Below are 55,893 nucleotides of genomic sequence, written 5' to 3' on the forward strand. Positions count from 1 at the left end.
GGCTTCAGGGATGCCGGATTTCTGCAGCAGGGTCAGGGACGCGCCGCCTGCGCCGATGAACACGAACTTGGCGTTAACGGTGGTTTCTTTGCCGTCGCGGTTCAGATCGGCAACGGTCACGCTCCAGGTCTGGTCGGCGTTGCGCTTGATGTCGCGCACTTCGTGGCTCAGGTTCAGCTTGAACTTGTCGCTGGCGCTCAGCGCGTCAACCAGCTGGTGGGTGATCACGCCGAAGTTGACGTCGGTACCCAGCGGCATGCGGGTCGCGGCGATTTTCTGCGCCGGATCGCGGCCGTTCATCACCAGTGGCGCCCACTGCTTGATCTGCGCAGGATCTTCGGAGTATTCCATGCCGCGGAACAGGGTGCTGTGCTGCAGCGCTGCATAGCGTTTACGCAGGAAGTTGACGTTGTCGTCGCCCCATACGAAGCTCATGTGCGGCACGCTGTTAATGAAAGATTTCGGATCTTTCAGGACATTGTTTTTCACCTGATAAGACCAGAACTGGCGAGAGATTTCGAAAGACTCGTTGACCTTCACCGCCTTGCTGATGTCGATGGTGCCATCGGCTTTTTCCGGCGTGTAGTTCATTTCGCTGAAGGCGGAGTGCCCGGTACCGGCGTTGTTCCAGCCGTTGGAACTCTCTTCCGCTACGCCGTTCATGCGCTCGTACATGTCGATGGTCCAGGTCGGCTCCAGCTCATGCAGATAGGTACCCAAGGTGGCGCTCATGATGCCGCCGCCGATCAGAACCACGTCGACGGTTTTATTCTTCTCTTCAGCCGCCGCCTGTTGCGTAACGCCAAACAGGCTGAGACTGAAAATCAGGACGAGTAATTTTCTCATTGAATTAAATCTCTTGTGTGTAAATTCTACTCATTGCAGGTGAAAGAATTTAGCGGGAGTTACCCTGGAAATAATGAAGCCGACCGCCCGGCGAAAGCCGATAGGCAGCAATAATGCCTTTTTGTTAATAGGGTTTTTAACGAAAAGTGAACTATTGCAGGCCGTCCGGATGCAAATTGATCGGTTCACGTTACTGGCGGGGTATTATTGTTTGCGAGAATGTTAAAAACTACTTTTGTAACTAAAAAAAATGAATATAAGCAAAAAACGGCCGGTTGCTGTCGCAGGAATAAACAGAGAGGGAAGAAAGGCCTTATAACCGCGTTATTTTCAGGGGCTAATTGTCGCGTAATTAGACGTTATTTCGTTATCACACAATAATTGCGGTTAAATTGCAAATACCTAGCGGTAACCAATAATAAATGGCCGCCGTTGCGGGCGGCCATCGTTCAGGGGGCGGTCACTTGATACCCATCGCATCGCGCATGGTGAAGAACAGATCGGTCTGATCGGTCAGGCCCACTACGTTGGCGGCGTGCGGGCCGTAGGCCGCGACGCGCAGCTGGGTGCCGGTGTGTCCCTGAGATTCCTCTTCCGAGTTGCCGTAGCTGAGGGTCATCGGCGCGCCGTCCTTGGTGGTCAGCTTTTGGGTCAGGCCCGGTGCTTTGGCGTCGGCGGCGACGATCTGGCTGGCGTGCGCGTGGTCGGCAGTGACGATCACCAGCGTGTTGCCGTCGGCGCGGGCGAAGGCCAGCGCTTTTTGTACCGCTTCGTCCAGATCGACGGTTTCGCCAATCTGCCCGCACGGGTTGGCGGCGTGATCCTGCTTATCGATCGACGCGCCCTCTACCTGCAGGAAGAAGCCGTTCGGGTTGTCTTTCAAAAGCGCGATCGCTTTTTCGGTCATCGCCGCCAGCGTTGGCGTGGCGGCGGTGCGCGCCGGGTTGTTTTCGCAGGTCACCGCCGGTTTGTCGAGGTTGCCGTGGTAGCTGGCTTTCGGCCCCAGCCAACGCACCGGCATATTGCCGTCGGCGAACAGCCCCAGCAGCGGTTTTTGCTGGTTGGCGAGGGTAACGGCCTGCAGTTCGTCGGCGTTGCTCACCCACTGATAACCCTGCGCCGCCGCCTGGTCCTTCAGCGATTTTCCTTGCCATTCGCCGCTTTTTGCCAGCTGGTTGAACGATTTCGCGCCGCCGCCCAGCGTGACGTCGGCGCGGGTTTTCAGCAGTTGTTCGGTGATGGAGCCGCGGCCGCCGTTTTCCAGCGCGTTAGCGGCGCATTTCTCGCTGGTTTCCTCCGGGCCATAGCACTTGCGTGAGATGACGTGCGAGACCAGCGCCGCCGGCGTGGCGTCTTGCAACTCGGCGGTGGAGACGTTGCCGGTGGCCTTGCCGGCCGCCTTGGCGATCTCCAGCAGCGTCGGTTGATCCTTGCCGTTCACGTCCACGCCGAGCGCGCCGTTATAGGTTTTCACCCCGGTGGCCCAGGCGGTGGCGGAGGCGGCGGAGTCGGTCACGTAGTCCGGCTTGTGGGTTTTCCTGTCCAGCGAGTAATGGGTGTATTGTCCGGTCAGCGGCAGGGCGTCGATGCCCTTGAAGTAACCGCCTGCGCCTTCGGCGTAGTTGCGCGCGGCGGTGATCTCGGAATCCCCCATGCCGTCGCCGATCAGCAGGATCACGTTTTTCGCCGTTTTGTCCGACAGCGACGCCTTCAGCTCGGCGGTCTGATCGCCGGCCAGACGGCGGGCGCCGCCCGGTTCGACGAGGTTGCCGCGCGCGGCACGATCGGTCAGGCCATCGGCATTGGCCGAGTTTTCCGCCGCAATGGCGGAGGAACAGAGCAGGGCGGACAGCACGGCGCCGGCGATCAGGGATACAGCAGGTTGCATGGGGTAAGCTCCTTGTCGTAATACAACAATGTAAATAACATCAAATTGTTACGAAAGGAGAGTAGAGCAGAGGGATGACAATTTTATGACAGCGGAAGGCGGGACGGCCCGGCGGCCATCCCATTTGACGATCAGGCCGCGCGCGCCGGGATAGCCAGCCCACGCTGCACCGCCGGGCGCGCCAGACCGCGCTCCAGCCACTGCGCGACGCGAGGGAAACTGTCGAACTCCACCAGTTCGCGCGCCTCATAGAAGCCGATCAGGTTGCGCACCCAACCCAGCAGCGAGATATCGGCGATGGTGTACTCCGCGCCCATGATCCAGTCGCGGCCTTCAAGTCGCTTTTCCAGCACGCCGAGCAGGCGTTTCGATTCGTTTTTGTAGCGCTCCAGCGGCCGCTTGTCTTCATATTCGCGCCCGGCGAATTTATGGAAGAAACCGAGCTGGCCGAACATCGGGCCGACGGCGGCCATCTGGAAGAACACCCATTGAATGGTTTCGTAACGCTGCGCCGGGTCCTGCGGCAGGAAACGGCCGCTCTTTTCCGCCAGGTAGAGCAGAATGGCGCCGGATTCGAACAGCGGCAGCGGCCGGCCGCCGGGGCCATCGGGATCGATGATCGCCGGGATCTTGCCGTTCGGGTTCAGCGCCAGGAATTCCGGCGTCCAGGTTTCGTTGTTGCCGATGTCGATCAGGTGCGCTTCATAAGGCAGGCCGATCTCCTCCAGCATGATGGAGACTTTGACGCCGTTCGGCGTCGGCAGAGAGTAGAGCTGCAGCCGTTCCGGATGCTGAGCCGGCCAGCGTTTGACGATCGGGAATTGGGTGGAATCGAGCATGGAAACTCCTCGGGTTGGCGGGGTCGCTTAAGCGTACCCCTAGAGTATTGCAGTAAAACTACCCTGTCGCCGGGTTACACCGTGAGGTCAAAATGTGCGGCCAGCGCTTTTTTACCGGCGGGGGTCAGCTGCAGCTCGCGGCTGTCGAGCCGGCGAAGGATCCAGCCGCGTTGGATAAAGGCGGCCAACAGCGCGGCGCCCAGCGCGCCGCCGAGATGAGAGCGGCGTTCGCTCCAGTCCAGGCAGCCGCAGGCGAAGCGGCGGCGGGTGGGAGCGGGGGAGCAATCGACGCCCAGCCGCGCCAGCGCGGCCTGCCCGGCGTCGCTTAACCGGTAGTCTGCTTCGCCGGTCAGCCAGTTCAGCGCATGCAGCCGATCGTGCAGCTTCACCGCCACCTCGCCCGCCATATGGTCGTAGCAGGTGCGAGCATATTGCAGCGAGGTGGGCGTGCGGCTTTTCACCGACGGGCGCGGCACGCCCGCCAGCGCCATCATGCCTTCCAGCGCTGCGGCCACCGGTTGCCCCGCCAGCCGGAAATAGCGATAGCGCCCCTGTTTGACGCAGGCAATCAACTGCTGCTCCAGCAGCTTCGCCAGATGCGCGCTGGCGGTGGACGGGGCGACCTCGACCGCCGCGCTGAGCTCGGTGGCGGTGTAGGCGCGCCCATCCATCAACAGGCACAGCATGCGCGCCCGGGTGCGGTCGGCGATGGCGGCGCTCAGCGCCGCTAAACGATCTTCTATCTCGATGTTATGCATACTTCGAGGTTAGGCGAAGTATGGCTGTGCGTCCATTGCTAGCCTGTGGTCATCGCACTTTGCTGCTGTGCGGCCGTATTCGCTGGATATTGATGAGCGGGCGTTGAAACCGGTGCAGTGGCGCCATTCTTACCCTGCGCGCGTATCGGAATTTTACCGTTGAGAGGAGAAGATAATGATCGCCGTGATTTTTGAACTGCAGGCCGCCGATGGGCAGCGCGATGCCTATCTGGGGCTGGCTGCGGAGCTGAAGCCGCTGCTGGCGCAGATCGACGGATTCATTTCCATCGAGCGCTTTCAAAGCCTGGCCGATCCTGCGCGCCTGCTGTCGCTCTCTTTTTGGCGCGACGAAGCGGCGGTGCAACAGTGGCGCAATCTCGAACAGCACCGGGCGGCGCAGGCGCGCGGCCGTGGCGAGGTGTTGGCGCAGTATCGGCTGCGGGTGGCGGAAGTGGTGCGGGACTACGGGCTGGAGAGCCGCGACCAGGCGCCACAGGATAGCCGTTGTTATCACGCACAGAGCAAGCCTGCGTCGGAGACGAATTGACAACGCTGCACGGTTGTCATATTCATTAGCTATGAAAAAATCCCACCGCCCATTCGCGCAAATTATTATCACCCTTCTCCAGAGGGTGGGATAGCGCGTGTGTCGCCAATAAAAACCCGCCGGCAGGCGGGTTTTTTTATCCCCTTCCGGCAACGACCGGAGAACGTCATGAAAACCTACCCTGCAGTTTTACACCTGATGTGCGGCAAGGCCGGCGCAGGCAAATCGACGTTGGCGCAGCGTTTGGCCCAGCAGCCGCAAACGCTGTTGCTGAGCGAAGATGCGTGGCTGGCGACGCTGTATGAACAGGAGATGGTCAGTCTGCAAGACTACGCGCGCTGTTCCGACCGGCTGCGACGAGTGCTGGGCGGGCACCTCGTTCAGCTGCTGCGCGGCGGTTGGTCCGTGGCGCTCGATTTCCCGATGAATACGCCGGACAGGCGGCGCTGGGCCAAAGCCTTGGCGGAGGAGGCCGGCGTCGCGCACTGCCTGCACTTTCTCGACGTCAGCCATGCACAGTGCCTGAACCGGATAACGCTGAGAAATGCGCGCGGCGAGCACCCGTTTACACTGAGTGAGGCGGAGTTTGAGCACCTGGCGCAGTATTTTGTTCCCCCGGCGGAAGAGGAAGGGATGACTATCTTGCGTTATGGCGAACGGGACTGAAAACCGGCGCCATGACGGCGCCGGCAACAGGGTTAGGCTTCGGCGTTAAACGCGTTGTGGAAGGTGACCTCCGCGCACGGCAGCGCGCCCTGGAAGGCGACGGCGCGGAAGTAGTTTTGCGGCACGCCCGGCAGGGTCAGCGCGCACTGCGCCTGGAAGCCGAAACGGCCGTAATAGTTCGGTTCGCCCAGCACCACGCAGCCTGCGGCGCCACGCTCCTGCAGCTCGGCCAGCAGCCGGCGGATCAGCCTGCTGCCGATCCCCTGGCCCTGACAGGCCGGCAGCACCGACACCGGCGCCAGCCCGTACCACCCGGCGGCGCCGTTGCTGAGTGCGACCGGCGAGACGGACGCGTGCCCTATCGGTGTGCCATTGCGTTCGGCGACCAGCGACAGGGTGAGGGCTCCCGCCGCGCGCAGCGCATTGACGATAAACTGCTCGGTGTGGCTGCTGTGCTCGGCATGCAAGAATGCGGCGGCGGTGAGGGTGGCGATGGCGCCGACGTCGGCCGGCGTTTCGTGGCGTAACGTGATGTTCATGGTTTTATCCTGATTAAATAAGGCTGTGCCGACCGGGCTGCCTACCCGGCCGGTATCGATGATTAACGGTTGTCCAGCTGCGCCCGCACGGCCTTGAGCCCGGCGAAGGTGACGCGATAAGGGCGCCCCTGGCGGGAGAGGATCAGGCGTTTGGTTTTGAGCTTGGTGAAAACGGCCAGCGAGCAGTCGGCCAAGCCGAGCCCTTCGCGGGTGTAGCATTCAACGTGGGTGACGCGACCGGCGTCGTTGCGGGTGAAGGCGATATAGCCGCCTTTGGCCAACACGTGCAGCACGCGTTGTTCCGCTTTGGAAATGTTCATGTTGGGAGATCCTGTAATAACCCCAGATACGCGCATCCCCGCGCAAACGCGCGTCGGATACGTCAGAGTCCCTCGCCATGCGGCAAGGAAGCGACTATCGGGTGGTTACAATCTCCAACATACAGGCCTCGGGCAGTGAAAAACGCCAGGGCGGCGTTTCAGCGCAGTTAATGTAGCCAATGGCCGGTTGGCTGTCAATTTGCCGGCGACGCGGGCCGCCGGCGCAAGGCCAATCAGAAAGGCTTGGTCGGCAGGTATTTGCCGTCCAGGGTGATCACCGCGCGTTCGCCGCCGTCCGGATCGGGCACCTTCTTGATATCCAGCTTGAAGTTGATGGCGCTGATAATGCCGTCGCCAAACTGCTCGTGCACCAGCGCTTTCAGCGTGGAGCCGTAGACCTGCAGCATTTCATAGAAACGATAAATGGTCGGGTCGGTCGGCACGCCGCCGGGAATGCTGCCGCGCAGCGGGATGGTTTGCAGCAGCTGCACCGCTTCTTCATCCAGCCCCAGCTTGGCCGCCACCGTGCGCGCCGCCGGTTCCGGCAGCGCATGCTGCCCCAGCAGGGCGGCGGTGACGAACGCCAGACTGAGACCGGTGCCCTCGGCCAGCGCTTCGAACGTCAGGTTATGGCGGATCTTGGCGGCCATGATGGTGTCGGTGAGCGCTTCGCGCGGGGCGGCGTTGTGCAGAGAGTGTGTCATGTTGGCTCCTTTTGTGGGCTTAAAAACGGGCGATCGCCGGCGTGGCGGTCACCTCGGGATGGGTGGCGAGCGGCACGAAGCGGCGGGTTTCGCCGTCCAGCGCCTCGATAGCGCCGCTGGCGATGTCATAGACCCAGCCGTGCAACGCCAGGCGGCCCTGATCCAGCGCCAGGGCGACGGAAGGGTGCGTTTTGATGTTGTTGAGCTGGGCGATGACGTTCTCGCGCACCATTGAAGCGACCCGCGCTTCGTCGCAGGCGTGCGGATAAGCCTGATTGACCGCCTTGGCGGAATCGGCGTAACGCAGCCAGCCGGCGACCGTCGGCAGGTGATCCAGACACTGGCAGGTGGCGATGGCGGTCATCGCGCCGCAGTCGGAATGGCCGCAGATCACGATATCTTCCACGCCCAGCGCGGCGACGGCGTACTCGACCGAGGCGGTCACCCCACCGGGTTCGGGGCCAAAAGACGGCACGATGTTACCGGCGTTGCGGATAACGAACAGATCGCCCGGCTCGCGCTGGGTGACCAGCTCCGGCACCAGGCGGCTGTCGGAACACGAGATAAACAGCGTGCGCGGGTTTTGGCGGGTCGCCAGCCGCTGAAACAGCGCCGTGCGTTCAACAAAGGCTTCGCGCTGAAACTTCAGGAAGCCTTCAATCACCTCTTTCATTGTCTTTCTCCCTGGGAGGTAAGCGATGACGGCATGATGAACGCTTCTGGCTATAGGGTCTAAGACCCATTTATAATGCTGGCTATAGGTTTTACTAATAGCTGGGGCGCTATGCTGCTGCGACATATCCGATATTTTCTGGCCGTTGCCGAACAGGGCAATTTCACCCGCGCCGCCGAAGCGCTGCACGTCTCGCAACCGACGCTCTCCCAACAGATCAAACAGCTGGAGGATGCGCTGGGAGCGCCGCTGTTCGATCGCAGCGGCAGAAGGGTGCAGCTGACCGACGCCGGTGAGGCCTGGATGCGCTATGCGCGCCTGGCGCTGCAGGATCTGGACGCCGGCGCGCGGGCGATCCATGACGTGGCGACGCTGGCGCGCGGCCATTTGCGGCTGGCGATGACCCCGACCTTCACCGCCTATCTGGTGGGGCCGACGATCGATGCGTTCTACCGCCGCTACCCGGGGATTACGCTGAGCATTGAGGAGATGGCGCAAGAGCGGATTGAGGCGCTGCTGGCGCAGGATCGGCTGGATCTGGGGATTGCCTTTGAGATGGCGCAGTCGGCGGACGTGGAAGCGATGCCGTTGTTCAGCGAGACGCTGGAGCTGATGGTCGGCGCCGAACATCCCCTGGCGGCGCGGCGTCGGCCGCTGACGCTGGCGGAGTGGCGACATCTGCCGCTGGCCTTGCTGAGCGGCGACTTCGCCACGCGTCAGTTTATCGATCGCTACTGCACGCAGTTGGGGTTTCGGCCGCAGGTGGCGGTGGAGGCCAATGCGCTGGGCGCCATCGTCGAGATCGTGCGGCGCGGGCAGCTCGCCACGCTGTTGCCGGCCGCGATTGCGCGCGAGAACCGGCAGTTGAAAAAGGTGGCGCTGGCCAACGCCATGCCGGCCCGTCAGGCGGTGTTGCTGCAGCGCCAAGGCGCTTACCGCAGCGCCGCCGCGCAGGCGTTTATCGCCGTCTTGCAGGAACAGGGCGTTACGCCAACGCACTCCAGCGCTGCGTCATCCCCAGCAGATGCACCAGCCCGAAGCCGAGGCAAATCAGCGAGCTGACGACGATGAAGCGTTGGCTGCGGCCGGTATCGCGCAGGGCGAAAGGGCCGGCGACGCCGCGCAGCAGGTAGATAAAGGTGATAATAAACAGCGCGGGCCGCAGCAGCGGCAGCGGTGCGATCAGGCCCGCGCCGGACAGCGCGTACAGCGCCCAAATAAACAGCACCAGCGCGATGCCGGCGGTGACGACGGCCGGGAACTTTTTACCCGCTTCCGCCGCCTTAATGAAGCGATCGCCGGCGCCGCACAGCCGATAGCCGCGCGGCCCGGCGGCGATCACCCAAATATGCAGCAGGGCGGCGATGGCGCTCAGCGCGGCGCCGATCAGCAGCGCGGTGTTATAGAGGTGTGGCATGGTTCAGCATCCTTGTCCTAAATCAGTCTGGTATCAAGCGTAGACCAGAATGGGTAAGTCAGGCCGGGGGGAGCTCAACGGCCGACATTTGCAGCGCGTCTTCAGGCACTACGTGCGCCTGCGCATCGATAAATGCCAGCTGCACCGGCAGCCCGCTGCGTTTATCCACCAGTTGAACGTGGGGGCTGTTATGCAGAATATGCCGGTGGCCCCATGCCATCAGCGCAACCAGGATAGGCCCCAGGCTGCGCCCCTTGTCCGTCAAGACATATTCATGTCGTTCGCGCTCGCCCGGCTCCCGGTAAGCGCGTTTGGCCAACAGTTCTTGTTCTACCATGGCATTCAGACGGTTGCTCAACGCCTGGCGTGAAGCGCCGATATTCTCGCGCAGCTCTTCAAAACGGCGGACGCCGTAGAATGACTCGCGCAGGATCAGTAACGTCCAGCGATCGCCAAGCAGATCCGCGGCCTGCGCCAGCCCGCACAGGGCAAGAGAAACGGTAGGGAGATCGGGAGATTTTGACATGGGCATTTTCCTTCGCTAATCTAAGTCTTGTTTTTAGACTTATCTATATTCAAGGAGAGTATAATGCCATTTGTTAATGTGCAAACGGTGAAAGGCATGCTGGATGAACGGCAAAAAAGCGAATTGCTGTCCCGCATTACCGATCTGTTGGTGGAGATAGAAGGGCGAGGCGATCCGGCGTTCAGGCAGTCGGTTTGGGTCCGAATCGATGAACATGCGCCCGAACAATGGAGCCTGGGCGGCGTGCAGCCGACGGCGGCGATGATTGCCGCGAAGTTCCCGCCGCGTTAATTCAGCTATGCCGCCTGCGAAAAGGATCGGATGCCGCAGGCGCTCAAAATGTCACCGAAACTTCCCGCGATCTCTGCACCCCGTTGTGGCATAATGCGCGCCAAATCACATTCCCTATGTATAAAGAGCGAGCGCTGTGTTAAGCACTAACAACATCACCATGCAGTTCGGCAGTAAGCCGTTGTTTGAAAACATCTCTGTCAAATTCGGCGGCGGCAACCGTTACGGCCTGATCGGCGCCAACGGCTGCGGCAAGTCCACCTTTATGAAAATCCTCGGCGGCGATCTGGCGCCGAGCGGCGGCAACGTGTTCCTCGATCCGAACGAGCGCCTGGGTAAACTGCGTCAGGATCAGTTCGCCTTTGAGCAGTACAGCGTGCTGGATACCGTGATCATGGGCCACACCGAACTGTGGGCGGTGAAGGAAGAGCGCGACCGCATCTACGCATTGGCGGAGATGAGCGAAGAAGACGGCTATAAAGTGGCCGATCTGGAAGTGGCCTACGGCGAAATGGACGGCTACAGCGCCGAAGCGCGCGCCGGCGAACTGTTGCTCGGCGTGGGTATTCCGGTTGAGCAGCACTATGGCCCGATGAGCGAAATCGCGCCGGGCTGGAAGCTGCGCGTGTTGCTGGCGCAGGCGCTGTTCTCCGATCCGGAAATCCTGCTGCTCGACGAACCGACCAACAACCTGGACATCGACACCATTCGCTGGCTGGAAAACGTGCTCAACGAGCGCAACAGCACCATGATCATCATCTCGCACGACCGTCACTTCCTGAACATGGTCTGCACCCACATGGCGGATCTGGACTACGGCGAACTGCGCGTTTACCCGGGCAACTACGACGAATACATGACCGCCGCCACCCAGGCGCGCGAGCGTCTGCTGGCGGACAACGCCAAGAAGAAGGCGCAGATCAATGAGCTGCAATCGTTCGTCAGCCGCTTTAGCGCCAACGCCTCCAAATCCAAGCAGGCCACCTCGCGCGCTCGCCAGATCGACAAGATCCAGCTGGAAGAGGTGAAAGCCTCCAGCCGCCAGAACCCGTTCATCCGCTTCGAGCAGGACAAGAAGCTGTTCCGTAATGCGCTGGAAGTGGAAGCGCTCACCAAGGGCTTCGATGAAGGCCCGCTGTTCAGCAAGCTGAACCTGATGGTGGAAGTGGGCGAGAAGGTCGCGGTGCTGGGCGCCAACGGCATCGGTAAAACCACCCTGCTGAAAACGCTGGTGGGCGACGCGCAGCCGGACAGCGGCACCGTGAAATGGTCGGAAAACGCCCGTATCGGTTACTACGCGCAGGATCACGAATACGAGTTCGACGACACCCTGACCGTGTTCGACTGGATGAGCCAGTGGAAGCAGGAAAAAGACGACGAGCAGGCGGTGCGCAGCGTGCTGGGCCGTTTGCTGTTCAGCCAGGACGACATCAAGAAGAAAGTGAAGGTGCTGTCCGGTGGTGAGAAGGGCCGCATGCTGTTCGGCAAGCTGATGATGCAGCGTCCGAATATTCTGGTGATGGACGAACCGACCAACCACCTGGATATGGAATCCATTGAATCGCTGAACATGGCGCTGGAGATGTACGAAGGCACGCTGATCTTCGTCTCCCACGACCGTGAGTTCGTCAGCTCGCTGGCGACGCGGATTCTGGAAATCACCCCGAACAAGGTAATCGACTTTACCGGCAACTACGAAGACTATCTGCGCAGCCAGGGGATCGTGTAACCCTCGCGGCAACGCATCAGGGCGGGAACTATCCCGCCCTTTTTTTATCCGTCATTCTCCGCCGCACACCTCGCAGTGCGGATCCTTCGGCAGTTTCATCTCGCGGAACTGCATGCTCATCGCATCGAACATCAACAGCTTGCCGCGCAGCGGCTGACCATAGTCGGCCAGCAGCTTGATGGCTTCCATCGCCTGCAGGGTGCCGATAGTGCCGACCAGCGGCGCCATCACGCCCGCTTCGACGCAGGTGAGGGCGCTGTCGCCGAACAGCCGGCTCAGGCAGCGGTAGCAGGGCTCGCCCGGCTGATAGGTGAACACGCTGAGCTGGCCCTCCATGCGGATCGCCGCGCCGGAAACCAGCGGCTTGCGCTGCGTGTGGCACTGGCGGTTCAGCGCGTCGCGTGCCGCCACGTTATCGGTGCAGTCCAGCACCAGATCGCAGGCGGCGATCTCTGCCGCAACCGCATCGTCTTCCAGACGACCGTCGATGGCGTCGATGCGGATATGCGGATTGATGGCGCTCAGTTCCTGCCTGGCGGAGGCGACTTTGCTCTGGCCGATGCGATCGTCGCGGTGCAGGATCTGGCGCTGCAGATTGGAGAGCGAGACGGTGTCGAAATCCACCAGCACCAGATGGCCGACCCCGGCCGCCGCCAGATAAGGCGCGGCGGCGCAGCCCAGCCCGCCCAGCCCGGCGATCAGCACGCGGGCGGCCTTCAGCTTCTCCTGGCCGTCGAAGTCAAAGCCGCGCAGCACGATCTGGCGGTTGTAACGCAGCGCTTCGGCGTCGGTCAATTCCGGCAACATGTTCAGCTCCTCAGCAGGGCGTTGAACGGCTCAATCTCCACCGTTTCACCCGCCGCCACCGAACCGCGTTCGCGCTCCAGCACGATGAAACAGTTACCCTGGCTGTAGGAGCTGAAGACGTGCGAGCCCTGGTGGCCGGTGGTGCTCACCTCCAGTTCGCCCGCGGCGTTGCTGCTGAACACGCCGCGCTGAAAATCGAGGCGGCCCGGCGATTTCTTCAGCGGCGTCAGCGCCCGCGCGCGCAGGCGCGGCGGCAGGCGCCAGTCGCTGTGGCCGGCCAGCTTCGCCAGCAGCGGTTGCACCAGTTGGTAGAAGGTCAGGGCGGCGGAAACCGGGTTGCCCGGCAGGCCGCAGAACCAGGCGTGGCCCAGTTTGCCGAAGGCGAACGGTTTGCCGGGTTTGATCGCCAGCTTCCAGAAGCTGACCTGGCCCAGCTCGTCGAGCATCTGTTTGGTGTAGTCGGCTTCGCCGACCGAGACGCCGCCGCTGCTGATCACCACGTCGGCCTGGCTGTCCGCTTGTTCGAAGGCGGCGCGCAGCGCATCGCGATCGTCGCGGATAATGCCGAGATCGAGCACGTCGCAGCCCAGCTGCTCCAGCATCAGGCGTACCGCGAAGCGGTTGGTATCATAGATCTGGCCCGCCTGCAGCGGCTGGCCGACCGGCTGCAGTTCGTCGCCGGTGGAGAACACCGCCACCTTCAGCTTACGCATCACCTGCACTTCGGCGACCCCGAGCGAAGCCAGCAGCGGCAGCTGCGCGGCGCCCAGCTTCACGCCGGCCGGCAACACGCTGGCGCCTTGGCGAATGTCTTCACCCGCCAAACGGATATTCTGGCCGGCTTCTACCGGGGCGGTAAAACGCACGCCCTGGTCACTCACTTCGGCCTGCTCTTGCATGATCACCGCGTCCGCCCCGGCCGGGATCGGCGCGCCGGTCATGATGCGCACGCAGCTGTTGGCCGGCCATTGGCCGTCGAACGGCGCGCCGGCGAAGGCTTTCCCGGCGACCGGCAGCGGCGCATTGGCCGCCAGATCGGCGAGGCGCACCGCATAGCCGTCCATCGCCGAGTTGGCGAACGGCGGCACGTCGAGCGGTGAGACCACCGGCGCGGCGGTGATGCGGCCGGCGGCGGCGGTCAGGGCGACGGATTCGGTCTGTTGCAGCGGGGCGATCTGCCCGAGCATTTTTTCCAGCGCTTGCTCCAGGGAGATGAGATCGGAAGTATGGCAATGATCCATAAGGGGAACTCCGTAATCAGGGTGCGCATTGATAGCGACAAAGTGCGGGTATTATGGCAGAGAACGCCGGGGGGGAGAACGGGTTATGCCCGCCATCTTTCGCACTGCGGCGCTGGGGCGATCGGGTATAAACTGCGTAAAACAGAGGAGAATCATGATGCATAAACAGGTTATCGAGTTCTGGTTCGACGAGATCGAACCGGTGATGTGGTTCAAAAAGGACGATGATTTCGATCGTCTGCTGCACAGCCGCTTCGGCGAAATCTGGCGGGCGGCGGCGGCGGGGGAGCTGGCGCACTGGCGCGACACCATCGAAGGGCGGCTGGCGGAGGTGATCGTGCTCGATCAGTTCAGCCGCAACCTGTTCCGCGGCACGCCGCAGTCGTTCGCCTGCGACGGCATGGCGTTGATTCTGGCGCAGGAGGCGATCCGCAGCGGCGAGTGCGAACGGCTGAGCCGCGAGCAGCGTGGCTTCCTTTATCTGCCGTTCATGCATTCGGAATCGCCGCTGATTCACCAACAGGCGCTGGTGTTGTATACCGAGCTCAATAACGGCGATCAGCTGGAATTCGAACTGCGTCATAAGGCGATCATCGATCGTTTCGGCCGTTACCCGCATCGCAATGCGATATTGGGGCGCATCAGCACGCCGGAAGAAGAGGCCTTTTTACAGCAACCCGGTTCCGGTTTTTAATCGCGGAGTATCTTCGCCCGGCCGGGAAAAAAACGGCAGGCCGGGCGTCGAAATAATGATTATTCAGCGTGAACGTTTATTTCATGACCCCATGCCGCTATTTCCTCTCGCGAAATTACCAATAATCCCAGCCGCACCCTCAGCGGTTTGCCGCTTTTTATAACCTGCTGTTTTTATTCCAATAAGCTATTTCAAGGTGCGAAACGGTCTAAGCGGACTACGCTAAAAGTGGGGCGTGGACGTTATGCTGTACTTCCACAGTCGGGCTAAATAGCATCGAAAAAAGACTGAATAATAATGATACCGCGCTCAGCTTATTCGCTGTGCTACGGCGGGATTAACACAGGGTGTCAGGCAAATGAGCAAACCAGTGATTGCCATTCATGGCGGCGCGGGCGCAATTACCCGGGCGGCGCTGAGTGCGGAAAAGGAACGGCAGTATATTCAGGCGCTGTCCGAGATCGTGGCCGCCGGGCAGGCGATATTGGTACAGGGCGGCAGCGCGCTGGACGCGGTGACCGAAGCGGTGCGGCTGCTCGAAGAGTGCCCGCTGTTCAACGCCGGTAAAGGCTCGGTGTTTACCCATCAGGGCACCCACGAACTGGATGCCTGCGTGATGGACGGCCGCACCTGTGATGCCGGCGCCGTCGCTGGCGTCAGCCGCGTCCGCAACCCGGTGCTGGCGGCGCGCGCGGTGCTGGAAAACAGCGAACACGTGCTGTTTGCCGCCGAAGGCGCCGAGAAGTTTGCCGCCGCCCACGGCCTGGAAATGGTCGCCCCCGACTTCTTCTTTACCCAGGAACGCTTTGATCAGTTGCACCGCGCCCAGGCGGAGCAGGGGCGGGTATTGCTCGATCACGACGGCGCGGCGCAGGCCGGCGAGCCGCTCGATCCCGATCGCAAATTCGGCACCGTCGGCGCGGTGGCGCTGGATGCGCTGGGCAACCTCGCCGCCGCCACTTCCACCGGCGGCATGACCAACAAGCAGGCCGGGCGGGTGGGCGACACGCCGATCATCGGCGCCGGTTGCTATGCCAACAATGCCACCGTGGCGGTCTCCAGCACCGGCACCGGCGAAATCTTCATGCGCGGCGTGGCGGCCTATGACGTCTCCGCCCTGATCGAATACGGCGGGCTCAGCCTGCAAGAGGCCAGCGATCGGGTGGTGATGGAGAAGCTGCCGGCGCTGGGCGGCAGCGGCGGTATGATCGCCGTCGATCGCCACGGCAATATCGCGCTGCCGTTCAACAGCGAGGGGATGTACCGCGGTTTTGGCTATGTCGGCGATGCGCCGTCCGTCGGGATTTATCGCTAAGCGTTCACCGGGAGGGTGTATGACCGACGTTTCATTCCGGCCCGCCGGCGACGGGCTGTCATTGCCGCCGCAGCGGGTGCTGACGGTGCGCGATCTGAGCATCAGCTTTCCTCAAGCGGACGGCGCCGTATACGCGGTGCGCAACCTGTCGTTCGATCTCGATCGCGGCGAGACGCTGGCGATCGTCGGCGAGTCCGGCTCCGGCAAATCGGTCACTTCGCTGGGGCTGATGCGTCTGGTGGAGCAGGGCGGCGGGCGCATCGTCGGCGGCGCCATGACGTTGCGCCGGCGCGACGGCGCGTTGCTCGATCTGGCGCACGCCTCGCAGCGCACGCTGCGTACGGTGCGCGGCGCCGACATGGCGATGATCTTCCAGGAGCCGATGACCTCGCTCAACCCGGTATTTCCGGTCGGCGAGCAGATCGCCGAATCGCTGCGTTTGCATCAGGGCATGGACCACCGCAGCGCGCGCCAGGAGGCGCTGCGCATGCTCGATCTGGTGCGTATTCCGGAGGCTAAAGAGGTGTTGGGGCGCTACCCGCACCAGCTCTCCGGCGGTATGCGCCAGCGGGTGATGATCGCCATGGCGCTCTCCTGCAAGCCGGCGCTGTTGATTGCCGATGAGCCCACCACCGCCCTCGACGTCACCATTCAGGCGCAAATCCTGCAGCTGATCCGCGTGCTGCAACAGGAGATGCAGATGGGGGTGATCTTCATCACTCATGACATGGGCGTGGTGGCGGAGATCGCTGATCGGGTGTTGGTGATGCGCCGCGGTGAGCAGGTGGAACAAAATCGGGTGCGCGAGCTGTTCGCCGCGCCGCAACAGGCCTATACCCGGGCGCTGCTGGCGGCGGTGCCGAAGCTGGGGGCGATGGCCGATCGGCCGCTGCCGGCAAAGTTTCCGCTGCCGGATGGCGAGGGCGATGCCGCGCCGCAGGATACCGTGCCGCCAGACGCCGCGCCGATCCTGCGGGTGGAGCATCTGGTCACGCGTTTTGATCTGCGCGGCGGGCTGTTCAATCGGGTCACTCGCCGGGTACACGCGGTGGAAAACGTCAGCTTCGATCTTTACCCCGGCGAGACGCTGGGGCTGGTGGGCGAGTCCGGCTGCGGCAAGTCCACCACCGGGCGTTCTTTGCTGAAGCTGGTGGACAGCCAGAGCGGCACCATCACCTTCGCCGGGCGGCGAATCGATCGGTTGAAGGGGCCGGCGCTGCAGCACCTGCGGCGCGATATTCAGTTCATCTTTCAAGATCCTTACGCCTCGCTCGATCCGCGCCTGACGGTCGGTTTCTCCATCATGGAGCCGCTGCTGGTGCACAACGTGATGCGCGGCCGTGAGGCGGAAAGGCGGGTGGCCTGGCTGCTGGAACGCGTCGGTCTGCAGCCGGAACACGCGCGCCGCTATCCGCACGAATTTTCCGGCGGCCAACGCCAGCGCATCTGCATCGCGCGCGCGCTGGCGCTGAACCCGAAAGTGGTGATCGCCGACGAGGCGGTCTCGGCGCTGGACGTATCGATTCAGGCGCAGATCGTCAATCTGCTGCTCGATCTGCAGCGCGAGTTCGGCATCGCTTTTCTGTTTATTTCACACGACATGGCGGTGGTGGAGCGCATCAGCCACCGGGTAGCGGTGATGTACCTCGGGCAAATTGTCGAGATCGGCCCGCGGCAGGCGGTGTTCGACAACCCGCAGCACCCCTATACCCGCAAGCTGATGGCGGCGGTGCCGGTGGCCGATCCCGCTCACGCCCACAAACGGCAGCCGCTGCCGGCTGATGAGATCCCGAGCCCAGTGCGCGCGCTGGGCGATGAACCCGTTACCGCACCGCTGGTGCAGGTTGGCGCCGGGCACTTTGTCGCCCGCCACCCGATCGCCGGTGCTTTTTAAAGACCTCAGGAGAGACAAGCGACATGAAGCACACATTCAAACGCAATGCGCTGTTGGCCGCCGTACTGCTGGCGGCGGGAACCGGCCCGGTCTGGGCGGCGAAGGACGCGGTGATCGCCGTGGCTTCCAACTTCACCACCCTCGATCCTTATGACGCCAACGACACGCTGTCGCAGGCGGTGGCCAAGTCTTTCTATCAGGGGCTGTTCGGCTTCGACAAGGACATGAAGCTGGTAAACGTGCTGGCGGACAGCTATGAGGTCAGCAAAGACGGCTTGACCTATACCGTCAAACTGCGCCAGGGCATCAAATTCCACGACGGCACCGCGTTCAACGCCGAAGCGGTGAAGATCAACCTCGATCGCGCCAGTAACCCGGACAGCCACCTCAAGCGCTACAACCTGTTCAAGATGATCGACAAAACCGAGGCGGTGGACGCCAATACGGTGAAGATCGTGCTGAAGGCGCCGTTCTCGGCGTTCGTCAACAATCTGGCGCACCCGGCGGCGGCGATCATCTCCCCGGCGGCGCTGAAGCAATACGGCAAGGAGATCGGTTTCCATCCGGTCGGCACCGGGCCGTATCAGTTCGTGGCCTGGAACCAGACCGATTTCGTCAAGGTGAAGAAGTTCGACGGCTACTGGCAGCCGGGGCTGCCGAAGCTCGACAGCATCACCTGGCGCCCGGTGGTGGATAACAACACCCGCGCGGCGATGCTGCAGACCGGCGAGGCGACCTTCGCCTTCCCGATCCCTTACGAGCAGGCCAAGGTGCTGGAGGGCAACGCCAAGCTGGACGTGGTGGCTGCCCCGTCGATCCTGCAGCGTTACATCAGCATGAACGTCACTCAAAAGCCGTTCGACAACCCGAAGGTGCGCCAGGCGCTGAACTACGCGATTAACAAGGACGCGCTGATCAAGGTGGCGTTCGCTGGTTATGCGGTGCCGGCGGAAGGGCCGGTGCCGCCGGCGATCGACTTCGCCGCCCGCTACAAGCCGTGGCCGTACGATCCGGCCAAGGCGCGTGAGCTGCTGAAAGAGGCCGGTTACCCGAACGGCTTCACCACCACGCTGTGGTCGTCCCACAACCACAGCACCGCGCAGAAAGTGCTGCAGTTCACCCAGCAGCAGCTGGCGCAGGTGGGGGTGAAAGTGACGGTGATGGCGATGGACGCCGGGCAGCGCGCGGCGCAGGTGGAGAGCGTCGGGGTGAAAGACACCGGCGTGCGGCTGTTCTACACCGGCTGGTCGGCCTCGACCGGGGAAGCGGACTGGGCGCTGTCGCCGCTGTTCTCCACCCAGGCGGCGCCGCCGAAGCAGTTCAACACCGCGTTCTACAGCAACCCGCAGGTGGACAAGGATCTGACCGACGCCCTGGCGACCACCGATCGCGCCGAGAAGCAGAAATTGTATCAGGACGCGCAGGATCGCATCTGGGCCGACGCGCCCTGGATCTTCCTGGCGACCGAACGCTTGCTGTCGGCCAACAGCAAGCAGCTGAGCGGTTTCTACGTGATGCCGGATACCTCGTTCAACTTTGATAACGCCGATCTGAAATAAGGCGCCCATCCCCGCCTGCGGCCAGACGGCGGCTGGCGGGGGAAGGAATGAGATGCTCAATTATTTTCTGAAACGACTGCTGGGCCTGATCCCAACGCTGCTGATCGTGGCGGTGCTGGTGTTCCTGTTCGTCCACCTGCTGCCGGGCGATCCGGCGCGGCTGGCGGCGGGGCCGGAGGCCGACGAGGCGGTGGTGCAGCTGGTGCGCAAGGATTTGGGGCTGGATAAGCCGCTGCCGCAGCAGTTCGTGCACTTTTTCGTCAACGCGCTGCGGGGCGACTTCGGCATCTCGATGGTGTCCAAGCGCCCGGTGAGCGAAGAGATCGCCTCGCGCTTTATGCCGACCTTCTGGCTGACCATCGCCAGCATGTTGTGGGCGGTGGCGTTCGGTCTGGCGATCGGCGTGGTGTCGGCGGTGTGGCGTAACCGTTGGCCGGATCGTCTCGGCATGACGCTGGCGGTATCGGGGATCTCGTTCCCGGCCTTTGCGCTCGGCATGCTGCTGATGCAGGTGTTCTCGGTCGAGCTGGGGTGGCTGCCGACGGTGGGCGCCGACAGCTGGCGGCACTACATTCTGCCTTCTATCACCTTGGGGGCGGCGGTGGCGGCGGTGATGGCGCGTTTCACCCGCGCTTCGTTCGTCGAGGTGTTGCAGGAGGACTACATGCGCACCGCGCGCGCCAAGGGCGTACGGGAAAGCGTGGTGGTGATGAAACACGGCCTGCGCAACGCGATGATCCCGGTGGTGACCATGATGGGGCTGCAGTTCGGCTTCCTGCTCGGTGGTTCGATCGTGGTGGAGAAGGTGTTCAACTGGCCGGGGCTGGGGCGCTTGCTGGTGGACTCGGTGGAAATGCGCGATTACCCGGTGATCCAGGCCGAGGTGCTGCTGTTCTCGCTGGAGTTCATCCTGATCAACCTGCTGGTGGATATGCTGTACGCGGCGATCAACCCGGCGATTCGTTACCAATGAGGACGCGGCATGATTAAGCATTGGCGGCGCAGCGCCGCATTGAAGGCGATGCCGCTTATCGACCCTAACGCGGTACGCACGCCGTGGGGCGAATTTTGGCGGCGTTTTCGCCGTCAGCGGGCGGCGCTGGTCGCCGGCCTGTTGGTGCTGCTGCTGATTGCGGCGGCGCTGCTGGCGCCTTATCTGGCGCCGTTCGATGCGGAAAACTATTTCGATTACGACCGGCTGAATGAGGGGCCTTCGCTGGTGCACTGGCTGGGCGTAGATTCCCTCGGGCGCGATATTTTCAGCCGCATCCTGATGGGCGCGCGCATTTCGCTGGCGGCCGGGGTGTTCTCGGTGCTGGCGGGTGGGGCGATCGGCACCCTGCTGGGGCTGCTGGCCGGTTACTATGAAGGCTGGTGGGATCGCCTCACCATGCGCGTCTGCGACGTGCTGTTCGCGTTTCCCGGCATTTTGCTGGCGATCGGCGTGGTGGCGATCATGGGCAGCGGCATGGCCAACGTGATCGTCGCGGTGGCGATCTTCAGCATTCCGGCCTTCGCCCGCCTGGTGCGCGGCAATACGCTGGTGCTCAAGCACCTGACCTATATCGAGTCGGCGCGCAGCATCGGCGCCTCGGACTGGACCATCATCCTGCGGCACATCCTGCCGGGCACCCTGTCTTCGATCGTGGTCTATTTCACCCTGCGCATCGGCACCTCGATCATCACCGCCGCCAGCCTGTCGTTTTTGGGGCTGGGCGCCCAGCCGCCGACGCCGGAGTGGGGGGCGATGCTCAACGAAGCGCGCGCCGATATGGTGATCGCGCCGCACGTGGCGATCTTCCCCAGCCTGGCGATATTCATCACCGTGCTGGCGTTCAACCTGTTGGGCGACGGATTGCGCGACGCGCTCGATCCGAAACTGAAGGGGTGAGGGCATCGCTGAATTGGCATACCCCTGTTTTACGAGTATAATTGATGAAAATTTAACCCGTGTATATTACAGGGATGGGGAATGGATATGGCAAATAACAATGTGACGAAAAAGACAGTCAACGTAACCATCGATCGCGATCTTTTCCAGCGCGCAAAATCCCTGGGCGTCAATGTGTCATCCGTATTGACAGACGCATTGAGCGTCCGCGTCAGGGATATTGAGATTCAACAGTGGCGCGAGCAAAATCGCGCGGCGTTAGAAGAACTTAATCGTATCACTGAAGAAAATGGTTTGTTGTCTGATGAATATCGGACATTTTAAATATGCAATTTACCGTATATGATAATACGTATCCGGCATCAGCCTATCCCTACTTACTGGACGTTCAAAGCGATCTTATTGATGTCCTCTCGACCCGGTTAGTGATCCCTCTTTATGCTTTGGATAACGTCAGGGTTAAAATTTCTGCACGTTTATGCCCGGAAATTGAGGTCAACGGCGAAAAGTTTCTTGTTATGACGCATGAGATGGCTGCCGTACGTATTTCGCAGATTGGGAAGGCCGTTGGTAATGTCAATGAGCACAGGAATCAAATTAAAGCCGCCATCGATTTTCTGATTGATGGTTTTTGAAGAAATCCGGGCGGTTAAACCGCCCGGATTTTTTTATCAGCGGAACAGGTGCTCGGCGTGGAAACGCAGGTGATCTTCTACGAAGGTGGCGATGGTGAAGTAGCTGTGATCGTACCCCGGCTGAATGCGCAGCGTCAGCGGCCAGTCGCGCTGGCGCGCCAGTTCGGCCAGCCGCGCCGGCTGCAGCTGATCGGCCAGGAACTGGTCGTCATCGCCCTGATCGATAAGGACCGGCATTTTTTCCGCGCCGCTGGCCAGCAGATGGCAGCTGTCGTACTGCAGCCACTGGCTCTCGTCGCTGCCCAGATAGGCGGTGAACGCTTTGCGGCCCCACGGCACCTGGCACGGGTTGACGATCGGCGCGAAGGCCGATACCGAGCGGAAGCGCTGCGGGTTGCGAAACGCCATCATCAGCGCGCCGTGGCCGCCCATCGAGTGGCCGAAGATCGACTGACGATCGCTGACGCTGAAGTGCTGTTCGATCAGCGCCGGCAGTTCGGCGCTGATGTAGTCGTACATGCGGAAGTGACGATCCCACGGCGCCTGGGTGGCGTTCAGGTAGAACCCGGCGCCCTGGCCCAGGTCGTAGCCTTCGTCGTTCGGCACCTCGTCGCCACGCGGGCTGGTGTCCGGCATCACCAGCACCAGGCCCAGCTCGGCGGCGATGCGCTGCGCGCCGGCTTTCAACGTGAAGTTCTCGTCGTTGCAGGTCAGCCCCGACAGCCAGTACAGCACCGGCGGCGGGTTGTCATCGCGCGGCGGCGGCAGGTAGATGCTGAATGTCATGTTGCAATTCAGGCTCTGCGCCGCGTGGCGATAACGCTGTTGCCAGCCGCCGAACATGCGGTGCTCTTCGAGAAGTTCCAATGACAACGTCATCTCTGCCTCCTGGCTTATTTGTCGAAGTGGATGACGGAACGGATCGATTTGCCTTCGTGCATCAAATCGAACGCTTCGTTGATCTGCTCCAGCCCCATGGTGTGGGTGATAAAGTCGTTCAGCGCGAATTCGCCGTCCAGATAGCGCTCGACGATGCCCGGCAGCTGCGAACGGCCCTTGACGCCGCCGAATGCCGAACCGCGCCAGACGCGGCCGGTGACCAGCTGGAACGGCCGGGTCGAGATCTCTTCGCCGGCGCCCGCGACGCCGATGATCACCGATTCCCCCCAACCTTTGTGGCAGCATTCCAGCGCGGAACGCATCACGTTGACGTTGCCGATGCACTCGAAGGAGAAGTCGACGCCGCCGTCGGTCAGCTCGACGATCACCTCCTGAATCGGTTTGTCATAGTCTTTCGGGTTGATCAGATCGGTAGCGCCCAGCTTGCGCGCCAGATCGAACTTGCTGGTGTTGATGTCGATGCCGATGATGCGGCCCGCGCCGGCCATTTGCGCGCCGATGATCGCCGACAGGCCGATGCCGCCCAGGCCGAAGATCGCCACGGTGTCGCCCGGCTGCACTTTGGCGGTGTTCATCACCGCGCCCATGCCGGTGGTGACGCCACAGCCCAGCAGGCACACTTCTTCCAGCGGCGCTTCCTTGTTGATTTTCGCCAGTGAAATCTCCGGCACCACGGTGTATTCGGAGAAGGTGGAGGTGCCCATGTAGTGGAAGATCGGTTTGCCGTCCTTGAAGAAGCGGGTGGTGCCGTCCGGCATCAGGCCTTTGCCCTGAGTGGCGCGGATCGCCTGGCACAGGTTGGTCTTGCCGGATTTACAGAATTTGCACTCGCCGCACTCCGGGGTGTAGAGCGGGATCACGTGATCGCCGACCGCCACGCTGGTGACGCCTTCACCGACCGCTTCCACCACGCCGCCGCCCTCGTGGCCGAGGATCGCCGGGAACACGCCTTCCGGATCTTTACCGGACAGGGTGTAGGCGTCGGTGTGACAAACGCCGGTGGCGACGATCCGCACCAGCACTTCGCCTTTTTGCGGTGGCATCAGCTCGACTTCTTCGATCTTCAGCGGCTGGTTCGGGCCCCAGGCAACGGCGGCGCGGGTTTTGATCATCTCCATCATAGTCTCCTCAGTGGTTTTCTTTTTAAATCAGGCGATATCGACAACGTCTGATAAATCGTTGGGGGTGTTTTCATCAACAGCGGCGGTTTCCGTCTGTTCAATAATCAATTCTTTCAGCGCGCGCACGTTCGGCCCGAACGCGTCGCGGCGCCACAGCAGCCAGGTGGCGGTGTCGGCCACGTCCGGCGGCAGGGTGTGAACCCGAACCCGCTCATGGCCCGGCAGCAGGCTGAGCACCGAATGCGGGATCATCGCCAGCCCGGCGCCGCTGGCGACGCAGGCCAGCATGGCGTGATAGGACTGGATCTCCATGATCTGCCCCGGCCGCGCGCCTTCGCGCTTGAACCAGGCCTCCAGCCGCAGGCGGTAGGAACAGCTGGCGCGAAAGGCGAACAGCGTTTCGCCGTTGGCGTCTTTGGCGCTGTGGATCGGCGCGTGATCGAGACAGGAGATCACCACCATATGTTCAGGATAGGCGATGCAGCCGTTCAGCTCGTCATAGGGCACCGGGCCGTCGACCAGCGCTGCCGCCAGCGTGCCGGCGCGCACCCGATCGGCGATTTCGCCGGAGGTGCCGGTAGTCAGCGACAGAGACACCTGCGAGAAACGCTGGTGGTAAGCCGCCAGCAGCGAGGGCAGGCGGGTGGCGGCGGTGCTCTCCATCGAGCCGAGAGCGAAGTTGCCCGCCGGTTCGCCGGCATGGGTGATGCTCATCGCCTCGTCGCTCAGCGCCAGGATGCGATTGGCGTAGCACAGAAAGTTATGGCCCATCGGCGACAGGCGCAGGCGCTGTTTTTCGCGGATAAACAGATCGGCGCCCAGTTCCTGCTCGAGCTGGCGCAGCCGGGTGGTCAGATTCGACGGCACGCGGTGCAGCTGCTCGGCGGCGCGGGCGACCGAGCCGGTTTCCGCTACGCAGCAGAACATGCGAAGCTGGGTCAGATCCATAATATTCTCGTTTCGTGATGAACTTGATTACTATTATTCAGTTTTTGTGAGTTTAATACTGCGGCATGATACTGGCAACTTTCTTTTAACCTTTTGGATACCGGTATGGCTTTACGTATTGCCTTGAGCGGGTTTGCCGCGCTGATCGTGGCGATGGGCATTGGCCGCTTCGCTTTCACCCCTCAGGTGCCGCTGATGATCGCTGACCACCAGTTCAGCCTGACCGGCGCCGGGCTGGTGGCGGCGATCAACTATTTGGGCTATCTGTGCGGCGCCTACGACGCGATGCGCGCCACGCGCCACGTCGAGCGGCGCCTGTGGCTGGGCGTATGGGGCGCGATGGCGCTGACGCTGCTGTCGGCGTTGGCGCAGGATGAATGGACCCACGGCGCGCTGCGCTTCGTCATCGGCTGGGCCAGCGGCTGGGCGATGGTGCTGGTGGCGGCCTGGACCAACGAGCGGTTGGCGCACTACGGCCGGCCGGCGCTGAGCGCGGCGGTGTTCGCCGGGCCGGGCGCCGGCATCTTCCTCAGCGGCATGCTGGCGGTGGGCATCAACGCGCTGGGGCTGACGGCGGCGCAGGCCTGGCTGGTGTATGGCGGGCTGGCGCTGGTGCTGGTCGGGGGGATTAGCGCCTTTCTGCCGCGCAGCGGCGAGCTGCATCGCCCGGACGTGGCCCCGGAGCCGCTGCTGCTGACGCCGGCGCTCAAGCGTCTGGTGTGGAGCTACAGCCTGGCCGGCTTCGGCTATATCCTGCCGGCGACCTTCTTGTCGCAGATGGCGGCGGCGCGTTTTCCCGACAGCCTGTTCGCACAGTTCGTCTGGCCGGTGTTCGGCGGCGCGGCGGTGCTGGGGATCGTTATCGGCATTGTGACCCGCCATCGGCTGACTACCCAAACCCGGTTGGCGATCACGCTGTGGGTACAGGCGCTCGGCGTACTGAGCGCCGAAGTGGTGCCGGGCGTGGCCGGCCTGGCGCTCGGGGCGTTGCTGACCGGCGGCGGTTTCCTCTGCGTGGTGCAGCTTGCCCTGCAGCACGGCCGTGAACTGGCGCCGCGCCATGCGCGCTACATGGCCGGATTGCTGACCACCGGTTATGCGATCGGCCAGCTGGTTGGGCCGATGCTGTCGGCGCTGTCGACCGCCTTGACCCATCGGTTGGAACCGGCGCTGTATGTGGCGGTGATAGCGCTGTTGGTGGCCGGAGGGCTGGCGGTGAATACCCCGGCGCGGCGGTTGGCGCAAAAAACGGCGACTCGGTGATTAAAATCCATACAAAAAGCGTGGAAACCCGCAGCCGGCCTGATTGTGCTAAATGCGAAGATTTCACCTCTGGATGAAGCACTATCACTGGATAATCGCCGCGCTCTCATCTACAGTGGGGGCAAAATCTTGACCGGGTTCACGTTATCCACCACGAAAACTCTGCCGTCACGAGAGCAAGCAATTCGCCGGCCGCACGCCCTATCAGGCCGCCGGCGGGTTCCGTCCGCAGGAGAACAAATACATGACATCATTAAGTAAAGAAGCCGCGCTGGTGCATGCGGCACTGGAAGAGCGTGGTCTGGAGACACCGCTGCGCGGGGAAGTGCTGGATCGCGAAACGCGCAAGCGTCGCATCAAAGAGCACATGACCGAAATCATGCAGCTGCTGAATCTCGATCTGTCTGACGACAGCCTGGCGGAAACGCCGCATCGCATCGCCAAAATGTATGTCGACGAGATCTTCTCCGGTCTGGACTACGCCAACTTCCCGAAAATCACCGTCATCGAGAACAAAATGAAGGTGGATGAGATGGTGACGGTGCGCGATATCACGCTGACCAGCACCTGTGAACACCACTTCGTCACCATCGACGGCAAGGCCACCGTGGCCTATATCCCGAAAGACTCGGTGATCGGTCTGTCGAAGATCAACCGCATTGTGCAGTTCTTCTCCCAGCGTCCGCAGGTGCAAGAGCGCCTGACCCAGCAGATCCTGGTTGCGCTGCAGACCCTGCTCGGCACCAATAACGTGGCGGTATCGATCGATGCGGTCCATTATTGTGTCAAAGCGCGCGGCATTCGCGACGCGACCAGCGCCACCACCACCACCTCGTTGGGGGGGCTGTTCAAGTCCAGCCAAAATACCCGCCAGGAGTTCCTGCGCGCGGTGCGCCATCACCAGGGGTGATGGCGTTGCGGGGCGACTCGCAAAACGACAACAGGCGCCTGCGGGCGCCTTTTTCATGAGCGGAAGACAGCGATAAAAAATGAACAGTCATCCTCTGCCGCGCATCGCTACGCTGGACTGCGTGCGCGGCATCGCCATCCTCGGCATCTTATTGCTGAACATCAGCGCCTTCGGCTTGCCGAAGGCCGCCTACCTCAATCCGGCCTATCTGGGGATGCCGTCATCGCGCGACGCCTGGACCTGGGCGCTGCTGGATCTTTTCGCCCAGGCCAAGTTCCTGGCGATGTTCGCGCTGCTGTTCGGCGCCGGGCTGCAAATGCTGCTGCGGCGCGGCAAAAGCTGGATCCGCGCGCGGCTGTCGTGGCTGGTGCTGTTCGGCCTCGCGCACGCCATCTTCCTGTGGGACGGCGACATTCTGCTGGCTTACGGGCTAATCGGCTTAGTGTGCTGGCGCATGATCCGCGAAGCCAAAGACACATTCCAGCTGCTGAAAACCGGCGTGGTGCTCTACCTGATCGGCGTGGCGGTGCTGCTGCTGCTCGGTTTTGTCTCGCACGGTGAACCGGGCAGCTTCTGGCAGCCGGGCGTGGCGGAATTGCAGTACGAGAAGTTCTGGAAGCTGCAGGGCGGTTTCGAAGCCTGGCGCAGCCGCGCCGATCTGCTCTCGTCCAGCCTGCTGGCCATCGGCGCGCAGTATGGCTGGGAGCTGGCGGGGCTGATGCTGTTCGGCGCCGGGCTAATGCGCAGCGGCTGGCTGCGCGGCAGCTATTCCTCCGGCTATTACCTGCGGCAGGCGGCGTGGCTGTTGCCGCTATCCGTGCTGATCCAACTGCCGGCGGTGGTGCTGCAATGGCAGGTGCACTGGGACTATCGCTGGAGCGGTTTCCTGCTGCAGGTGCCGCGCGAGCTGGGCGCGCCGCTGCAGGCGCTGGGCTATCTGGCGCTGTGTTACGGTTTCTGGCCCGCGCTGTCTCGCCTGCGCATCGCCCACTGGCTGAGCCAGGTGGGGCGCATGGCGCTGAGCAACTACCTGTTGCAAACGCTGATCTGCACTACGCTGTTTTATCGCTTTGGCCTCTATGAGCAGTTCGACCGGCTTCAGCTGTTGGCGTTTGTGCCGCTGGTCTGGTTGGTCAACCTGGTCTTTTCCGCACTGTGGCTGCGTTACTTCGAACAGGGGCCGATGGAATGGCTGTGGCGCAAATTGACGCAGATGGCCGCCGGTGAAACGGAATCCAAAGCGCTGAAGTGAGCGCCCATCGGCAGGTTAAAAAAATGTATGTAAACGTTTTCTTTCCTGTGACGTAATTCACGCAGCGCTGCGGGTCAATCGGGGTAGGATAGCGCCACCGGCCACTACCCCGATTTCAGGATCCCGCATGCCTCCAGTTCATCCGATCACTATTCGCGACGTGGCGAAACGCGCCGGCGTCTCCGTGGCGACCGTGTCTCGCGTGCTCAATCACAGCGCGCTGACCAGCAAAGAGACGCGCGAACAGGTGCTGCAGGCGGTGGCGGAACTGGGCTACCGCCCCAACGCCAATGCACAGGCGCTGGCGACCCAAAGCAGCGATACGCTGGGCGTGGTGGTGATGGACGTGTCCGATCCATTCTTCGGCGCGCTGGTGAAAGCGGTAGACACGGTGGCGCAGAAACACCACAAGTATCTGCTGATCGGCAACAGTTATCATCAGGCGGACAAAGAGCGCCATGCGATCGAAGTGCTGATCCGTCAGCGCTGTAACGCCCTGATTGTTCACGCCAAAGCCCTGAGCGACGCCGAACTGATCGGCTTTCTGGAGCAGGTGCCGGGCATGGTGCTGATCAATCGGATTATCCACGGCTATGAGCCGCGCTGCGTTGGGCTGGACAACGTCAGTGGCGCTGACATGGCGATGCGTCTTCTGCTCTCGCAGGGCCATCGGCGCATCGGTTATCTGGGCTCCAATCACCCGATCGAAGACGGGCCGCTGCGTCAGCAAGGCTATGCGCAGGCGATGGCCGCCGCCGGGCTGGCGACGCCCGACAGCTGGCGCGCGTACGGTTCGCCGGATCTGCAGGGCGGCGAGGCGGCGATGGTCGAGCTGCTGGGGCGCAACTTACAGCTGAGCGCGGTGTTTGCCTACAACGACGCCATGGCCGCCGGCGCCATGGCGGTGCTGAAAGAAAACGGTATCACGGTGCCGCAGCATTTTTCGCTGATCGGCTTCGACGACATTCCCATCGCGCGCTACACCAGCCCCAAACTCACCACGGTGCGTTACCCGATCGTTTCGATGGCCACGTTGGCGACCGAGCTGGCATTACAGGGCGCAGCAGGCCTGGCGGAGCCGCAGGCGAGCCATCTGTTCATGCCGACGCTGGTGCGGCGCCATTCTGTCGCCCCCTGGCAAAGTGAGGCGACGGTCACTCTCTGACGATTTAATCTTGTGTAACCGTTTTCAATCTGTGAGAAAATTCACAGAATATTAACATCACGCCGTCTATGCTCTAGGCGTTTTCAGGCGCAAAGGCCCTTGCCGCTGTAACCGTTTATCTCGCGCTGACACAGCATTTCTCGGAAATAACAAGATCCACGGACGACAGGTGTTGAGTGGAAATCGCCTGGCCTGGGGTGCGCGCACTGCCGGTGACCATTGGCTCAAAGACGAGTAATACCCTACACAGAACCGGAGATTGACAATGAATAAGAAGGTTTTCACCCTGGCCGCCATGGCCGCTGCCATGATGTTTGGCGCCGCAGCCCATGCTGATACCCGTATTGGCGTCACGATTTACAAATACGACGACAACTTCATGTCGGTGGTGCGCAAAGCGATCGAGAAAGACGCCAAGGCGTCACCGGACGTTACCCTGTTGATGAATGACTCGCAGAACGACCAGTCCAAACAGAACGATCAGATCGACGTGCTGCTGGCCAAGGGCGTGAAAGCGCTGGCGATCAACCTGGTCGACCCGGCCGCGGCGCCGGTGGTTATCGATAAGGCGCGCGCAAACGATATCCCGGTGGTGTTCTACAACAAAGAACCTTCCCGCAAAGCGCTGGACAGCTATGACAAGGCGTATTACGTCGGCACCGATTCCAAAGAGTCCGGCGTGATCCAGGGCGAACTGATCGCCAAACACTGGAAAGCCAATCCGGCCTGGGATCTGAACAAAGACGGCCAGATCCAATTCGTGCTGCTGAAGGGCGAGCCGGGCCACCCGGATGCCGAAGCGCGCACCACCTACGTGGTGAAAACGCTGAACGAGAAAGGCATCAAGACCCAACAGCTGCAGTTGGATACCGCGATGTGGGATACCGCGCAGGCGAAAGACAAGATGGACGCCTGGCTCTCCGGCCCGAACGCCAACAAGATCGAAGTGGTGATCGCCAACAACGACGCCATGGCGATGGGCGCGGTGGAAGCGCTGAAAGCGCACAACAAGACCAGTATTCCGGTGTTCGGCGTGGATGCGCTGCCTGAAGCGCTGGCGCTGGTGAAATCCGGCGCGATGGCGGGCACGGTGCTGAACGACGCCGACAATCAGGCGAAGGCCACCTTCGAGCTGGCGAAAAACCTGGCGGCGGGCAAACCGGCCACCGAAGGCACCCAATATAAAATCGAAAATAAAGTCGTGCGTATCCCTTACGTCGGCGTAGATAAAGACAACCTGTCTCAGTTCATTAAATAAGAATTGAGATCCCGCTAAGACCCCGCCTGCGGCGCCAACACCAGGGATACCGCCGGCGGGGATGTTTACGACTGCAAGATCGTTAAGCCAGGTGTATTTATGGCCGATAGCTCACGCGAATTTTTGCTGGAAATGACGGATATTTGTAAGTCATTTCCCGGCGTCAAAGCCTTGGACAATGTCAATTTACGCGTCCGTCCGCACTCCATTCACGCCCTGATGGGGGAGAACGGCGCGGGGAAATCGACGTTGTTGAAATGCCTGTTCGGCATTTACAAAAAAGACAGCGGCAGCATTGTATTTCAGGGCCGGGAAATCGACTTCAAGAGCTCGAAGGAAGCGCTGGAGCACGGCGTTTCCATGGTGCATCAGGAGCTGAACCTGGTGCTGCAGCGCACCGTGATGGACAACATGTGGCTGGGACGCTACCCGACCAAAGGCCTGTTCGTCGATCAGGACAAGATGTTCAAAGACACTCAGGCGATCTTCGACGAGCTGGATATCGACATCAACCCGCGCGAAAAGGTGGGCAACCTGTCGGTGTCGCAGATGCAGATGATCGAGATCGCCAAAGCGTTTTCCTATGACGCCAAGATCGTCATCATGGACGAACCGACCTCTTCGTTGACGGAGAAAGAGGTCAATCACCTGTTCACCATCATCCGCAAGCTGAAAGAGCGCGGCTGCGGCATCGTCTATATCTCGCACAAGATGGAAGAGATCTTCCAGCTGTGTGACGAGATAACGGTGCTGCGCGACGGCCAGTGGATCGCCACCCAGCCGCTGGAAGGGCTGGATATGGACAAGATCATCGCCATGATGGTCGGCCGCTCGCTGAGCCAGCGTTTCCCCGACAGGCAGAACACGCCGGGTGAGGTGATCCTCGAGGTGAAGAACCTGACGTCGCTGCGCCAGCCTTCGATCCGCGATGTGTCCTTCGATCTGCACCAGGGCGAGATCCTCGGCATCGCCGGGCTGGTGGGCGCCAAGCGCACCGACATCGTCGAGACGCTGTTCGGCATTCGCGAGAAGGTGGCGGGCACTATCAAGCTGCACGGCAAGGCGATCGACAACCACAGCGCCAACGAAGCGATTAACCACGGTTTCGCGCTGGTGACCGAAGAGCGGCGATCCACCGGGATTTACGCCTACCTCGACGTGGGTTTCAACTCGCTGATCTCCAACATCCGCAATTATAAAAACAAGCTCGGCCTGCTGGACAACGCGCGGATGAAGAGTGACACCCAGTGGGTGATCGACGCCATGCGGGTGAAAACGCCGGGGCATCACACCCATATCGGCTCGCTGTCCGGCGGCAATCAGCAAAAGGTGATCATCGGCCGTTGGCTGCTGACGCAGCCGGAGATCCTGATGCTGGATGAACCGACGCGCGGCATCGACGTGGGCGCCAAGTTCGAGATCTATCAGCTGATGACCGAGCTGGCGAAGAAGGGCAAGGGGATCATTATCGTCTCGTCCGAAATGCCGGAGCTTTTGGGGATCACCGACCGTATTTTGGTGATGAGCAATGGTCAGGTTGCGGGCATCGTTAACACCAAACAGACCTCGCAAAATGAAATCTTACGTCTCGCCTCCCTGCACCTTTAAGGATTCGAATTATGAACGCGCTAAATAAAAAAACCTTATTTACCTATTTCAAGGAAGGCGGCATTTACGTGGTGTTGCTGGTGCTGTTGGCCATCATCATCATTCAGGACCCCACTTTCCTCAGCCTGATGAACCTGAGCAATATCCTGACGCAGTCTTCGGTGCGCATCATCATCGCGCTGGGCGTGGCGGGGCTGATCGTGACCCAGGGCACCGACCTGTCCGCCGGGCGGCAGGTGGGGCTGGCGGCGGTGGTGGCGGCCACGCTGCTGCAGTCGATGGATAACGTCAACAAAGTGTTCCCGCACATGGAAACCTGGTCGATTCCCGTGGTTATCCTGCTGGTGTGTGCGGTCGGCGCGGTGATCGGCCTGGTTAACGGCCTGATTATCGCCTACCTCAACGTGACGCCGTTCATCACCACGTTGGGCACCATGATCATCGTCTACGGCATCAACTCGCTGTATTACGATTCGGTCGGCGCGTCGCCGGTCGCCGGCTTCGATCCGAAATTCTCCACCTTTGCCCAAGGCTTCTTGCGCTTCGGCGACTTCAAGCTGTCGTACATCACCTTCTATGCGCTGATTGCCATCATTTTCGTCTGGATCTTGTGGACCAAGACCCGCTTCGGCAAGAACATCTTCGCCATCGGCGGCAACCCGGAAGCGGCCAAAGTGTCCGGCGTCAATGTGCCGCTGAACCTGATCATGATCTATGCGCTGTCCGGCGTGTTCTATGCCTTCGGCGGCTTGCTGGAAGCGGGGCGCATCGGCAGCGCCACCAACAACCTCGGCTTTATGTATGAGCTGGACGCCATCGCCGCCTGCGTGGTGGGGGGGGTCTCGTTTGCCGGCGGGGTGGGTACGGTGTGGGGCGTGGTGACCGGGGTGATCATCTTTACCGTCATCAACTACGGCCTGACCTATATCGGCATCAACCCGTACTGGCAGTACATCATCAAGGGCAGCATCATCATCTTCGCCGTGGCGCTGGACTCGTTGAAATACGCCAAGAAGAAGTAGATCTACCGCAGCAGAGACGACAAGGCCGGCCTATTGCCTAATGCTGGTCAGTTAGCGTTTTTTTGAAGTACTCGAGTCGTTTTCGGTCGATAAATGAGAGGTGCATCATGAGGCTCCAGCACCTCGACCGAGCCAGGGGCCGAAGGCGCGGCCCCTGGCAACCCGCGCCTTTGCCCTATCAGACGGTTGGCTTTGCCAACTGCCCTCTCTCCGCCATAGCGCATTGAGGCCGGTTGCGACAGGCGTCCCTGCCTGTCTCACCTGAAACCGCCGTCCATGGCGGTTTCTCCTAATGCACTATGCCTGCGTTCGGCGTCTTCAAGGGCGTCCAATACCGTGCTCATCTCCGATTACGCTTCTCTGTCATAACCTCATAAGGGACAGGTTGCCCGGTAGCTGCCAGCTCGGATGTTGACCTTAGGCGCGCATCACCGGCTGCCGAGCAAGACGGCGTTGTCAGGGGCAACCGGCCAGGGAAGGCCGGTTGAGGCGAGACTAACAGGGACGTTTGTCGCAGCCGACCCGCCCGACAATGCAGACGCGGCGAGGACAAATCTGCCGGGAGCAGATTTGAACGCTGCTTGCAGCGGCCCCGAAGGGGCGAGGCCCAGGGTGGGCCGAGTAATTTCCGCACAGCGGACAGACGGTGTTAAGCAAGGGCGCGGGTGGAGGGGCCGCGCCTTCGGCCCCTCCAATTGCCGTTCATTGTAGTAACAGAGAAATTCGGGGGATTTACGGCAATTCATCCTGCACGTCACGTAAAGAGACTGGATAAAAAATACCAGTCAGGCTTAAGTGACCGGCATTAGGCCTATTCTTCCGGCTTTTTTGGGCGTTTGCCGCGTCAGGGCTGTTTGGCTTTCTGTTTCTCTTCTTTCAGCTTGTGCTCCAGCTCCACCAACTGTTCCGGTGACACGGCGGGATAACCCTGGGCGTCTTCCGGCACGGTGTGCATGGCGGAGATCGGGATCAGCGGGCCGAGGAAGCGCGGCTCGCGCTTGAGGATGTACAGATCGGTCAGCGCGCCCAGACGGGCGAAGATCTCGCGGGCGCGCACCGTCATCATGTCCTTTGGCGACGGCACCGCGTAACACTGTGCCTGAATGCCCATGTGCAGGGCGATAAACAGCGCGCGCTCGCAGTGGAAGCGCTGGGTGATGATGATGAAATCGTTGGTGTCGAACACCTTGCGGGTGCGCACGATGGAATCCAGGGTGCGGAAGCCGGCGTAATCCAGCACGATATCGCTCGGCGCCACGCCGGCGGCGATCAGATCGCGGCGCATGGTCATCGGTTCGTTATAGCTTTGCTGGGCATTGTCGCCGCTCAGCAGCAGGTATTTCACCTTGCCGCTGTTATAGGCGTTGATCGCTCCCTGAATGCGGTAACGGTAGTACTGGTTGATCACGCCGGTGCGATAATACTTGGCGGTGCCGAGCACTACGCCGACCTGGCGATGTGGCAATTCCTGCAGTTCGTCGTAGACGTAAGGCGCGGTTTTCCAGCTGATCCAGCGATCGAGCGCAATAGCCGAGCCCATCAACACCGCAATGATGATGAACAGGCTGATTATCAGGCGTTTCCACATGTTGTTGCCTTACGCGCGCCGGGCTGAAAAAGATGGATCAAGGCTACTTTACCTGACCGACCGACGCAAGACGCGAACCGCCTGAAGCACGCGCGTCGCCGCATTTTTCGGCGGTTTTGCCGCACAAAAAAGCCCGGCGGAACCGGGCTGGGTCATTTCAGCGCGTCAATCAGAACGAGGTGCGCTTATAGCTGCGGTACTGCGGCCGCCAGAAGTTGTGCTCGATGGCTTTCGACAGTGCGTCTTCGGAGGTGACGATCGCCACACCCTGCAGCTGGGCGGCTTTGCCCACTTCCATGGCGATGCACTTCGATACGCCCTGAATATCGTCGATATTCGGCAGCAGCGCGCCGTGGCCGTCGGTCGCCAGCGGCGAACAATCCGCCAGCGCGCGGCTGGCGGCCATCAGCATGGCGTCGGTGACGCGGGTGGCGCCGGAGGCCAGCACGCCCAAACCGATGCCCGGGAAGATGTAGGAGTTGTTGCACTGGGCAATCGGGTACAGCTGCTCTTTGTAGCTTACCGGCGCAAACGGGCTGCCGGTCGCGACCAGGGCGGCGCCGTCGGTCCAGTTGATGATGTCTTCCGGACGGGCTTCCACGCGCGAGGTTGGGTTGGACAGCGGCATCACGATAGGGCGTTCGCAGTGCTTGTGCATCTCGCGGATCAGCTCTTCGGTAAACAGCCCCGGCTGGCCGGAAACGCCGATCAGAATGGTCGGCTTGGCGTTGCGCACCACGTCCAGCAGCGAGATGGCGTCGCTGGCGGTTTCCCAACCGGCCAGGTTGTCGCTCTTCTGCACCAGCTTGCTCTGGAAGTCGAGCAGGTTCGGCAGTTTGTCGGTCAGCAGGCCGAAACGGTCAACCATGAATACGCGGGCGCGCGCTTCGTCTTCGCTCAACCCTTCGGACTTCATCTGCGCGATGATCTGCTCGGCGATGCCGCAGCCGGCGGAACCGGCGCCGAGGAAGGTGACGGTCTGATCGCGCAGCTGGCTGCCGGCGGCGCGGCTGGCGGCGATCAGGCTGCCGAGGGTGACCGCGGCGGTGCCCTGGATGTCGTCGTTAAAGCAGCAGATCTCGTCGCGGTAGCGGTTCAGCAGCGGGGTGGCGTTGTTCTGCGCGAAGTCTTCGAACTGCAGCAGCACGTTCGGCCAGCGGCGTTTGACCGCCTGAATAAACTCTTCGACGAAGGCGTGGTATTCCTCGCCGGAGATGCGCGGATGGCGCCAGCCCATGTACAGCGGATCGTTGAGGCGCTGCGGGTTGTTGGTGCCGACGTCCAACACTACCGGCAGGGTATAGGCCGGGCTGATGCCGCCGCAGGCGGTATACAGCGACAGCTTGCCGATGGGGATACCCATGCCGCCGATGCCCTGGTCGCCCAGGCCGAGAATGCGTTCGCCGTCGGTCACCACGATCACCTTGACGTTCTGCTTGGTGGCGTTTTGCAGCATGTCATCGATGCGATCGCGGTTCGGGTAGGAGATGAACAGCCCGCGCGCGCGGCGGTAGATATCGGAGAAGTGCTCGCAGGCCTCGCCGACGGTCGGGGTGTAGATGATTGGCATCATCTCGCTCAGGTGCGAGTCCAGCAGGCGATAGAACAGGGTTTCGTTGGTGTCCTGGATGTTGCGCAGGTAGATGTGCTTATCGTTATCGTTCTTGAAATCCTGATACTGACGGTAGGCGCGTTCCACCTGTTCTTCGATGGTCTCCACCGCTTCCGGCAGCAGGCCGTGCAGGTTGAAGTGGCTACGTTCTTCCTCGGTGAAAGCGCTGCCTTTGTTCAGCAGCGGAAATTCCAGCAGAATCGGGCCGGCGTAAGGGATGTAGAGCGGGCGTTTGCTTTCGTATTCTAGTTCCATCAGTTTTACTCTTCACGTATCAGATAACTGTATTGCCGACGATCCTAAAAGATAAAGAGAAGATGTACAGCATTTGTTGCCCGATGATGAACCAGGTTGGCGTAATTATCGACAATCAAATGATTTTTTAACTAAAGAAAGTGTCTCTGGCGGCGTCGGGGCATTGTATTTGGCGGGCGGTGCTGTTAACGGCGGAACCGGATGGCCCCGCCGTCGTGCGCTTAGAAGGCGGCGCGGCTGACGTTTTGGCAACCCAGCGCCGCCAGGGTGACGCGGGTGGCGTCCCATTGGCTGATGCTCGCGTCCTGCGGCTCGGCCAGGACGGCGCGACGGATAGCTCGGCAGTCGCCGCCGGAGAGGTTCAGCAGGATCAGCGCGGCCTGCAGCGGCGGCAGGCTCGGGTTAAAAGCGGCGTTTTCCGCATAGCGGCCGGCGTAGATATTGCCGTCTGCCGTTTCCAGCGCCACGCCGCTGTGGGCGTTGCTGTACGGCGCGTGGCTCCGGTTGGCCGCCGCCAGCGCCGCTTGCGTCAGCGCATCGTTCAGCGGCAGTTGATGCCCGTGATTGACCTCGTCCATCAGCAGTGAAGCGACATCCAGATCTTTCGGGCCGAAGGCGTCCGGCAGATAGTCCGCCAGCGTGGCCGGCGCGCGGCCAGGCAAACGGATTTGCAGCGCGCCGCCGCTGTTCAGCTCATTCATAAACTGGCGGCAGTGGCCGCACGGCGTATAGTTGACGGTGATCGAGGCCAGCGCTTTTTCGCCGCGCAGCCAGGCGTGAGTCACTGCGCTTTGTTCCGCATGTACGGATTGCTGCAGCGGCGCGCCGCTGAATTCCATATTGGCGCCGAAATAGAGATTGCCGCTTTGCCCGCGCGCGATGGCGCCGACGTGGAAATGCGATATCGGGGTTAACGAGCAGGCCGCCGCCAGCGGCAGCAGCGCGAATGCCAGCGCGTCATCGTCCAACCCGCAACCTGAGCGGATCGCCGCCGCTTGCTCGGCCGTGAACATCGCCGGAAAGTCGGGCGCGTCCAGATAGGGCTGCAGGGCGGATTGCAGTGTCGCGGGCAGTGCGCTGAAAGCGGTGTGAAAACGCGGATGCATGGAAGGTCTCTCTACAGGTTAACGGGATCACATTCTAGGCAGGCCAGAGACATTAAAGTGTGATCAATATCTCTTAAATGATGAAATCAATGCAATAAAAGGCGTAAATGCGAGATGTATCGCAAGTTTCATCCTGATCAACCGAACAGATGCAACAGCACCGGAAACACAAACGGCGCCAGCAGCGAGGTGATGATGCCGCAGATCACCAGCGCCAGCGAGCCGAAGGCGCCCTCCTGATAGTCCATCTCCGCGCAGCGCGCGGTGCCCAGCGCGTGGGAAGCCGTGCCCATCGCCAGGCCACGCGCCGAGGGCGTCGTGATTTTCAACAGGTTGAACAGCGTGTGGCCGAACACGGCGCCGAGGATGCCGACGAAAATAACGCAAACCGCGCTGATCGCCGGAATGCCGCCGAGCGAGTCCGCGACGGCCGTCGCGATCGGCGTAGTGACCGATTTCGGCAAGATAGAGGCGGCGATTTCCGGCGTGGCGCCCAACCACAGGGCGATGGCGCCGCCGCTGATCATGGCGGTCAGGCTGCCGATGAAGCACACTGTGATAATCGACTTCCAGCGCGCGCGGATTTGGTGCAACTGCTCATACAGCGGGAAGGCCAGCGCGACGACCGCCGGCTGCAGCAGATCGTTGAGGATCCTGCTGCCCTGGAAGTAGCGCTCATAGGAAATACCGCTGAGCAGCAGCAGCGGGATGATCACCGCCATGGACACCAGCAGCGGATTGAGCAGCGGCATGTTCAACCGGCGCGCCAGCCAGCGCGCGGCGAAATAGACTGCCAGCGTCAGCGGCAGCGACCACCAGATTTCATGGATCATGAGTTGCCCTCCGTGTCGTCGGGCTTACCGGCAATGCGTCGCTCGCGGTGAAAATAGTGTGAGGTATAGCCGACCACCACCAGCACCATCAGCGTGCTGATCAGGCAAGAAATGACCAGCGGGCCCAGATGCGCGACGATCTGGTCGTAATATTTCATCACGCCGACGCCGATAGGCACGAACAGCAGCACCATGTAGCGGATCAGCAAATGACAGCCGGGTTTAACCCATTTGGCCGGCAGGATCTGGGTGGAGAGCAGCGCGAACAGCAAGAGCATGCCGATGATGCTGCCGGGAATGGCGAACGGCAGCAGCGCCGCCACTGCGTTGCCGACGAACAGACACAGGTAGATGAGGAGCAGGGCCCTGAGGTATTTCCAGCACAGTGTGAGCACGTTGGCCATTGTCTTTTCCCGTTTAACTGACGCATTCATCATACAATTAAACTGTGAGCCACGCCACAGATCGCACTATGAATTCTCGCTATGCCTGCCATGCGCGATCGGCGGGTTGACATCCTGCTTTGAGAGTTGCAGGCAGGGTCAGCGCGCGTCTTCGGCCGTTGCCGCAGAACGTTCCGCCAAACGATGGCCGAGGAAGAAAAACAGCAGGCTGAGCAGCGCGGCGACGATCAGCATCACGAACATCAGCGGCGGCGCGGCGTAGCTGAGCATGACCCCGCACAGCACCGGGTTGATGGCGCCGCCCAATGCGCTGAGGTTCTGTACGCCATAGTAGCTGCCTTTCAGGTGCGGCGGCGCGATAAAGTCGATGAACATGTATTCCACCGGGATAACGATGATCTCGCCTAAGGTAAACACCGCCATCGCCGCCAGCCATAGCCAGACCGCCTGGCCGGCCACCATAAAACCGAGCAGCCCGACGATGAAAAACAGCGTGCCCAGCGCCAGCCAGCGCAGCATATTCTCCTGGCGCATGCCGCGGCTGAGCAGGTATTGCAGGGCGATGACGATACCGGCGTTGACGATCATCACCAACCCGATGATTTTGTAGGCGAACTCGGCGCTGGAGACGGTGATCAGGTACTGCGACAGATAGCCCGTGAACTGACCGAACACCACCGCGCCCAGCGTGCTGCCGAGGGTGAAGTAGATCAGCCGTCGATCGCTTCGCAAGATGGCCAGCGTTTGACGGAAGTTGGCCAGCGCGGCCGGTGCGGCGGCGCTTGGCGCCGGGCGCTGTTCACCACCGCGCAAGCGCAGGCTCAGCGCCGTCACCGTCGCCAGCGCCAGGCCGCCTGACAGGTAGAACGGCAGCAGCGGACTCAGCCCGGCCACCAGAACGCCGAGCGCAGAGCCGATCGCCCAGCCGACGTTGACCAGCGTGTAGTTGATTGAGAAAGCCTTGATGCGCTGCTCGACCGGCAGCCAATCGGCGAAACAGGCCTTAATGGTGATGCTCAGCACCGAATAACAGGTATGCAGGATCGCCAGCACCACGATCACGCCGCCGGGACGCGGGATCCAGGGAATGGCGAAGAAACTCAGCGCGAACAATAAAATCGACAGCAGGATCAGGCGGTTTTTGCTGAATTTGTCCACCAGATAGCCGCCGTACAGGCTGGCGATGATGCCGAGGGTGAGGCTGACGCCCAGGATCACGCCCACGCTTTTCGGCAACAGCTGGAAGTGCTCGGTGAGGTAGATGGTGATGAACGGCAGCGTGACGCCGCGGCCGATGGTCAACACCAGCGAACTGGCCAGCAGTACGTTGATCAGCGAGGGGAATCCCTTCATTTTAAACCTGTTTATGCATACAGTTATTGGGCGATGCAGATAACATAGCGCATTTTGGCGGGGACGGAAGGGGGCTGCCGATATTTATCTAAAAAACAGAGGCTGCGTCGGCAGCCTCGTGAAAAACAGCATTATTTACCGTGTTCGGCCTGCAGCGTGGCGAACCACGGCTGAACGAAATCGCTGCTGCTGCCCCAGCCGGGGATGATCTTCGCCAGGCCGGCGACGTTGACCGGCCCCGGTTGCGCCAGCAGCAGCGCCTGCGGAATGACCGCCGCTTTGAACTGATAGTTGTCCGGCGTGCTTTCCCCGGCGATCTTGTTGGCCACCAGGCGCAGGTTGACCGCGCCGATCAGCTTCGGATCCACCGCCACGCTGACCTGCCACGGGCTGCCGGCCTCGCGCATCAGCTGTAAATCCTGATTGGAGATATCGATGCTGTACAGCTTGATTTCGGTGCGGCCGTTCTCTTTCAACGCCTTGTAAGCCCCTTGGGTAAAGGCGTCCCACGTGCCCCAGATGGCGTCGATCTTGCCTTTCGGGTATTTCGCCAGCACCGCGCCCACCTTGTTGGCGGTATCGCCCTGCACGTCGGATGAGACCGCGCCGATCGATTCCAGCTCATGAATGCCCGGATGCTGTTTCAGCAACTGCTGGTAAGCGGCCTGACGGCGCTCCATCGGCGGGAAGCCGGCCACCCACAGCTTGACAATATTGGCCTGGCCGTTGAAATCCTTCACCAGTTGGCCGAAGGAGGCATTGGTCAGTGAAGCGTCGTCCTGCTGCGAGACGGTGACGCCGGGAACGCTGCCGCTGACGTCGGTATCGAAAGCCGCGACGGCGATGCCGGCCGCCGCGATGCGCTTGACCAGTTCGGTGGAATAGGGGGCTCGCCCCTGCGAGAGAATGATGCCGTCATATTTCTGGCTGATAGCCTGATTGACGAAGTCCTGGAAGCGCGCGTCGTCGCCGTTGCTGAGGAAGGTATCCACCTTGAAGCCCAGCTTGCGCCCTTCCTGAATGGCGCCCGCCAAAAATTGCGTGGTGTTGTCGTCGGATCCGAGGTTGCGGATCACCGCGATGCGCACCGGCCCCTGATGCTGAGCGATGGCGGCGGGTACGGCGGCGTTTTCCGCCGCCTGCAGCGGCAGGGCGGACAACAGACTGAGGGCGAGCAGCGAAGTCTTGAGGTTTTTCATTATTATAGGCTCCAAAAAAGCAGGGAAACGATCCCGGTGAAGGTCTGTTATAGCAGTCTTTCTGTCTGGACGTCTATTTTGGGTTTCGGAGCATCATAGCCGGATGCGGCGGGCAGGGGAATCAGGGCGGTTATGACTTTTTCTTCATGCTTATAACGTGGGGGTTGGGGCAATAAAAAAGGGCCGAGCAAGCTCGACCCTCCCTACGCCGCGCATCTGCGCGATTACTTGACCTGCATGCCAGGCTGCGCGCCGCTGTCCGGGCTCAGCAGGAAGATCTCTTTCCCGCCTGGACCCGCCGCCATCACCATGCCTTCTGACACGCCGAAGCGCATTTTACGCGGCGCCAGGTTGGCGACCATGATGGTCAGACGGCCTTCCAGCGCTTTCGGGTCCGGGTAAGCGGAGCGAATGCCGGAGAAGATTTGGCGCGATTCGCCGCCCAGATCCAGCTGCAGCTTCAGCAGCTTGTCGGAGCCCTCGACAAAGTCGGCGCTCTTGATCAGGGCGATACGCATATCGACCTTGGCGAAATCGTCGAAGGTGATGGTTTCCTGGATCGGATCGTCAGCCAGCGGGCCGGTCACCGGCTTGGTGGCGGCCATGTCTTCTTTCGAGGCGCTGACCATCTCGTTGACCTTGTCCAGATCGATGCGGTTGAACAGCGCTTTGAACGCGTTCACCTGATGGCCCAGCAGCGGCTGCGGGATCGCCTCCCAGCTCAGCTCGGCGTTGAGGAACGCTTCGGCGCGTTCGGTCAGCGAAGGCAGCACCGGCTTAAGGTAAGTCATCAGCACGCGGAACAGGTTGATGCCCATCGAGCAGATGGCCTGCAGATCGGCGTCGCGGCCTTCTTCCTTCGCCACCACCCACGGCGCCTGCTCATCCACATAACGGTTGGCCAGATCGGCCAGCGCCATAATTTCGCGGATGGCGCGGCTGAACTCGCGGGCGGCGTAGGCTTCGGCGATGCTCTGGGCCGCGTCGACGAAGGTCTGGTACAGCGCCGGATCGGCCAGGGTGTCGGCCAGCTTGCCGCCGAAGCGCTTGTTGATAAAGCCGGCGTTGCGCGAAGCCAGGTTCACCACCTTGTTGACGATGTCGGCGTTGACGCGCTGCACGAAGTCTTCCAGATTGAGATCGATGTCGTCAATGCGTGAAGAGAGCTTGGCGGCGTAGTAATAGCGCAGGCAGTCGGCGTCCAGGTGCTGCAGGTAGGTGCTGGCCTTGATGAAGGTGCCGCGCGACTTGGACATCTTGGCGCCGTTCACCGTCACGTAACCGTGCACGAACAGGTTGCTCGGTTTGCGGAACTGGCTACCTTCCAGCATCGCCGGCCAGAACAGGCTGTGGAAGTAGACGATGTCCTTGCCGATAAAGTGGTACAGCTCGGTGGTGGAGTCTTTGCGCCAGAACTCGTCGAAGTCCAGATCGCCGCGTTTGTCGCACAGGTTCTTGAAGGAGCCCATGTAGCCGATCGGCGCGTCCAGCCAGACGTAGAAGTATTTGCCCGGCGCATCCGGGATTTCGAAGCCGAAGTAAGGCGCATCGCGGGAGATGTCCCACTGCTGCAGGCCGGATTCGAACCACTCCTGCATCTTGTTCGCCACCTGCTCCTGCAGCGCGCCGGAGCGCGTCCACGCCTGCAGCATTTCGCTGAAGGCCGGCAGGTCGAAGAAGAAGTGCTCGGAGTCGCGCATCACCGGCGTCGCGCCGGAAACCACGGACTTCGGATCGATCAGTTCCGTCGGGCTGTAGGTGGCGCCGCACACTTCGCAGTTGTCGCCGTACTGATCCGGCGATTTGCATTTCGGGCAGGTGCCTTTCACGAAACGGTCCGGCAGGAACATGCCTTTCTCCGGATCGTACAGCTGAGAAATGGTGCGGTTCTTGATAAACCCGTTTTCTTTCAAGCGGCTGTAAATCAGGGTGGACAGCTCACGGTTTTCATCGCTATGGGTCGAATGATAGTTGTCATAGCTGATGCCAAAGCCGGCGAAATCCTGTTGGTGCTCCTGGCTCATCTCCGCGATCATTTCTTCCGGTTTAACGCCCAGTTGCTGCGCTTTCAGCATGATCGGCGTGCCGTGCGCGTCGTCCGCGCAGATGAAATGCACTTCGTGGCCGCGCATTCGTTGGTAACGCACCCAGATATCCGCCTGGATGTGCTCGAGCATGTGGCCGAGATGGATGGAACCATTTGCGTACGGTAGCGCGCACGTCACCAATAATTTTTTCGCGACTTGAGCCATAGTGAGAACTTGCTTTCTGTAATGAATAAAAGGGCCTTCGATGTTAACCGATCGCGCCCTTCGCTGCTAGGGCGGTTTCTTACAGGTTATACGCGCCAGCCGCCGCGCAGTTCTGGTATGCTTAGCCGGAAGCTACCCATTCAAAATCAAGGAGCCGGGATGAACGCAAAATCCCCTGAGCAGACCAACCCCGAAGTTCTGCGCGCCCTGGTGACCGGTGTACTGGCCGCCTTTGAACACCCGACGTTGAAAAACAACCTGACCGCATTGAAGGCTATCCATCACTGCGCGTTGCTGGACGATGTACTGCATATCGAACTGACGATGCCCTTTGCCTGGCAGAGCGGTTTTGAAGCGCTGCAGGCGAGCGTCGGCCCCGAACTGCTGCGCGTGACCGGCGCCGGCGCCATCGATTGGAAGCTGAAACACGATATCACGACGCTGAAGCGCGCCAACGCGCAGGCCGGGATCAAAGGCGTGCGCAACATCATCGCCGTCAGCTCCGGCAAAGGCGGAGTGGGGAAATCCAGCACCGCCGTCAACCTGGCGCTGGCGCTGGCCGCCGAAGGGGCCAAGGTCGGCATTCTGGACGCCGACATTTACGGCCCGTCGATCCCCAACATGCTGGGCACCGAACACGAGCGGCCGACCTCGCCGGACGGGCAGCACATGGCGCCGATCATGGCGCACGGGCTGGCGACCAACTCCATCGGTTATCTGGTGACCGACGACAACGCCATGGTGTGGCGCGGCCCGATGGCCAGCAAGGCGTTGATGCAGCTGCTGCAGGATACGCTGTGGCCGGATCTGGATTACCTGGTGCTGGACATGCCGCCGGGCACCGGTGACATCCAACTGACGCTGTCGCAGAACATTCCGGTGACCGGCGCGCTGGTGGTCACCACGCCGCAGGATATCGCCTTGCTGGATGCCGCCAAAGGCATCGTAATGTTCGAGAAAGTGCATGTGCCGGTATTGGGCATTGTCGAGAACATGAGCGTGCATATCTGCAGCAACTGCGGCCACCATGAGCCGATCTTCGGTACCGGCGGCGCCGAGAAGCTGGTGCAGAAATATAACAGCCGTCTGCTGGGGCAGATGCCGCTGCATATCTCGCTGCGTGAAGATCTGGATCGCGGTACGCCGACGGTGATCAGCCGCCCGGACAGCGAATTCGCCGACATGTATCGTCAATTGGCCGGCCGTGTGGCTGCGCAGATGTATTGGCAGGGCGAGGCGATCCCGACGGAGATTGCGTTCCGCGCGCTGTAATCAGCCTTTCGCAATGCAAGAACCCGGCTTAAACGCCGGGTTTTTTTTATGGGGTAGGGGTCGGCCTGTGCAGGTCGGCACGGGTATAAGGGCGTTCGATCTGCGCCAGCGTTTTGGCGATATGTTCCAGCAATCCCTGAGTGGGGGCCGGCTGCCGCTGCCCCATCAGCGCCAACGGCAAGGCCAGCGCGATGGCCAAATGCGGCCAGGCCAGCTGTGGTCGCGCTTTCCCTCGCTGCAGCCATAAAAACAGTGCGCTGGCCAGGTAGCCTAAAATCAGCCCGCTGATGACCTCGGATACCGAATGCACGCGGATTTCCAGGCGCGACACGCCGATGGTGAAAGGCAATATCCACCCGGTCAACAACGCGATGCTGCGCACCGGATGGGAAAATCGACCGGTTAAAGCCCAAAGCAGCGGCGGCCAGATGCTCGCGGCGAGGGCCGAATGGCCGCTGAATCCGGTGAAGTCATAACTTGCGCTACCAATGCCCCAGCCCATAAAGGCCAACTTGGACAGGCAGACCAGCCCGCCGGTGAAACCGAAAATCAGCGCCCATTGCCAGCCTGCAACGCGGGTGGCGGGCGATGCGAGCAGCAATAAAAAAAGAATCAGCGCGCAGGGCAGCAGCAGCATGCTGTCGCCGAAAAAAGTCAAAAAATACCAATCCAGCACATCATTCTCCGATGAAAGACTACGGGGTCCCTAAGTCAGCGCAGGAGTGTAACCTGTTGCGGGGCATTGCCCTAGCCGTGAGATTCTTAAAATGTCATATCGCCGGTAGGGCGCGATAGCCTGAATTCGCCCGCCGTCGCGCAATATACAGTGGCGCAAACCCCGACGACTCCCTATAATTGTCGCGTTTTAGTTCCCTCCCTTCACATTACGAAATCAGGTCTTTAATTTTATGACTGACAATCCGCATCAGTGCGTCATTATTGGTATAGCTGGCGCATCTGCCTCCGGAAAAAGCCTTATTGCCAGCACGTTGTACCGCGAACTCCGCGAGCAGGTCGGCGATGAGCACATCGGCGTTATTCCAGAAGACAGTTACTATAAAGACCAGAGTCACCTGACCATGGAAGAACGGGTCAAAACCAACTATGACCACCCGAGCGCCATGGATCACAACCTGCTGTTCCAGCATTTGCAGATGCTGAAGGCCGGCAAAGCGATCGAACTGCCGCTGTACAGTTACACCGAGCACACGCGCAAGAAAGAAACCGTCCACCTGAAACCTAAAAAAGTCATTATTCTGGAAGGGATCTTGCTGCTGACGGATATCCGCTTGCGCCAGGAGATGAATTTCTCGATCTTCGTCGACACGCCGCTGGATATCTGCCTGATGCGCCGCATGAAGCGCGATGTCAACGAGCGCGGCCGCTCGATGGATTCGGTGATGGCGCAATACCAGAAGACCGTGCGCCCGATGTTCCTGCAGTTTATCGAACCTTCCAAACAATACGCCGATATCATTGTCCCGCGCGGTGGCAAAAACCGCATCGCGATCGATATTCTGAAAGCCAAAATCAGCCAATTCTTTGAATAATGCCGCTTAATGGCCGGAAATGTGTATTTCCGGCCGGTGGCCAACTATTTGCACCCCGGCGTAGACCTTTCGCCCGTTGTGTGGCAATTTTTGTTTAGTTACGCGTTTTGATGGAGAAGAGAGACATGAGACTGTGCGACCGCGATATAGAAGCCTGGCTGGATAGCGAGAAACTGGTGATTTCCCCGCGTCCGCCGCTCGAACGCATCAACGGGGCCACAGTAGATGTCCGTTTGGGCAACCAGTTCCGCGTATTCAGCGGCCATACCGCGCCTTTTATCGATCTCAGCGGGCCGAAAGACGAAGTCAGCGCCGCGTTGGATCGCGTGATGAGCGACGAGATTGTCCTGCCGGAAGGCGAGGCGTTTTTCCTTCATCCCGGCGAGCTGGCCCTGGCGGTGACGTTCGAATCCGTGACGCTGCCGGACGATCTGGTGGGTTGGCTCGACGGCCGTTCTTCTCTGGCGCGCCTGGGGTTGATGGTGCACGTCACTGCGCACCGTATCGATCCGGGCTGGCATGGACGCATCGTGCTGGAATTTTACAACTCCGGCAAGCTGCCGCTGGCGCTGCGGCCGGGCATGCTGATCGGGGCCTTGAGCTTTGAACCGTTGTCCGGCCCGGCGGCCCGGCCATACAACAGCCGGCAGGACGCGAAGTATCGCGATCAGCAGGGCGCAGTAGCCAGTCGAATCGACAAGGACTAACGGCGCGGGATGCACCGTCGGTGTGGCGCTGACAAGAGGGTGGCATGAGAAGATTACTGACGACATTGGCGATTTTACTGGTGGTCGTGGTGGCGGGGATGTCCGCGCTGGTACTGCTGGTCAATCCGAATGATTTTCGCGGTTACATGGTCAAAAAGGTCGAGCAGAAGAGCGGCTATCAGCTGACGCTCGAAGGCGACCTGCGCTGGCATATCTGGCCGCAGCTCAGCATTTTGGCCGGGCGCATGACGCTGACCGCGCCGGGCGCGAAAGCGCCGGTAGTGAGCGCGGAAAATATGCGCCTCGATGTCAAACTGTTGCCTCTGCTGTCGCATCAGCTGTTTGTGAAACAGGTGATGCTGAAAAACGCCGTCATTCGCCTCACGCCCGATAGCGAAGAGCATTCGCAGATGGATGCCCCGATCGCGCCGGCCGGCACTGGCACAGACGCGGCAGATGCGGCCTGGAAGTTCGATATCGATAATCTGCGGGTCGTGGACAGTCTGCTGATTTGGCAGCGCGCCGACAATGAGCAAATTAATGTCCGGGATATCAATCTCACCCTGCAACAAACGCAGACGCGACAGGCGCAGCTGGAACTTTCCAGCCGGGTCAATCGCGATCAGCGCGACCTGACCTTCAGCATGGCGGCCGATGTCGACTTGCAGCAGTTCCCTCGCCAGATTGGCGCCAAAGTCACCCAGTTCAATTATCAACTGGCGGGTGCGGATATTCCGAACGGCGGTATTCAGGGAGAGGGCAATGCGCAGGTGGTCTATCAGCAGACGCCGGCGCAGATTGCCGTCAGCCAGCTGAGCGTCAGTGCCAATAACAGCCAATTGACCGGCGATATCAGCGCCACGCTGGGGGCGGTGCCCGGCTATGTGGTGAACCTCAATTCGGCTAACCTCGATCTTGATGCGCTCTCCGGCTGGCAATCCAGCACCAATACCGCCGAACAACCCGCTGTGACTTCCGCGCCGGTGATCGCCAGCCAGGTTGACGATCGGCAGCAGAATTTAGAGGCGCTGCGCGATTTCAATGCGCAGTTGAATCTGCAGGCCGCGCAGTTGACCTATCGCGGTATGAACGTCACTCAGTTGGCCGTCGTGGCGGACAACCAACGCGGACTGCTGACGCTGCATAAACTCGCCGGACAATTGGCCGGCGGTGATTTCTCCTTGCCGGGCTCGCTGGACGCGCGCGGCAATAAACCGGTGATCAGCGTGCAGCCGGCGCTGAATCAGGTTGAACTGGGCACGGTGCTCAAAGCCTTCGACATGCCGCAGATGTTGACCGGCAAATTCAGCATGAAAGGGGATTTGACCGGCGATCGCCTCTCTTCACAGTCATTTGAGCGCCGCTGGCGCGGTACGGCGCAGCTGGCGATGCAGGATGCGCAGCTGCATGGCCTGAACATTCAGCAGCTGATCCAGCAGGCTGTGGCGCGCAACGATAACAGCGTGCGTGGGCAAGACAGCTATCAGCGTTATACCGAGGTCAAAAACGTCTCGGCGCAGGCCAGTCTGAATCAGGGCACGATCAAGCTCAGCGGTCTGACGGCGGATTCTCCTTTGCTGGCGCTGACCGGTGCCGGCAGCATCGATATGCCGGGCAAACAGTGCGATATGGCGCTTAACGTGCGCGTCACCGGCGGATGGCAAGGGCGCGGCGAGCTGATCGAGCAACTGCAAAAAACGCCGATCCCGCTGCGGGTCTATGGGCCGTGGCAACAGCTCAACTATCAACTGCAGGTCGATCAGGTGTTGCGTAAAACGCTGCAGGATCGGGCTAAAGATGCGCTGAACAAATGGGCTGAAAAGAACAAGGATTCGCGCGAAGGTCAGGATCTGAAAAAGCTGCTCGACAAGCTGTAATCCCTCCGATGCGGGCCACAGTGTGGCCCGCGTCAATATCGAGGTTCCCGCGATAATTTCTCTCCGTTACCTTGATGAAGGTCATGAAGACCTCTGCTCAGTTTGTGCAGAGTAGGGGCCAGTTTTGCTATTACTGTGCGCTTGAGCGCGAAAAAATGACGAGTTGAGGAAACATGATAGAGCTCCTTATTGGCGCCGCAGTCGCGGCGGGCGTGGGCCGTTACATTATCAAGGGATATTCCGCTACCGGCGTCTTGTTGGTGGGGGGGCTGCTGCTGCTCGGCATCAGCGCGCTGATGGGGAAAACGCTGTTGCCGTCCGGCGCCGCCTCAACCGGCTGGCGCGCGACCGACATGATCGAGTACGTCAAGATTTTGCTGATGAGCCGCGGCGGCGATCTCGGCATGATGATCATGATGCTGTGCGGCTTTGCCGCCTACATGACGCATATCGGCGCCAACGACGTGGTCGTCAAGCTGGCTTCGCGTCCGCTGCAGATGATCAATTCGCCTTATCTGCTGATGGTGGCGGCGTATTTTGTCGCTTGCCTGATGTCGCTGGCGGTCTCTTCCGCCACTGGTCTCGGCGTGCTGCTGATGGCGACGCTGTTCCCGTTGATGGTGAACGTGGGCATCAGCCGCGGCGCGGCGGCTGCCATTTGCGCTTCGCCGGCGGCGATTATTCTGGCGCCGACGTCCGGCGATGTGGTGCTGGCGGCCAAAGCGGCGGAGATGCCGCTGGTGGACTTCGCGTTCAAAACCACGCTGCCTATCTCGATTGCCGCCATTGTCTGCATGGCTGTGGCGCATTTTTTCTGGCAGCGTTATCTCGACAGAAAGAGCGATGAACAGCATCACATCATGGACGTCAGCGAAATCAAAACCCATGCGCCGGGATTTTACGCGATATTGCCGTTTACACCGATCCTCGGCGTGCTGATTTTCGACGGCAAATGGGGACCGGAGCTGCACATCATTACCGTGTTGGTGGGTTGCATACTGTTGGCGGCATTGATTGAGTTCGTGCGCAGTTTCAGCGCGAAACAGGTGTTCAGCGGCCTGGAGGTAGCCTATCGCGGCATGGCGGACGCATTCGCCAGCGTGGTCATGCTGTTGGTGGCCGCCGGGGTCTTCGCGCAAGGGTTGAGCACCGTCGGCTTTATCAGCGGGTTGATCGGGCTGGCGCAGTCGTTCGGCACCGGCGGTTTGATCATGATGTTGGTGCTGGTGGTGATCACCATGCTGGCGGCCATGACCACCGGCTCCGGCAATGCGCCGTTCTATGCGTTTGTCGAACTGATCCCGAAACTGGCGGCGCAAATGGGCGTTAACCCGGCTTATCTGGTGATCCCGATGCTGCAGGCGTCTAACCTCGGCCGCACGCTGTCGCCGGTCTCCGGCGTGGTGGTGGCGGTCTCCGGCATGGCGAAAATCTCACCGTTCGACGTGGTGAAGCGCACTTCGGTGCCGGTGATTGTCGGGCTGGTGGTGGTGATCGTGGCGACGGAGTTGCTGGTTCCCCAGTAAAACCAAGGCCGGGCAATGCCCGGCCTCAATGTTAAACCTCGTAGTCCTCCGGTGGGGGAGGCGGGGTGATCTTCACTTTCAGGATACGGTGGCTGTTGACCTCCAACGGCTCGAACAGGTAGTCACCGATCGTGATTTGTTCGCCTTCTTGCGGCACGCGCTGGCTGTGTTCCATCAGCAGCCCCGCCAGCGTGTGGTATTCGCGCTTTTCTTCCAGCGGCATCGGCAGGTACAACACCAGATCTTCCAGCGGCATATAGCCGTTGGCGGTCCAACTGCCGTCCTCGTTTTGCTGAATGTCGTGGCGTGCATCCACCTCTTCGCCGGCCTCCGGCAGGTTGCCGGCGATGGTTTCCATCACGTCCGTCAGGGTGACGATGCCTTCGACGGAACCGAACTCATCGACCACAAAGGCAAAGTGCGTCTGTGCCTGGCGGAATTGCTCAAGGGCGCTCAACAGCGTGAGCTGTTCCGGGAAGATCAACGGTTGGCGTATCAGCGCGCGCAGATCCAGCGGCGCCTGCGCCAGCTGCTGTTTGAGGACGTCGATAGTGTGGATAACGCCCAACGGCTCATCGCTGGCGCTGCTTTCTACCACCACGATGCGCGTGTGTTGATTGCGCTCCAGCAATTGCGTCAGCTTCTCCTGCGGATCGTTCAGCTCAAGGTATTCGACGTCGTGACGTGAGGTCATGATGCTGCTGACCGTGCGCTGCGCCATACCCAGCACGCGTTCGATCATGCGCCGCTCTTGCTGATTGAAGATCTCGCCGTTTTCGCTGTCGCTGTCGGCCAGCAGATTGGCGGAATGACTGTCGACCTCGGCTTCTTCATGTTTGCCGCTCAGCATGCGCAGCACCGCCTCGGCGGTACGCTCGCGCAGCGGCCGCACCTTCGACAGGAAACGACGGCGGTTGAATTGCGCCAGTTGGTTCAATGCTTCGATCATCACCGAGAAGCCGATCGCCGCGTAGAGATAGCCTTTCGGAATGTGGTAGCCGAAGCCCTCCGCCACCAGGCTGAAACCGATCATCAGCAGGAAGCTCAGGCACAGAATGACGATAGTCGGGTGAGCGTTGACGAAGCGCGTCAGCGGTTTGCTGGCCAGCAGCATCAGGCCGATGGCGATACAGACCGCGATCATCATCACCGCCAGGTGGTCGACCATGCCGACCGCGGTGATCACCGAGTCGAGCGAGAAGACGGCATCCAGCACCACGATCTGCGCCACCACCGGCCAGAAGCGCGCGCCTTTGCGTGTGCCATGCTGCTCTTCATCCTTGCCCTCCAGCCGCTCGTTCAGCTCCATGGTGGCTTTGAACAGCAGGAATATGCCGCCGACCAGCATGATCAGATCGCGGCCGCTGAAGGGGTGTTCTGCGACGATGAACATCGGTTTGGTCAGCGTCGCCAGCCACGAGATGGAGGCGAGCAACGCCAGACGCATCACCAGCGCCAGCAACAGACCGACGACACGAGCCTTATCTCTTTGTTGTTTTGGTAGTTTATCCGCCAGAATGGCGATGAAGACAAGGTTGTCTATACCCAGAACGATTTCCAGCACGACCAATGTGGCCAGGCCGGCCCAAATTGTTGGATCAGCGATCCATTCCATACGCCCAATTTCACCTGTAAGTTCTACGGCTTATGCCGCACGGGAATGATGGGCGCTGAGGCGGCAAAATTCAACTCTAATCCGGGACATGTCGACAAAAACGGGCGTTGCAAGACTTTGCGCAACAAATATTGTTCGCCGATGCTGGGCATGAAAGCGGCGGGCGGTATCAGGCTGTTTTTGCCGGAATACGCCTCGCTCATAAAAAGAACGTCTCTATAAATCTATTTAAATCAAAATATTAAAATCTCTCTCCACGTCAGGGACTCGTTACGGTATGTGGCATGAGTAGTCTTATTCTGAAAACGGCTGGCTGGGGGGATCTAAGGCTTGTATCACTTGGACATTAGTATAAGAATCCTAGCCATATAAACGTCAGTAACTAACATTGTTTGGTTATAAAGGCTCCAGTTTTTTTATTGTTTTGTGAGCGGTGCGGCAATCCAGATTAAGAGCAAATGCCGCTTTACAAAAAGTGATTTGGCTCACGGGGTGACGTGAGTGAAAACGTCAATAACAGTACTTTGGTAGCTGCAAGCCAAGGGCGGTAGCATGCTTGATGAATGTTCCCTTTTTACTTGCCGCGGGGATGCAGCGCCACGATGAATTGGAATGAAAATGCAGAAAAGACTCAAGGCAGTGATCCCTGTAGCGGGCTTGGGAACCCGAATGTTGCCGGCAACCAAAGCCATCCCTAAAGAAATGTTGCCGGTGGTCGATAAGCCCTTAATTCAGTACATCGTCAGTGAGTGCGTAGCGGCGGGCATCAAAGATATCGTTTTGGTTACCCATTCATCAAAAAATGCGATTGAAAACCATTTCGATACCTCCTTTGAGCTGGAGGCGATGCTCGAAGCGCGCGTGAAGCGTCAGTTGTTGGCCGAAGTAAAAAGCATTTGCCCACCGGATGTGACCGTGATGCAAGTGCGCCAGGGCCAGGCGAAAGGGCTGGGACATGCCGTATTGTGCGCCAAGCCGATGATAGGCGATTCTCCTTTCGTGGTGCTGCTTCCGGATGTTTTGCTGGATGATGCAACCGCGGATCTGCGCACAGAGAATCTGGCCAGAATGCTCCAGCGTTTCGACGAGACGGGATTCAGCCAGATTATGGTTGAACCGGTGCCGGAACAGGATGTGTCCAAATATGGCGTAGTTGACTGCGCCGGCGCGACGATCGCTGTGGGTGAAAGCGCGCCGATGACGGCCGTGGTAGAGAAGCCGGCTCGCGAGGATGCGCCTTCCAATCTGGCGGTTGTTGGCCGTTATGTGCTCGCCGCCGATATTTGGCCGTTGCTTGAAAAAACGCCGCCCGGCGCGGGCGATGAGATCCAACTGACCGATGCGATCGCGATGTTGATGGATGAACAAACGGTGGAAGCGTTCCACATGAGCGGTAAATCCCATGATTGTGGTGACAAGCTTGGCTACATGAAGGCATTTGTGCAGTATGGATTGCGTCACGGCTCCGAAGGCGAAAACTTCAGTCGCTGGTTGAAGCAGACGTTGAATAAGTAACAGGCTGTCGCCACTGCGGCTGAAAGCGATCACCAGATTGAATGAGGGCTACTATGACGAAGTTGAAAGCGGTTATTCCTGTGGCAGGGCTGGGTATGCGTATGCTTCCGGCGACCAAGGCGATTCCGAAAGAAATGTTGCCGATCGTAGATAAACCGCTGATTCAATACATTGTCAATGAATGTGTTGCTGCCGGGATCAAAGAGATCATCTTGGTGACGCATTCTTCTAAGAACGCCATCGAAAACCACTTTGATACCTCATTCGAATTGGAGGCGATGCTGGAGGCTCGTGTGAAACGGCAGCTGTTGGATGAGGTGCAGTCGATAACGCCAAAAGGCGTCACGCTGATGCATATCCGGCAGGGGCAGCCAAAGGGGTTGGGCCACGCGGTGCTCTGTGCCAAACCTTTGGTCGGTGATTCGCCGTTTGTCGTTCTGTTGCCGGATATCTTGCTGGATGACGCAAAAGCCGATTTGAAGAAAGACAATCTGTCACACATGATTGCGCGCTTTGAACAAACCGGTCTGAGCCAGGTGTTGGTTCAGACGGCGGATGAACACGTCCTGCATGACTATTCTGTGGTGCAGTGTGAAGCCAGCAGCCTGGCTCCTGGCGAAAGCGCTCGTATCACGTCGATTATCGAAAAACCGGCGCCGGAAACCAAGTTGGAATCCAACTATTCGGCGGTGGGACGTTATGTGTTGTCAGCGGATATTTGGCCTCTTCTGGAGACGACCAAACCGGGGGCCTGGGGCCGTATTCAACTGACCGATGCGATTGCCGAATTGTTGAAACACAAACCGGTAGAGGCAACAGAGTTGGTTGGGGAGTCGTTCAACTGTGGTGAAAAACTGGGGTACCTGCGGGCGTTTGTCACCTACGGTTTGCGTCATCCTACTCAGGGCAAGGCTTTCCGGGAATGGGCCGAACAGCTGACGTTTTGAACTAGACTGGATGGTTTCCCATCGGCCCGATCACTGTAAGGAAATCAGGAGAGTGGTTGAATTTTGGGGAATTTCACTGTCTCAATTTTTATATTAGTATACATTCAATAGCGGGTTGCTGAGTTGCCTTGGCGAGTGATTTTTGCACGAACTTGCCAGGCTGCTCTGCAATATACTGTTATTAATACAAATTAAAGCCCGAATCGGCCCCGGTATCGATTTTCGCCAATGCGAGGCTTCTCAGCTTATTTATCTTGCCAATAATAGCTTTGCTCTTATCAACGGCAGATAAACGTTATTGAAAATTGCAACAGGGCGCTTATTGAGAGACGGCGCAGCAAGTGTCAGGCATTTTGATAAGGTTACAGCGAGGCAGCCACGGTTGGCTAGCATTGTAGCTTTGCAGATACATTTACTTGAAAGTGATGATAATTTGATGGCAAAACGACAATTGAAAGTGATATCGCTATTGATATCAATTAGCGTAATCAGTGGATGCACGGTGTTTCCTGGAACCCACTTATCGACCAGTGGAAAAGATGTCGTAAAACAAGAAGATGCTGACTTCGATATTGATAAGCTGGTCAATATTTACCCTATGACGCCTAAACTGCTGGATTCGATGCGTCCCGCAAAGGTGGTTGCTCAGTCGAATGCGCAATTGGACGCATCGCTGCGCACGTATGAATACCGGATTGGTGTGGGTGACGTCCTTAACGTAACGGTTTGGGACCATCCTGAACTGACTACGCCTGCGGGCCAATACCGCAGCGCCAGCGACACCGGTAACTGGGTGCATGCCGACGGTACTATTTTCTATCCTTATATCGGTAAGGTGAGCGTGGTAGGTAAAACGGTCACCGAGATCCGCGATCAAATCGCCAGGAGACTGGCGCAATACATTGAAAGTCCACAGGTTGACGTCAATATCGCCGCTTTCCGTTCACAGAAAGCGTATGTGACGGGGGAAGTCGCCAAGTCGGGTCAACAACCGATCACCAACGTGCCATTGACGGTGATGGATGCCATCAACGCCGCCGGCGGGCTGACGGAAGA

At 60.4% G+C, this 55,893-nt stretch carries 53 protein-coding genes (2 of these 53 only partly in view); 28 read left to right on the plus strand and 25 right to left on the minus strand.

Annotation, left to right across the window (positions count from 1 at the left end; genetic code table 11):
• From ACJ8IP_RS13030 to ACJ8IP_RS13045, 4 genes are all read right to left on the minus strand, one after another.
• Positions 1-846 carry the 5' portion of a malate:quinone oxidoreductase gene (locus ACJ8IP_RS13030; RefSeq protein WP_033642414.1) on the minus strand. 735 nt of this gene lie to the left of the window's left edge, so only the first 846 of its 1,581 coding nucleotides appear in the window; the start codon lies at positions 844-846; the stop codon falls past the left edge of the window.
• Positions 847-1,306: 460 nt separating this feature from the next.
• Positions 1,307-2,734, minus strand: coding sequence for an alkaline phosphatase (gene phoA / locus ACJ8IP_RS13035; RefSeq protein ID WP_108680356.1), 1,428 nt, complete (start codon positions 2,732-2,734; stop codon positions 1,307-1,309).
• A 131-nt stretch (positions 2,735-2,865) separates the two neighbouring features.
• On the minus strand, positions 2,866-3,573 hold the full coding sequence (locus tag ACJ8IP_RS13040) for a glutathione S-transferase N-terminal domain-containing protein (protein WP_197666298.1): 708 nt from the start codon (positions 3,571-3,573) through the stop codon (positions 2,866-2,868).
• A 74-nt stretch (positions 3,574-3,647) separates the two neighbouring features.
• On the minus strand, positions 3,648-4,331 hold the full coding sequence (locus tag ACJ8IP_RS13045) for an ArsR/SmtB family transcription factor (protein ID WP_042784016.1): 684 nt from the start codon (positions 4,329-4,331) through the stop codon (positions 3,648-3,650).
• 175 nt (positions 4,332-4,506) lie between these two features.
• Between ACJ8IP_RS13045 and ACJ8IP_RS13050 the strand changes: the two genes are divergently transcribed.
• Both ACJ8IP_RS13050 and ACJ8IP_RS13055 read left to right on the plus strand, forming a co-directional pair.
• Entirely contained in the window at positions 4,507-4,878 is a 372-nt protein-coding gene (locus tag ACJ8IP_RS13050) for an antibiotic biosynthesis monooxygenase family protein (protein ID WP_072628042.1), read from the plus strand.
• Between the two features lie 168 nt (positions 4,879-5,046).
• Entirely contained in the window at positions 5,047-5,544 is a 498-nt protein-coding gene (locus ACJ8IP_RS13055; protein ID WP_072628041.1) for an AAA family ATPase, read from the plus strand.
• 32 nt (positions 5,545-5,576) lie between these two features.
• Here ACJ8IP_RS13055 and ACJ8IP_RS13060 read toward each other — a convergent pair whose 3' ends face one another.
• From ACJ8IP_RS13060 to ACJ8IP_RS13075, 4 genes are all read right to left on the minus strand, one after another.
• Positions 5,577-6,083, minus strand: coding sequence for a GNAT family N-acetyltransferase (locus ACJ8IP_RS13060; protein WP_072628040.1), 507 nt, complete (start codon positions 6,081-6,083; stop codon positions 5,577-5,579).
• Positions 6,084-6,145: 62 nt separating this feature from the next.
• Entirely contained in the window at positions 6,146-6,403 is a 258-nt protein-coding gene (locus ACJ8IP_RS13065) for a YjhX family toxin (RefSeq protein ID WP_004939031.1), read from the minus strand.
• Between the two features lie 233 nt (positions 6,404-6,636).
• The gene (gene cynS, locus ACJ8IP_RS13070) at positions 6,637-7,107 is read right to left on the minus strand and encodes a cyanase (RefSeq protein ID WP_033650583.1); all 471 of its coding nucleotides are present in this window, start codon (positions 7,105-7,107) and stop codon (positions 6,637-6,639) included.
• Between the two features lie 19 nt (positions 7,108-7,126).
• Positions 7,127-7,780 (minus strand): carbonic anhydrase, encoded by a 654-nt coding sequence (locus ACJ8IP_RS13075; protein WP_033642426.1) that lies wholly within the window; start codon positions 7,778-7,780, stop codon positions 7,127-7,129.
• Positions 7,781-7,891: 111 nt separating this feature from the next.
• Here ACJ8IP_RS13075 and cynR point away from each other — a divergent pair, with 111 nt between their 5' ends.
• On the plus strand, positions 7,892-8,842 hold the full coding sequence (gene cynR / locus ACJ8IP_RS13080) for a transcriptional regulator CynR (protein ID WP_442524413.1): 951 nt from the start codon (positions 7,892-7,894) through the stop codon (positions 8,840-8,842).
• Here cynR and ACJ8IP_RS13085 read toward each other — a convergent pair.
• Together ACJ8IP_RS13085 and ACJ8IP_RS13090 are read right to left on the minus strand one after the other, a co-directional pair.
• Entirely contained in the window at positions 8,766-9,197 is a 432-nt protein-coding gene (locus ACJ8IP_RS13085; protein WP_019454439.1) for a hypothetical protein, read from the minus strand. The genes cynR and ACJ8IP_RS13085 overlap by 77 nt on opposite strands.
• 58 nt (positions 9,198-9,255) lie before the next feature.
• Positions 9,256-9,723, minus strand: a complete 468-nt coding sequence (locus tag ACJ8IP_RS13090; protein WP_182073869.1) for a winged helix-turn-helix transcriptional regulator — start codon at positions 9,721-9,723, stop codon at positions 9,256-9,258.
• Positions 9,724-9,786: 63 nt separating this feature from the next.
• On the opposite strand from ACJ8IP_RS13090, the gene ACJ8IP_RS13095 reads away from it, so the two are divergent.
• A complete protein-coding gene (locus ACJ8IP_RS13095; protein ID WP_004939015.1) occupies positions 9,787-10,014 on the plus strand; it encodes a tautomerase family protein in 228 nt (75 codons plus the stop codon).
• A gap of 136 nt (positions 10,015-10,150) precedes the next feature.
• Positions 10,151-11,743 (plus strand): ABC-F family ATPase, encoded by a 1,593-nt coding sequence (locus tag ACJ8IP_RS13100; RefSeq protein WP_033642430.1) that lies wholly within the window; start codon positions 10,151-10,153, stop codon positions 11,741-11,743.
• A gap of 51 nt (positions 11,744-11,794) precedes the next feature.
• Here ACJ8IP_RS13100 and moeB read toward each other — a convergent pair whose 3' ends face one another.
• On the minus strand, positions 11,795-12,550 hold the full coding sequence (gene moeB / locus ACJ8IP_RS13105) for a molybdopterin-synthase adenylyltransferase MoeB (protein WP_442524414.1): 756 nt from the start codon (positions 12,548-12,550) through the stop codon (positions 11,795-11,797).
• A gap of 2 nt (positions 12,551-12,552) precedes the next feature.
• Positions 12,553-13,791 carry a molybdopterin molybdotransferase MoeA gene (gene moeA / locus ACJ8IP_RS13110; protein WP_099784366.1) on the minus strand — a complete coding sequence of 413 codons (1,239 nt, stop codon included), beginning with the start codon at positions 13,789-13,791 and terminating at the stop codon, positions 12,553-12,555.
• Between the two features lie 157 nt (positions 13,792-13,948).
• Between moeA and ACJ8IP_RS13115 the strand changes: the two genes are divergently transcribed.
• The 8 genes from ACJ8IP_RS13115 (at position 13,949) to ACJ8IP_RS13150 (ending at position 21,779) form a co-directional block, all read left to right on the plus strand.
• Entirely contained in the window at positions 13,949-14,485 is a 537-nt protein-coding gene (locus ACJ8IP_RS13115; RefSeq protein ID WP_033650589.1) for a DUF924 family protein, read from the plus strand.
• A gap of 358 nt (positions 14,486-14,843) precedes the next feature.
• Positions 14,844-15,800, plus strand: a complete 957-nt coding sequence (locus ACJ8IP_RS13120; RefSeq protein WP_197815464.1) for an isoaspartyl peptidase/L-asparaginase family protein — start codon at positions 14,844-14,846, stop codon at positions 15,798-15,800.
• Between the two features lie 19 nt (positions 15,801-15,819).
• Positions 15,820-17,694: a dipeptide ABC transporter ATP-binding protein gene (locus ACJ8IP_RS13125; protein WP_442524415.1), complete on the plus strand. Its 1,875-nt coding sequence runs from the start codon at positions 15,820-15,822 to the stop codon at positions 17,692-17,694.
• A 23-nt stretch (positions 17,695-17,717) separates the two neighbouring features.
• Positions 17,718-19,253: a glutathione ABC transporter substrate-binding protein GsiB gene (gene gsiB / locus ACJ8IP_RS13130; RefSeq protein ID WP_147837791.1), complete on the plus strand. Its 1,536-nt coding sequence runs from the start codon at positions 17,718-17,720 to the stop codon at positions 19,251-19,253.
• Between the two features lie 52 nt (positions 19,254-19,305).
• Positions 19,306-20,226, plus strand: coding sequence for a glutathione ABC transporter permease GsiC (gene gsiC, locus ACJ8IP_RS13135; protein ID WP_147837792.1), 921 nt, complete (start codon positions 19,306-19,308; stop codon positions 20,224-20,226).
• Positions 20,227-20,235: 9 nt separating this feature from the next.
• Positions 20,236-21,144: a glutathione ABC transporter permease GsiD gene (gsiD, locus tag ACJ8IP_RS13140; RefSeq protein ID WP_169539470.1), complete on the plus strand. Its 909-nt coding sequence runs from the start codon at positions 20,236-20,238 to the stop codon at positions 21,142-21,144.
• 81 nt (positions 21,145-21,225) lie between these two features.
• Positions 21,226-21,468, plus strand: a complete 243-nt coding sequence (locus tag ACJ8IP_RS13145) for a type II toxin-antitoxin system CcdA family antitoxin (protein WP_078061989.1) — start codon at positions 21,226-21,228, stop codon at positions 21,466-21,468.
• Positions 21,469-21,470: 2 nt separating this feature from the next.
• Positions 21,471-21,779, plus strand: coding sequence for a CcdB family protein (locus tag ACJ8IP_RS13150; protein WP_047728145.1), 309 nt, complete (start codon positions 21,471-21,473; stop codon positions 21,777-21,779).
• Between the two features lie 36 nt (positions 21,780-21,815).
• On the opposite strand, the gene fghA is transcribed toward ACJ8IP_RS13150, so the two are convergent.
• The 3 genes from fghA to ptrR are packed head-to-tail and all read right to left on the minus strand — an operon-like array spanning position 21,816 to position 24,748.
• Positions 21,816-22,658: an S-formylglutathione hydrolase gene (fghA, locus tag ACJ8IP_RS13155; protein WP_015377214.1), complete on the minus strand. Its 843-nt coding sequence runs from the start codon at positions 22,656-22,658 to the stop codon at positions 21,816-21,818.
• A 14-nt stretch (positions 22,659-22,672) separates the two neighbouring features.
• Entirely contained in the window at positions 22,673-23,797 is a 1,125-nt protein-coding gene (locus tag ACJ8IP_RS13160; protein WP_016928454.1) for an S-(hydroxymethyl)glutathione dehydrogenase/class III alcohol dehydrogenase, read from the minus strand.
• A 30-nt stretch (positions 23,798-23,827) separates the two neighbouring features.
• A complete protein-coding gene (gene ptrR / locus ACJ8IP_RS13165) occupies positions 23,828-24,748 on the minus strand; it encodes a putrescine utilization regulator PtrR (RefSeq protein WP_047572137.1) in 921 nt (306 codons plus the stop codon).
• Between the two features lie 105 nt (positions 24,749-24,853).
• On the opposite strand from ptrR, the gene ACJ8IP_RS13170 reads away from it, so the two are divergent.
• From ACJ8IP_RS13170 to mglC, 7 genes are all read left to right on the plus strand, one after another.
• The gene (locus ACJ8IP_RS13170; protein WP_033650593.1) at positions 24,854-26,011 is read left to right on the plus strand and encodes a YbfB/YjiJ family MFS transporter; all 1,158 of its coding nucleotides are present in this window, start codon (positions 24,854-24,856) and stop codon (positions 26,009-26,011) included.
• 244 nt (positions 26,012-26,255) lie between these two features.
• Complete coding sequence (folE, locus tag ACJ8IP_RS13175; RefSeq protein ID WP_004938969.1) at positions 26,256-26,921, plus strand: GTP cyclohydrolase I FolE; 666 nt, start codon at positions 26,256-26,258, stop codon at positions 26,919-26,921.
• Positions 26,922-27,000: 79 nt separating this feature from the next.
• Positions 27,001-28,173: a DUF418 domain-containing protein YeiB gene (gene yeiB, locus ACJ8IP_RS13180; protein ID WP_442524416.1), complete on the plus strand. Its 1,173-nt coding sequence runs from the start codon at positions 27,001-27,003 to the stop codon at positions 28,171-28,173.
• A 127-nt stretch (positions 28,174-28,300) separates the two neighbouring features.
• On the plus strand, positions 28,301-29,338 hold the full coding sequence (gene galS / locus ACJ8IP_RS13185) for an HTH-type transcriptional regulator GalS (RefSeq protein WP_442524417.1): 1,038 nt from the start codon (positions 28,301-28,303) through the stop codon (positions 29,336-29,338).
• 265 nt (positions 29,339-29,603) lie between these two features.
• Positions 29,604-30,596 (plus strand): galactose/glucose ABC transporter substrate-binding protein MglB, encoded by a 993-nt coding sequence (gene mglB / locus ACJ8IP_RS13190; protein ID WP_033650594.1) that lies wholly within the window; start codon positions 29,604-29,606, stop codon positions 30,594-30,596.
• Positions 30,597-30,695: 99 nt separating this feature from the next.
• The gene (gene mglA, locus ACJ8IP_RS13195; protein WP_004938959.1) at positions 30,696-32,204 is read left to right on the plus strand and encodes a galactose/methyl galactoside ABC transporter ATP-binding protein MglA; all 1,509 of its coding nucleotides are present in this window, start codon (positions 30,696-30,698) and stop codon (positions 32,202-32,204) included.
• An 11-nt stretch (positions 32,205-32,215) separates the two neighbouring features.
• The gene (gene mglC / locus ACJ8IP_RS13200; protein WP_033642445.1) at positions 32,216-33,226 is read left to right on the plus strand and encodes a galactose/methyl galactoside ABC transporter permease MglC; all 1,011 of its coding nucleotides are present in this window, start codon (positions 32,216-32,218) and stop codon (positions 33,224-33,226) included.
• Positions 33,227-34,070: 844 nt separating this feature from the next.
• Here mglC and sanA read toward each other — a convergent pair.
• From sanA to metG, 8 genes are all read right to left on the minus strand, one after another.
• Entirely contained in the window at positions 34,071-34,814 is a 744-nt protein-coding gene (gene sanA, locus ACJ8IP_RS13205; RefSeq protein ID WP_004938948.1) for an outer membrane permeability protein SanA, read from the minus strand.
• Between the two features lie 169 nt (positions 34,815-34,983).
• The gene (locus ACJ8IP_RS13210) at positions 34,984-36,681 is read right to left on the minus strand and encodes an NAD-dependent malic enzyme (protein WP_004938945.1); all 1,698 of its coding nucleotides are present in this window, start codon (positions 36,679-36,681) and stop codon (positions 34,984-34,986) included.
• A gap of 221 nt (positions 36,682-36,902) precedes the next feature.
• Complete coding sequence (gene cdd / locus ACJ8IP_RS13215; RefSeq protein WP_442524418.1) at positions 36,903-37,787, minus strand: cytidine deaminase; 885 nt, start codon at positions 37,785-37,787, stop codon at positions 36,903-36,905.
• Between the two features lie 137 nt (positions 37,788-37,924).
• Entirely contained in the window at positions 37,925-38,620 is a 696-nt protein-coding gene (locus ACJ8IP_RS13220) for a CidB/LrgB family autolysis modulator (protein ID WP_442524419.1), read from the minus strand.
• Positions 38,617-39,024, minus strand: a complete 408-nt coding sequence (locus tag ACJ8IP_RS13225; protein ID WP_033642448.1) for a CidA/LrgA family protein — start codon at positions 39,022-39,024, stop codon at positions 38,617-38,619. The genes ACJ8IP_RS13220 and ACJ8IP_RS13225 overlap by 4 nt, the downstream gene beginning before the upstream one ends.
• 138 nt (positions 39,025-39,162) lie before the next feature.
• Entirely contained in the window at positions 39,163-40,377 is a 1,215-nt protein-coding gene (locus tag ACJ8IP_RS13230) for an MFS transporter (RefSeq protein WP_033650599.1), read from the minus strand.
• 131 nt (positions 40,378-40,508) lie between these two features.
• Positions 40,509-41,576, minus strand: coding sequence for a sugar ABC transporter substrate-binding protein (locus ACJ8IP_RS13235; protein ID WP_442524420.1), 1,068 nt, complete (start codon positions 41,574-41,576; stop codon positions 40,509-40,511).
• A 224-nt stretch (positions 41,577-41,800) separates the two neighbouring features.
• Positions 41,801-43,828 (minus strand): methionine--tRNA ligase, encoded by a 2,028-nt coding sequence (gene metG / locus ACJ8IP_RS13240; protein ID WP_442524421.1) that lies wholly within the window; start codon positions 43,826-43,828, stop codon positions 41,801-41,803.
• A 159-nt stretch (positions 43,829-43,987) separates the two neighbouring features.
• On the opposite strand from metG, the gene apbC reads away from it, so the two are divergent.
• Positions 43,988-45,100, plus strand: a complete 1,113-nt coding sequence (gene apbC, locus ACJ8IP_RS13245) for an iron-sulfur cluster carrier protein ApbC (RefSeq protein ID WP_033650602.1) — start codon at positions 43,988-43,990, stop codon at positions 45,098-45,100.
• A gap of 46 nt (positions 45,101-45,146) precedes the next feature.
• On the opposite strand, the gene ACJ8IP_RS13250 is transcribed toward apbC, so the two are convergent.
• A complete protein-coding gene (locus tag ACJ8IP_RS13250; RefSeq protein ID WP_033650603.1) occupies positions 45,147-45,776 on the minus strand; it encodes a phosphatase PAP2 family protein in 630 nt (209 codons plus the stop codon).
• Between the two features lie 232 nt (positions 45,777-46,008).
• Here ACJ8IP_RS13250 and udk point away from each other — a divergent pair, with 232 nt between their 5' ends.
• From udk to dcuC, 4 genes are all read left to right on the plus strand, one after another.
• Complete coding sequence (gene udk, locus ACJ8IP_RS13255; RefSeq protein ID WP_033642454.1) at positions 46,009-46,650, plus strand: uridine kinase; 642 nt, start codon at positions 46,009-46,011, stop codon at positions 46,648-46,650.
• Between the two features lie 125 nt (positions 46,651-46,775).
• Complete coding sequence (gene dcd / locus ACJ8IP_RS13260; protein ID WP_019454407.1) at positions 46,776-47,357, plus strand: dCTP deaminase; 582 nt, start codon at positions 46,776-46,778, stop codon at positions 47,355-47,357.
• A gap of 44 nt (positions 47,358-47,401) precedes the next feature.
• Positions 47,402-49,234, plus strand: coding sequence for an outer membrane assembly protein AsmA (gene asmA, locus ACJ8IP_RS13265; protein WP_147837798.1), 1,833 nt, complete (start codon positions 47,402-47,404; stop codon positions 49,232-49,234).
• Between the two features lie 173 nt (positions 49,235-49,407).
• On the plus strand, positions 49,408-50,760 hold the full coding sequence (gene dcuC, locus ACJ8IP_RS13270) for an anaerobic C4-dicarboxylate transporter DcuC (protein WP_108680368.1): 1,353 nt from the start codon (positions 49,408-49,410) through the stop codon (positions 50,758-50,760).
• 31 nt (positions 50,761-50,791) lie between these two features.
• Here dcuC and ACJ8IP_RS13275 read toward each other — a convergent pair whose 3' ends face one another.
• A complete protein-coding gene (locus ACJ8IP_RS13275) occupies positions 50,792-52,375 on the minus strand; it encodes a TerC family protein (protein ID WP_033642457.1) in 1,584 nt (527 codons plus the stop codon).
• Positions 52,376-52,993: 618 nt separating this feature from the next.
• On the opposite strand from ACJ8IP_RS13275, the gene galU (ACJ8IP_RS13280) reads away from it, so the two are divergent.
• The 3 genes from galU (ACJ8IP_RS13280) to ACJ8IP_RS13290 form a co-directional block, all read left to right on the plus strand.
• Positions 52,994-53,890: a UTP--glucose-1-phosphate uridylyltransferase GalU gene (gene galU / locus ACJ8IP_RS13280; RefSeq protein WP_033650760.1), complete on the plus strand. Its 897-nt coding sequence runs from the start codon at positions 52,994-52,996 to the stop codon at positions 53,888-53,890.
• Between the two features lie 53 nt (positions 53,891-53,943).
• A complete protein-coding gene (gene galU / locus ACJ8IP_RS13285; RefSeq protein ID WP_072628009.1) occupies positions 53,944-54,837 on the plus strand; it encodes a UTP--glucose-1-phosphate uridylyltransferase GalU in 894 nt (297 codons plus the stop codon).
• 436 nt (positions 54,838-55,273) lie between these two features.
• Positions 55,274-55,893, plus strand: the 5' portion of a protein-coding gene (locus ACJ8IP_RS13290) for a polysaccharide export protein (RefSeq protein WP_033650761.1). 517 nt of this gene lie beyond the right edge of the window; 620 of the gene's 1,137 nt are visible here — the first part of the coding sequence; the start codon lies at positions 55,274-55,276; its stop codon lies off the right edge, out of view.

Origin of the sequence: Serratia sp. CY52157 (genome assembly GCF_052168495.1) — a bacterium.
GTDB lineage: Bacteria > Pseudomonadota > Gammaproteobacteria > Enterobacterales > Enterobacteriaceae > Serratia > Serratia ureilytica.

What these genes read in the sequence shown, in the direction of transcription:
- ACJ8IP_RS13125 (WP_442524415.1), top strand. Translation starts at nt 15,820, where the DNA reads ATGACCGACGTTTCATTCCGGCCCGCCGGCGACGGGCTGTCATTGCCG.
- ACJ8IP_RS13055 (WP_072628041.1), top strand. Translation starts at nt 5,047, where the DNA reads ATGAAAACCTACCCTGCAGTTTTACACCTGATGTGCGGCAAGGCCGGC.
- ACJ8IP_RS13230 (WP_033650599.1), bottom strand. Translation starts at nt 40,377, where the DNA reads ATGAAGGGATTCCCCTCGCTGATCAACGTACTGCTGGCCAGTTCGCTG.
- ACJ8IP_RS13090 (WP_182073869.1), bottom strand. Translation starts at nt 9,723, where the DNA reads ATGTCAAAATCTCCCGATCTCCCTACCGTTTCTCTTGCCCTGTGCGGG.
- yeiB (WP_442524416.1), top strand. Translation starts at nt 27,001, where the DNA reads ATGAACAGTCATCCTCTGCCGCGCATCGCTACGCTGGACTGCGTGCGC.
- dcuC (WP_108680368.1), top strand. Translation starts at nt 49,408, where the DNA reads ATGATAGAGCTCCTTATTGGCGCCGCAGTCGCGGCGGGCGTGGGCCGT.
- ACJ8IP_RS13225 (WP_033642448.1), bottom strand. Translation starts at nt 39,024, where the DNA reads ATGGCCAACGTGCTCACACTGTGCTGGAAATACCTCAGGGCCCTGCTC.
- ptrR (WP_047572137.1), bottom strand. Translation starts at nt 24,748, where the DNA reads ATGGATCTGACCCAGCTTCGCATGTTCTGCTGCGTAGCGGAAACCGGC.
- asmA (WP_147837798.1), top strand. Translation starts at nt 47,402, where the DNA reads ATGAGAAGATTACTGACGACATTGGCGATTTTACTGGTGGTCGTGGTG.
- ACJ8IP_RS13045 (WP_042784016.1), bottom strand. Translation starts at nt 4,331, where the DNA reads ATGCATAACATCGAGATAGAAGATCGTTTAGCGGCGCTGAGCGCCGCC.
- folE (WP_004938969.1), top strand. Translation starts at nt 26,256, where the DNA reads ATGACATCATTAAGTAAAGAAGCCGCGCTGGTGCATGCGGCACTGGAA.
- galS (WP_442524417.1), top strand. Translation starts at nt 28,301, where the DNA reads ATGCCTCCAGTTCATCCGATCACTATTCGCGACGTGGCGAAACGCGCC.
- fghA (WP_015377214.1), bottom strand. Translation starts at nt 22,658, where the DNA reads ATGACGTTGTCATTGGAACTTCTCGAAGAGCACCGCATGTTCGGCGGC.
- cynS (WP_033650583.1), bottom strand. Translation starts at nt 7,107, where the DNA reads ATGACACACTCTCTGCACAACGCCGCCCCGCGCGAAGCGCTCACCGAC.
- ACJ8IP_RS13120 (WP_197815464.1), top strand. Translation starts at nt 14,844, where the DNA reads ATGAGCAAACCAGTGATTGCCATTCATGGCGGCGCGGGCGCAATTACC.
- ACJ8IP_RS13150 (WP_047728145.1), top strand. Translation starts at nt 21,471, where the DNA reads ATGCAATTTACCGTATATGATAATACGTATCCGGCATCAGCCTATCCC.
- ACJ8IP_RS13145 (WP_078061989.1), top strand. Translation starts at nt 21,226, where the DNA reads ATGGATATGGCAAATAACAATGTGACGAAAAAGACAGTCAACGTAACC.
- mglB (WP_033650594.1), top strand. Translation starts at nt 29,604, where the DNA reads ATGAATAAGAAGGTTTTCACCCTGGCCGCCATGGCCGCTGCCATGATG.
- ACJ8IP_RS13050 (WP_072628042.1), top strand. Translation starts at nt 4,507, where the DNA reads ATGATCGCCGTGATTTTTGAACTGCAGGCCGCCGATGGGCAGCGCGAT.
- cdd (WP_442524418.1), bottom strand. Translation starts at nt 37,787, where the DNA reads ATGCATCCGCGTTTTCACACCGCTTTCAGCGCACTGCCCGCGACACTG.
- ACJ8IP_RS13065 (WP_004939031.1), bottom strand. Translation starts at nt 6,403, where the DNA reads ATGAACATTTCCAAAGCGGAACAACGCGTGCTGCACGTGTTGGCCAAA.
- ACJ8IP_RS13160 (WP_016928454.1), bottom strand. Translation starts at nt 23,797, where the DNA reads ATGGAGATGATCAAAACCCGCGCCGCCGTTGCCTGGGGCCCGAACCAG.
- ACJ8IP_RS13275 (WP_033642457.1), bottom strand. Translation starts at nt 52,375, where the DNA reads ATGGAATGGATCGCTGATCCAACAATTTGGGCCGGCCTGGCCACATTG.
- ACJ8IP_RS13095 (WP_004939015.1), top strand. Translation starts at nt 9,787, where the DNA reads ATGCCATTTGTTAATGTGCAAACGGTGAAAGGCATGCTGGATGAACGG.
- ACJ8IP_RS13220 (WP_442524419.1), bottom strand. Translation starts at nt 38,620, where the DNA reads ATGATCCATGAAATCTGGTGGTCGCTGCCGCTGACGCTGGCAGTCTAT.
- ACJ8IP_RS13040 (WP_197666298.1), bottom strand. Translation starts at nt 3,573, where the DNA reads ATGCTCGATTCCACCCAATTCCCGATCGTCAAACGCTGGCCGGCTCAG.
- phoA (WP_108680356.1), bottom strand. Translation starts at nt 2,734, where the DNA reads ATGCAACCTGCTGTATCCCTGATCGCCGGCGCCGTGCTGTCCGCCCTG.
- ACJ8IP_RS13210 (WP_004938945.1), bottom strand. Translation starts at nt 36,681, where the DNA reads ATGGAACTAGAATACGAAAGCAAACGCCCGCTCTACATCCCTTACGCC.
- gsiC (WP_147837792.1), top strand. Translation starts at nt 19,306, where the DNA reads ATGCTCAATTATTTTCTGAAACGACTGCTGGGCCTGATCCCAACGCTG.
- ACJ8IP_RS13085 (WP_019454439.1), bottom strand. Translation starts at nt 9,197, where the DNA reads ATGCCACACCTCTATAACACCGCGCTGCTGATCGGCGCCGCGCTGAGC.
- moeA (WP_099784366.1), bottom strand. Translation starts at nt 13,791, where the DNA reads ATGGATCATTGCCATACTTCCGATCTCATCTCCCTGGAGCAAGCGCTG.
- ACJ8IP_RS13060 (WP_072628040.1), bottom strand. Translation starts at nt 6,083, where the DNA reads ATGAACATCACGTTACGCCACGAAACGCCGGCCGACGTCGGCGCCATC.
- ACJ8IP_RS13170 (WP_033650593.1), top strand. Translation starts at nt 24,854, where the DNA reads ATGGCTTTACGTATTGCCTTGAGCGGGTTTGCCGCGCTGATCGTGGCG.
- dcd (WP_019454407.1), top strand. Translation starts at nt 46,776, where the DNA reads ATGAGACTGTGCGACCGCGATATAGAAGCCTGGCTGGATAGCGAGAAA.
- metG (WP_442524421.1), bottom strand. Translation starts at nt 43,828, where the DNA reads ATGGCTCAAGTCGCGAAAAAATTATTGGTGACGTGCGCGCTACCGTAC.
- ACJ8IP_RS13115 (WP_033650589.1), top strand. Translation starts at nt 13,949, where the DNA reads ATGCATAAACAGGTTATCGAGTTCTGGTTCGACGAGATCGAACCGGTG.
- udk (WP_033642454.1), top strand. Translation starts at nt 46,009, where the DNA reads ATGACTGACAATCCGCATCAGTGCGTCATTATTGGTATAGCTGGCGCA.
- ACJ8IP_RS13075 (WP_033642426.1), bottom strand. Translation starts at nt 7,780, where the DNA reads ATGAAAGAGGTGATTGAAGGCTTCCTGAAGTTTCAGCGCGAAGCCTTT.
- mglC (WP_033642445.1), top strand. Translation starts at nt 32,216, where the DNA reads ATGAACGCGCTAAATAAAAAAACCTTATTTACCTATTTCAAGGAAGGC.
- gsiD (WP_169539470.1), top strand. Translation starts at nt 20,236, where the DNA reads ATGATTAAGCATTGGCGGCGCAGCGCCGCATTGAAGGCGATGCCGCTT.
- moeB (WP_442524414.1), bottom strand. Translation starts at nt 12,550, where the DNA reads ATGTTGCCGGAATTGACCGACGCCGAAGCGCTGCGTTACAACCGCCAG.
- galU (WP_072628009.1), top strand. Translation starts at nt 53,944, where the DNA reads ATGACGAAGTTGAAAGCGGTTATTCCTGTGGCAGGGCTGGGTATGCGT.
- mglA (WP_004938959.1), top strand. Translation starts at nt 30,696, where the DNA reads ATGGCCGATAGCTCACGCGAATTTTTGCTGGAAATGACGGATATTTGT.
- cynR (WP_442524413.1), top strand. Translation starts at nt 7,892, where the DNA reads ATGCTGCTGCGACATATCCGATATTTTCTGGCCGTTGCCGAACAGGGC.
- galU (WP_033650760.1), top strand. Translation starts at nt 52,994, where the DNA reads ATGCAGAAAAGACTCAAGGCAGTGATCCCTGTAGCGGGCTTGGGAACC.
- gsiB (WP_147837791.1), top strand. Translation starts at nt 17,718, where the DNA reads ATGAAGCACACATTCAAACGCAATGCGCTGTTGGCCGCCGTACTGCTG.
- sanA (WP_004938948.1), bottom strand. Translation starts at nt 34,814, where the DNA reads ATGTGGAAACGCCTGATAATCAGCCTGTTCATCATCATTGCGGTGTTG.
- apbC (WP_033650602.1), top strand. Translation starts at nt 43,988, where the DNA reads ATGAACGCAAAATCCCCTGAGCAGACCAACCCCGAAGTTCTGCGCGCC.
- ACJ8IP_RS13235 (WP_442524420.1), bottom strand. Translation starts at nt 41,576, where the DNA reads ATGAAAAACCTCAAGACTTCGCTGCTCGCCCTCAGTCTGTTGTCCGCC.